Source organism: Streptomyces sp. NPDC029466 (assembly GCF_055574515.1).
The window spans coordinates 1-55884 of sequence record NZ_JBVHZH010000034.1; the positions used below are offsets into that span (position 1 = coordinate 1).

The following is a 55884-nucleotide window of genomic DNA, read 5'->3' on the forward strand; positions in this document are numbered from 1 at the left end:
GCCACCCGCTACGACAAGACCGTCGAGTCCTACCAAGCCGCCGTCACCCTCGCATCGCTCCTGATGTGGGCGTGACATTTGAAGACAACTCCTAGTAGCGGGACTCGGCAGCAGCTGGGCAAGCACGGATCGCAGGGCGAGTGGGCTTCGACCGTGAGCAGGCCCGCTCTCACTGTGTACCAGCGAGGCTCGGCCGCTGCCGCCGCAGGCGGAGCTCAGCGTCCGGGCCTTTCGCTGGTACGCCACGGGCGAACTCGACCACGACAGCGCGTCGACGCCGCCACCTCGCTCCGGCACGACATCGAGCTGCCCGCCTTCTGGAGAGAAGTGGTCGACAGGGCGCGCGACGCGCCAGTTCAACCACATCTGGTTCGACGGCCACCCGGCGACTTCTCATGGGGAACGGCCCGCGCTGGGGTCACCCCCGTAGGTTCCGTTCCCGCACATCGAGGCCACGGCCAAAGCGCTGCGCGCAGCCGAGCTGGACCACCACTCGCGCAGCACGACAGCGGGCTCGACACGCTCGCCGACCGACCGGCGTTCCGTATTGATGGCTGGGCCTGTCAAGTTCCGTGCTGTGAGGACGTTGGGGGCGACGACGGCCTGTGGCATGCGGTTGCAAGGGCTCTGGGACGGCGACAGGCAGCGCACTGCCTTCCATGGACGTGGGTGTTCGGCGCCCAGACACCCAGGCACCCAGGAATCTGGAGGGGGCGACCTGGCCGTCATGACACACCGCCACCCATCGTGTGGCGGAGGCTGGCCTGCCAGGTGGCGCGGATGCCGCAGGGAGAACCACTACGACTTCCGCTCGATGGTCCGCCGTGGTGAGCCTGAAGCGACCGGACAACGCGCGGGCGTACCCACCGAAGGCGAACGGGTATGTCATCGGCCCCCTGGCTGCCCACGACACCAACCAGCACCACCGCTGGAATCGGATCGACGGTCCGCGCTGCGGCGACCCGGACGACACCCTGCGCCTGCCCATCACCTGGTCTGAGCGGCGGACATCTACCGCCACTACGGCCTCGGCAACACACTCCTGCGGACCCTCAACCGGCCACTTCGGGTGCCAGGTCGCCGAGGTGTCCTGGCCCAGGCCGGTCTGTGACGCGGCCCGGCGCCCTGGCACGCCGCCTCTCCTTGAGGGCATGGGGGGACGGACCCGTGGCAGGCCCGCGTGCAGGCATCCCACCTCGTCTTCAAGATCGATTGTCAGTGGTGGGTGCGAAGGTAGGAGCATCGAATCGGAACGAGGGGGAGACCAGTCATGTCCGGAACCCAGAACTACATCAATCACGTTGCTCTTGTGCTCGATGCCAGTTCGTCCATGTCACACCTGAGCCGCAAGGTCGTCGAAGTCGCCGACCAGCAGATTGCCTATCTGGCCCGCCGGTCGAAGGAATTGGACCAGGAGACCCGCGTGACGGTGTACGTCTTCGCGGACAAGGTGGAGTGCGTCATCTACGACAAGGACGTGCTGCGGATGCCGTCTTTGAAGCAGCTCTACCGTGTCGGTGGCATGACGGCTTTGCTGGCGGCCACGCTGAAGTCGCAGGGAGAGCTGGCGCAGACCGCTCAACTCTACGGCGACCACAGCTTCCTGACGTTCGTTCTGACCGACGGTCAGGAGAACGCAAGTCATCGCTGCCTGGATGCCCCTGCCAAGGATCCGCGTGAACTGGTGCAGGCCGTGTCCCAGATGATCGCGACGCAGAAGGACAACTGGACGCTGGCCGTCCTGGTGCCGGACCAGATGGGCAAGCGCGAGGCCATGCAGTGCGGCTTCCCGAAGGACAACATCGCCATCTGGGATGCCACGAGCACACAGGGGCTGGAGGAGGCCGGGCAGGTCATCCAGCAGGCAACCGAAAACTTTATGATGGGCCGTGCCCAGGGCATCCGGGGATCGCGGGCGGTGTTCTCCACGGGCGCCGAAGCGGTCAACAAGGACACCATAAAGGCAGCCGGCCTCACCCCGGTGGACCCGTCGGAATACCAGCTGATTCCGGTGGCTCGCGAAGCGGTGATCCGGGAATGGGTCACCGAATGCGGACACACCTACCGAACCGGTTGTGCGTTCTATCAGCTCAGCAAGTCGGAGAAGATCCAGGCACGGAAGCAGATTGCTGTGCTGGAGAAGAAAACGGACCGGGTGTACACCGGGCCGCAGGCCCGGGCCCTCCTCGGCCTGCCCGACCAGGAAGTTCGCATCAAGCCGGACCACAACGACGACTTCACGATCTTCGTGCAGAGCACCAGCGTGAACCGAAAGCTGGTACCGCACACGCGGCTACTGCTCATGATCTGAGGTCATGAATGCCCCGCCGGTCCGACCGGTGGGGCATTCGTCGCGTTCAACACACCGCGGAGCCGCTGCACCGACTGCTCGGAGCAGGGCGACGCGAACCCCGCCGAAAAGCCGGACTAAGAGATCCCGCGGGTAGGGGCGCCGTCGCGAGCGCCGCGATACCGCCGCCCGGACCAGCGAATCTCTTAGTGATCGAGCGATGATCGGTCGTGGCGACGGACCCGCGAGGGTGGTTTGCCGTCGGGGGGCTGAGTAGTGCCCCACGCGCTCGGCCGAGAATTGACAGTTTGTTACTCGCTACCACTGGGGTCTCTGGTGCGTCTGGCCGAAACGGTCGAAACCTGACAGGGCGCACATGCCTCACGCCTCCGAATTCCGGACCGAGACGTATTGCGTTAGAGCGCACTCCAACTCCTAGCTTCGAAGCATGCGATACGTCAAACTCGGAACGACCGGACTGGAAGTCTCCGCCATCACCCTCGGCTGTATGAGCTTCGGCGAGCCGGACCGGGGCGGCGAGCCCTGGTCGCTGGGCGCGGACGCCAGCCGGGACATCATCAAGCAGGCCCTCGAGGGCGGCGTCAACTTCCTCGACACGGCCAATGGGTACAGCGCCGGAAGCAGCGAGGAGATCGTCGGCCAGGCGGTCAAGGACTTCACCCGGCGCGAGGAGGTCGTTCTCTCCACCAAGGTCTGGATGCGGATGCGCCCCGGCCCGAACGGCGCCGGGCTGTCCCGCAAGGCGATCTTCGCCGAGCTCGACGCCTCCCTGAAGCGACTGGGGACCGACTACATCGACCTGTACCAGATCCACCGCTGGGACTACGACACCCCGATCGAGGAAACCCTCGAGGCGCTGCACGACGCGGTCAAGTCCGGGAAGGTCCGCTACATCGGAGCCTCTTCCATATACGCCTGGCAGTTCGCCAAGGCCCTGTACCTGGCTGACCTGAACGGCTGGACCCGGTTCGTGTCGATGCAGGACCACTACAACCTCATCCACCGAGAAGCAGAGCGGGAGATGCTCCCGCTCTGCGCCGACCAGGGCATCGGCGTGATCCCGTGGAGCCCGCTGGCGCGGGGCAGGCTGACGCGGGCCCGGGACACCGCCACGGCGCGTGCCGAGACCGACGAGGGCGGCAAGATCCTCTACCGCGACGGGGACCAGTCAGTGGCCGCGCGCGTCCACGAGATCGCGGGCAAGCGGGGTCTGTCCCCGGCCCAGGTCGCCCTGGCCTGGGTCATGCGCAACCCGGCGGTGACCTCGCCCATCGTCGGGGTCACCAAGCCGGCCCAGCTGGCCGACGCGGTCACCGCGGTGGACGTCGAACTCGATGAAGACGAGGCCGCTTACTTGGAGGAGCCCTACCAGCCGCACGAGGCCGCCTACCTGGAGGAGTCCTTCTACAAGCCGCACCCTGTGGCGGGCTCCCGGTAGTCCGGGTTACCGCCGAGCTTCGACGAGTCCTTGGCCTCGGCCTTCACAGCCCTGTGGTCGGCCCGGCGGTGCTTGCGGGCGGTCGCGCGCAACTGCATGATCCGGGGGCTGCCCGCCAGCGCGGTGAGCAGGATGCCCGCCACCGCGGCCAGCAGCAGGGCCACGCGCAGCGGAACGTGCCCGTGGGCACCGAAGTAGCTGACGTCCACTGACTGTTCCCGAGTTTGGTCAATGGGTAAGAGATTTCGCGGCAGGGGCGTCAGGCTGATGTGACGCGGGCACCGGGATCCGTTCTGACGTGGGACTCCCACATCTCTACATCTGAAAACGGAGCACCGGTGCCCGCCGTCGAAGCATGGGCGATCGAGCCCTTGTGGGTTCAGTTCGAGGCCCTCCTGCCACCGCATCTCGAAGACACATCCGTGGGGCTGTCACAACCAACGGGTCCCGGACCGGATCGTGTTCGACAAGCTCGTCGCGAAACTCGTCTTCGGCGGCTCGTACGAGAAGCACGCCGATCAATCGTGCTCGGCAACCACGATGAGAACCGACGCAACGAGTGGATCGCGGTCGGTGTCTTCGCAGGGCTGGAGCAGATCGTGTTGGAGACCTACGACCGTGTCGTGGGCCTGGACCTGGCCGACCCCCGTTCCTGCGCCCGACGCTAGAGAAGCTCGGGCGTTTCGAGCTCGCGTTGCCTGAGCAGATCACGGTGCACCTTGACGCGGGCTACGACTCCACGGTCACCCGCAAACTGCTGACCGATCTCGGCTGCGAGTGGCGGATCCAGCCCAAGGGCGTCGTGACCCCGATCAACCACACTCGCCGCTGGGTCGTCGAACGCACCAACTCCTGGTACAGCCGCGGCTTCAACTTCACCCTGTCCTGCACGGAACGTTGAGCGGTCGTCATCAACGCACTGCTCGCGTTGATGACCGCGATCATCGTGATCCTACGCCTCATCCGCGAAGCCTGGACCAGCCAACGCTGGGACACACGGCCAGCCCGTCGACCATGACGCCTTGTCCTCTACCCGCGGAATCTCTAAACCTCAACCGACGCACCGTCCCCCGACAGTCTCCGCCCGGTCCCCCGCGTTACGAGCCGGCCTCAGCGAGATCGCCCAAGTCCTCGCCCGAGGTACGGTCTTGAGGTGATCTACCTGATTGGTGGCCCGCCGCGGGTGGGCAAGAGCACCCTCGCGTGGATGCTGCTGGACCGGGCGGGCCTTCCGGGGTGTCCGACTGATGCTCTGGTGTCGATGCTGCAGCGCGCTGCGCCCGAGCACGGTGTGCGGCACGGTACGCATCCGGACAAGGCAGTGCCCGCCCAGCCGTTTCTCCTAGAGTTCATCCGAGCATCTGCGGAGGCTCTCGATGACTCCGACCCCGAAGACGGCTATGTGATCGAGGGCGACATCGTCACACCGGCCGCCGCCACGGCCGCTGCCGGTCTCGGGTTGCCTCTGGCCTCCGTCTTCCTCGGAAATACGAAGCTGACTCCCGAACACCTGCGGGCAGCCCCGGACTGGCTTGAGGGAGCCGACGACACCACCTACCGCGAGATCGCCACGTGGGTCAGGGACCAGAGCACTGTCCTGCGTGAAGCGTGTGCGGTCAGCGGCCATGTCTACATCGAGTTGGGGACCGGCTACACGCAGGGCCTCGAGCGGGCGTACTCCGCACTGGTTGAGTGGACTTGACCGGCAGACGGCACCTCCCGCGAAGAATTGCCGGAGTCGTCTCAGGGCTTCATTCTCGGCAGGGGTCGCAGGCGCGGCATCCAGGCAGTCGGTGCAAGGGCCTGGCTCCGGCTCCGGCTGAGCGCGCACCCGAGTGTCCCCGGTCGTGGGGTGTCGCCGAATCCTGCTGCGGCGTCTCGCTCCAGTGCGCTTCGTAGGTTCATGCGCAGCCCAGCGGGGCCCCGTGGACGCCATGATGCACGCGGCGGAGACGAACGGGGCGCGCAGCAGGAAGCGGGCGAAAGCACGTTGCGGGAACCGCCCGGGAAAGCCCGGAATCGCCTAGCCCGGAACCGACCGGATTCGCGCAGCCGGAGCCGACCGCAGCACAGTCGCCCCCGAACGCGCACAGCGGGAAGTCAGCCAGGGCAAAGGACGTCCAGGCAGCCCCCGCATCTGGAAAGGTCAGGACGCAGAAGTCGCGCGGATGCGAGCAGAAACCGAGGTCGCCTGCCCGCTGGAGACGGTCTCGGCGATCGCTGCGGGAAGGGCCTCTCCCTCAGATTGAGCACGGCGTGCCGCGAGACGGCGGCCAGGGGCGCGAGAACGTCGTTGGTGGTGGTCACCGTCACCGTGCAGGCAAGCCTCAGACGCGGCTCTCTCCCCTCAGCGCGGGTGCGCAACACCGCCACCGCCTGATGATGCCGGGTCACCAGGTCACGGGGGCGACGGGCAGCAGGCGGGCTCCGGCCGGACTGATGTGCAGCCGCCCGCGATGCCGCACGAACAACTCGCACGCCAGGAAGGACTCCAGCTGACGGGCCTGCCGGGACAACGAAGACTGAGCGACGTGCAGGGCACGCACCGCCGCCGAAACCGATCCCGTGTCGACCACCTTGAGGAAGTAGCGGATCGGGAGGATCTCCATCCCACCTGTCCACCAACCCACCGCCGCCGAACCATGCACGTGAGCGGTGGAGAAGGCGGGAGATGGGGCGAGTGCCGGCGGCGCGCGCAAAAAGCAGCCCCGACAGTCGCATCAACCGGGGAGGGCAGGGCAGGTCCGCTGGGCAACCAAGGATGGCGCGGCCGCCCTGCTCGGCTACCTGCTGAAGCCCGGCGCACCCTCCCCTCCCCCTTGGGAAGGCGAGCATCAGGGGCCTGCGAAACACCCGTCAAGCAGCTACGAGACCAACACTTCCCACCCTGGTTCCTAGGACGCTGCCGCGGCCCCGGAGTACTTCTTGATGAGTTCGTAAGAATGGATGCGGTCACCGAGGTCGTAGACGGGTGTGGTCAGCATCAGTTCGTCTGCCCGGGTCTCGTCGGCCAGTTCCGTGAGCCGGTGTATGACGGTTTCCGGCGTTCCGACGGCCTGTTGTGCACGGAAGCCGGCCAGTGCACGTCGCTCCTCCTCCGTGAACGGGTGGGTGGCCGCCTCCGCGGGTGTGGGGAAGGGGATCTCACTCAGTCCCTTCAGGAGCCCGGCCTTGACGACGTTCATCGGTCCGACGCGCCACGTCGCCTCTTCTGCTGTCTCGGCGCATACCGTCTCCACGCACAACAGCACCCGGGGCCGCTCGCACCAGCGCGACGGGGTGAACTCCGCCCGGTAACGCTCCAGCACCGCTTGGGTGTTGTCCGGCCGGATGTGGTGTGCGACAGCGACCGGCAGGCCCAGTCGCGCGGCGAGAGCGGCACCGGCGGGGCTGGAGGCCAGCAGCCACGGTTCCGGCAGCGGGCCGAGGGCGACCTCGTCGACCAGAAAGGACAGCGTCGCGGCCACGTCGTCCTCGTACTCCGCGTCCGTCGCCGGTCCGGCTCCGCGGCGCAGGGCCCGTGCGATGGACTCGTCGAAGGTGCCGGGGCCGCGGCCGATGCCCAGGTCGATACGGTCCGGGTGCAGGGCCGCCAGCGTTCCGAACTGCTCGGCCAGCGTGAGGGGTGCGTGGTTGGGGGCCAGTACTCCGCCCGAACCGAGACGGATCGCCGAGGTCGAGGCGGCAGCGTGCGCGGTCAGCACCACGGGCGGGAAAGCGCCGATCGCCGGAGAGTGGTGATGCTCGGCGTACCAGATCCGGTGGTAGCCCAGCCGTTCCAGTCCCTGTGCGAACGCCGCGGTGTCGCGCAAGGTGTCCACGGCCCGGGCGCCTGTTTGGACCATCGCGACTTCAAGCGCCGAAAGAGGTATATCGAACATGTCGTCAGCATAGAGATCACGCAGGCGGCGAGGGGTGCTGATCTTGCTTTCGGGGCGCCCACCAGGCAGCGGCGACCTAACCTGGGCGGCCGCGCGAGCCAGGTGGGTTCGCACGGCCGCCCTCACGCGGCACCGGCACCGCCACCGGCACAGGTGTCTTCGGGTCGTCGTGGCCCGTGAGGTCAGTGCCTGAGGTAGTAGCGGGTCAGTCGTGAACGGGCGTCATTCGCGGTCAGGCCGAGCGCCTGGCCGATCGCTTCCCACGAGTCTTCATCCGCCTCAGCGGCGCAGGCGGCCTCGCGGCCGACACGGCCGGTGGTGCGCTCCAGTGACGCCACAGCCTTCAGCGCGGCCAGCGGCGCCCGGTCGGCCAGAACCGTCAGCTGGTCGTCCAACCGGTCCAGCAGATCCGCCACTTCAGTGGGCAGCGGCACCGAACGTGACTCCACCTCGTCGATGTGCGCCTGCCAGTCCTCGTACGGGCCCGGAGGGTCGAAGTCGTAGTAGCGGCGGTCGTTCATCTGATCCCAGTCGATCGGATAGTGGCGCGCGCCGCGCCAGCCGCACGAGCACGCTCCCCGCATGTGGTCCGCCCGCTGCCTGCCCAGCCGGCCGTTGTAGGCCCACCACTGCTTGGTCTGGTGCACATGGCTGCCGCTGCCGACGTCCAGATAGACCGGTCCGGGCTCGCTGCCATCGGCCAGAACCGCCCCCGCCATGCCTTCATGGGAAGCCCCGAACTCCTCGCTCTGCCACTCCATGATGTCTCCTTCACGCACCGTTGCGGCATATGCCACTGCGAGGATTCCCGAGCCGGACAGCCGGCAATCGGCACCTCACAATCGGACATGCTTGTGTGGACTTCCGACGTGGCCGTGGGGGCCGGGAGCCGCTCAAAGGCATGAGGACGGGGGGAACTTGGGGTGTGGAACTCGGCGTGTGCCGGGACATCGGTGTCAACGCCGGGCCGCCGGAGCGGGGCGAGCGTGGCCGGCCGAGCAGAGCGAGAGTCGGCCGGCCGGAGCAGAGCGAGCAGGGAGGCCGAGCGGAGAGTGCTGAGGTGCCGGGGACGAGGTGCCGGCCGCCGCGGAAACGGTCCAGGAGGGGGACGAGGACGAGCGGCCGGCGCCGCGGAAACCGGTCGAGGGCGGGGACGATGACGAGCGGGTTGCACCGCGGTCCCGCGAACCCTGTATGATCATGATGCAACTCCGGCGCACCACTCGGAGTCACGCGTCTGTGGTCCAAGGAAAGACGCCCACCAGCCGGTGGGAAATGCAGGTGCAAGGCCTGCCGGGCGCTCCACGCGCAAGGGCCCCTGCCTCGGGTGAGGCAGGGGCCCTTCGTCGTTCAGCCGGCCCCATCGCCACTCAGCCCCCTCGGGTGAGGCAGGGCCGGACAGCCGCGCGGTCGGAACGGCCGCGAGCACCACCCCGTCACCGAGCGCCCTCCCCCGGCGGCGATCCCTGGCGCGGCCGGGCGAGGAGGTCCTGTTGCGGTAGCGGCCGGTGCAGCGCGAGGAGGGCCTGATCGTCCTGGGGCGCACCGCCGCTGTGGCGGCTGACGTCACGGGCCAGGAGGTCGAGGACCGTCGACGGCTCCGGGAAATGGCTCGTCTGGCGCAGGTAGGACTGCACCATGCGCGGGACCCGGTCCGCCGGGTCGTAGAAGACGCCGGCCGGATCGCGCGCCTCGGTGACACCGTCGGTAAAGCACAGCAGCATCGCCCCGGGCGGGAACGGGTGCGTCTCCACCGGGGAGGCCCAGGAGTCCAGGCCGGAGATGCCCAGGGGCGGCGCCTCCTCCGCCGGCTCCAGCACGCGCGCCCGGCCGTCCGCGTGCAACAGCACCGGGGCGGGATGACCGCGGTTGACGATATGGACCTGGCTCAGATCGTCGGTGAACTGCACGATCAGGGCGGTAGTGAACCCCTCCGCCGCATCCAGGCCCTCCCGGCGCTGGCTTTCCCGCAACAGGGCCTCTTCCATACACGCCACCAGCGCAGGCAGGTCAGGCTCATGATCGGCCGCATAGCGGAAGACACCGATGTCAACGCTGACGGCCGTGACGGCGGACAGGCCCTTCCCCCGCACGTCGCCGACCATGGCGCGCACCCCGAACGGAGTCTCCTGCATCACGTAGAGATCGCCGCCGATCAGCGCCATGTCCTCGGCCGGCACATAGCGGGCGGCAATCCGCAGATCCCCCAGTCGGCTGGGAGGACTGGGCAGCACGGCCCGCTGAGCCATCTCCGCCGCGTATCGCGCCCGGCTGGCACTCGCATGCTGCATACGCAGCGAACGGTTCAAACCGACCGCCAGCGCGGTAACGGACGCCAGCGTGATCTGTACGGCGGCGTCGCCCTGCCAGTCGTACGAACCGTTCAGGAAAGCCAGACCCGCCTGTACCACCATCGCCGAAAGTCCGACACCGACCACCCCCGCCGGCCCGAACAATGAAACCGCCGTCACCGGCGCCACGGCCAGCAGTGGAGCGGACGACACCGAGGTAGGCGTCAGCAGATTCACCAACGCCGCAAGAGCGATCACCAAGGCCGGAACCCAACGGCGCACCCGTGACCACACCGGCAACACCCTCATCAGACCATGATGCCTCTCGGTGCGCCCGTGACGACGAACATGTCCGCGACGACACCGCCGCCGCAGCCAAACAGCCGACATCGCACGGGGGCGATCCGGGGCGGAGCAGCTTCGAGGAGTGATCGCGCGGCGCCGAACCGAGATCGTTTTGGCGTGTGGGCCTCCTGCTACCGCTCGGGGCGCTTCCCGGCGGCGGGGGCACGGCGGTCGGCTTCGTGGCCTTCATGGCCTTCATGGGCTTCGTGGCCTTCATGGGCTTCGTGGACCTCGTGCACATCGCGGGTGCCCTGGGCCTCGTGGTCGTGGGCGGTGGGGCCGCGGCGGTCGCCGGGGTTGTCGCGGGCCTCGTTCAAAGAAGCCGTCTCACCGAGGGTGGCCACCACCTTCGCTCTCTGTCTCTGCCTCCACTGCCTCCTCCCCCGTTTCCGCGTCCTCCTCAACGTCCTCGACGTCGGCCGCGGTGATGTCATCGACGACGAGGCCGGTGAGCACCCGGCGCATCGTCCGCTCGAACAGCCGCTGGGGGTCTTCTACGGGGGCCGGCCCCGGGTGATCGGCCATGGCAGCGGCGACATGGGGATGATCTCCCTGGGAGGCTGTCTGACTCAGGTAGGCGGCCTGCGCCGCCTGGCGGTCGGTGGTCGCGCGGCTGCCCTGGATTTCCGCCCGGGCGAACTGCGCGACCAGGGCGCTCATGAGGGCGACGATTTCCATCTTGGCCGGGCCCGGCAGCCGTACGGACGCCATCGCCCGCAGCGCGTATTCGAGGTAGTCCACGCTCCGCGGCCCCAGCCGCAGAGGTTCCGGCGGGATGTCGGGCAGCCAGGGGTGCCGCAGATGGACGGCCTTGGCCCGGGTCGCCAGGGCGACCAGGTCCGCAACGGGATCACCGTGGAGCGGGACGTCGAGGTCGATCTCCCCCGCCACCGCATCCGTCATCAGGTCGAGCAGGTCGTCACGACTGGAGACGTAGCGGTAGAGAGATGCCTGGCCGGTGCCCAGCTCCTTGGCCACCTGGCGCATGGACACCGCCGAGAGGCCGCCCCGGTCCGCCAGCTCGACGGCGACCGCGGCCAGGCCCGTGCGGCTGTGCGCGGGCAGGCGGCCGCGGGCACCGCGTTCGGCCCTCGTCCAGACCGTCACCGGTTCCTGAGCCACTCGCCCACCTGCCCTCTCCCGTTCCCCTGGCGCCTCCCCTACTCTAAACTGCGAACACCGGTCGCAATTAATATCAGTCGCAGTCATGGGAGGTACGTATGTCCCCGACCCCGGAAAACCTGTGGAGCCCCGTCCGCTGGGCCGAGAACGGCGCGGTGCGGCTGGCTTTCGATGCGCTGGCCGATGGGGCCGACGGTGAGCCGCTTCTGCTGGCCACGGGCCTGGGCGTCAACCGTTTGTGGATTCCGGACGGGTTGTGCCGGATGCTGGCCGCGCGGGGCTTCGCGGTGGCCCGGTACGACCAGCGCGACAGCGGGGACTCGACCCACCTGCCGCCCACCCCCGCCCGCACCCCGATCTCCGCACTCTTCGCCAAGCGCGAGACGGCGTACACGGCCGAGGACATGGCAGATGACGCCATCGCCGTCATAGACGCCCTCGGGTGGCGGTCGGCTCATCTGCTGGGCGTCTCCCTCGGCGGCGCCGTCGCCCAACGCGTGGCGCTGCGGCACCCGGGCCGGGTCCGCACCCTCACCTCCATGGCCGCCGTCCCCGGAGACGTCTCGGGACTGCGGACCATGCGGTACATCCGCATGCGGACCCTGGCGAAGTTCGCCCGCCTGAGGTTTCCCGACACCCCCGACGGAGCCGTCGCGGCCGGCGTCGCCGTCTCCCGCCTCCTCGCCTCGCCCCACCGCACCTTCGACGAGCAGGCCGCCCGGGAGGCCGCCGAGCGCAACGCCGACCGCGGTATGCACGACCAGCAGGCGCAGAGCCGCCAGATCGGCGCCCAGTGGCACGGACCGCCGATCAGTGCCGTCACCCGGCCCACGCTCATCCTCCACGGGGAGGACGACCCCCTCATCAAGCCCAGCGCCGGCCGGGCGATCGCCGCACGGATCCGCGACTCGCGCCTCGTCCTCCTGCCACGCGTCGGCCACGAATTCCCCGCCTGCGCGTGGGACCGCGTCACCACCGAAATCCGCGGACTGGCCACCGACTCCGCATCAACCGACTCCACCTCTCGGCAACTGCCTTCGCCGGCAGGCGACTGAGGACATACGGTCCCGCGCTGCGGCGCTGCGGAAATGCCGGCTGCGTACTGCGGCCCGGAATTGGATGGCACGGGTGATGCGGTGCCTCTAAGCTCGCGGCCGTGACCACAGATAACACCGACGCGGGGGCGTCCGACGCAGGAATGACGATCCGTCAGGAATGTAACGCCGACCATCCGGCGGTGCACGCGCTCCACTTGGCCGCGTTCGGGGGCGATGAGCGGGTGCCGGCTCTCGCGGACGCCCTGCGGAGTGCGCCGGCACCCCTGACGCCGGTGTCGTTCGTCGCCACGGTCGACGGGCAGGTGGTGGGGCATGTGCTGCTGAGCGCCGGCCGGCTGGACGCGCCCCGGCGGATCGTGGACGTCCTGGTGCTGTCACCGCTGGGAGTGCTCCCGCAGTTCCAGGATCAGGGGATCGGCACCCGGCTGATCGAGCACGCCCTCGCCGCGGCCGAAGACCGGCACGTGCCCCTGGTCTTCCTCGAAGGCTCGCCGCACTACTACGCACAGCGCGGCTTCGAACGCGCCGACACCCTCGGCTTCCGCTCACCGTCGCTGCGCATCCCGCCCCCCGCCTTCCAAGTCGTCCGGCTGACAGCACACGAACCCTGGATGACCGGCACCCTCGTCTACTCCGAGACCTTCTGGGCGCTGGATTGTGTCGGCCTACGCGACACGGAAGCGTCCACCGGCTGAACCACGCTGCGGACCCACCGCCCCTTGAACCCCAGTACTTGAACCCCAGTAAATGCGTTGTCGACCTGACGCGGCTCCACCAGGATCTCGGCCATGGAACAACCCGCTGAAATCCTTCGCTCGGACCACGTCGAGCTGCGCCGTTGGCGTGGCCAAGACCTCGACGTTCTGCACCAGTTGATTACCGAGTCACGTGATCACTTGATTCCCTGGATGCCGTTTGCAGCCAGTCATGACCGGGAGCAGGACGAAGCGTTTCTGGCCCGGTGCCAGGAGGAGTGGGGCTCGGGGCAGGCGTACCACTACGCGATCACCACGGACGGTGTGACCGTCGGCAGCATCAGTTTGATGCGTCGGATCGGGCCGGGCGGGCTGGACATCGGCTATTGGCTCCACCCCGCGTGGACGGGGAAGGGGCTGGCCACGAGGGCTGCTGCCGCGCTGGTGCGTGCGGGGCGCCGGATGCCCGGCATCGATCGCATCGAGATCCATCATGACGAGGCGAACCCCGCCAGCGGGGCCGTCGCCCGGCGCTTGGGTTTCACCGAAGTGGAGCGCGTGAAGCTGCCGGAAGGGCCTACGGCCCCGAGGGAGACGGGCATTGATGTGATCTGGCGCCTGGAGACCTCAACCTCCCCGAGTGCCTGACGTCCGCTGATCGGCAGCCCGTCACCGAGCCATCCGGTGGCCATCCGTAGCCACCCAGGCCGTGGTGTCCGAAGAGCTGGGCCCGCTCGTGGAGTCCGGCTTGTGGGAGAAGGTCAGCGAAGGGCGCGGCGTGGTGGACCTGTCGGTCGGGTAGGCGGTGGGGCGCGAGGCTCAGGCGTGGACCGCAGGGGCCCCGCGAGGTCAGCCGCCGGCCGGTACAACGTTGGTGGCGGCAACCGCCGGGCGCAGGGCGCGGGCGAGTCTGACGGCGTCGCCTACGGCCCAGAAGTGGACGAAAAACAGGCGGGGTTCGTCCGTCAAGCCGTGGTTGTGCAGTTCGACGAGACGGGCCCCGGCACACCGCAGCGCCGCCAGGACGTCCTGGACCTCGCTTGCGATCATGGCGCAGTCGCCGCTGATCGCGGCCCGCCCGCCGCCCAGCGGCTGGAAGTTGAACGCGCTGGTCGAGCCCAGGCCCGGTGGCAGTACCAGATGTCCGTCGGTGATGGTCTCGCGGCGGACGAAGATGGACTTGTAGATACCGTCGTCGACGGAGCCCTTGACGCCCAGCGCGGCGTCGATACCGGCGGTGTCCAGGTCGCCGGGCTTCCGCCGGGAGGACGGGAGCGGGGGCGGGGTGTCGGTACGGTCGAACGCCGCGCGCAGGCCGCGGGCCAGGGATCCCGCATCGTGGCTGTGGGCATGGACGTGGATCCACCAGATGTCGGGAGTCTGGGACAGCAGATGCTTGTGGATCGCGGTCTGCCCGATCTTGTGCTTGTGCAGGACATCGGTGAACGTCTGCATTTCCCGCTCGGTGACCACCACGTCGCCCATCAACAGCGTGCTCTTGTCGGCGTACCGGACGAAGGACACATGCGAGCCGAGAGCGAGCGCCGGTTTGACCTGGATGCCGTGCGAGCGCACCCGGAGGTCGTGGCGTGGCAGCGCTGTGTGATACATCAGCTTTCGCTTCATGTCGCCTTTTCGCCCGAGCGCGTGGGCCACCTCCTCCCAGTCCGACAAGGTGGTGGTAACGGGCTGGACCAGCCGGCGGCTCTTCGCCTCGCCCGTCCTGGCGGACAGGGCACGAGCGGGGGCTGCGGCACCGGCCAGCATCGGAGTCAGGGCGGCTGCGGCCAGTACGCGCCGCCGCGGCGCACCCTTCTGCGGATTGCTGTCGTGCGGTGAGTCTGCGGCCATCACGTGAGCACCTCCATGGCGAGATGGAAGCACGACGAAGCGGCTTCAACGCCGTCTCCGCCACCGCTATGGGGCCAGGTGGGCTAAGCAACAGCTCGCATCCCACCCCGATGCGGGGGGGGAGCCGCTGCGCAGGTGCGGTGAGCTCTGACCGTGTGTCAGTCCGGCTGGGAAATCCGACTCGAACGCGCGTGACGTCGGCCACGGTACGGGCGATCGCGGTACGGGCGATCGCGGTACGGGCGATCGCGGTACGGGCCGGCAGCCAAGGTCATGCGGGCGGCAAGGCGCCACGACGTGTGGCCACCGCGCCGAAGAGGGTCCAGCCGTCCATCTCCGCGGTCGCCGGATCGTCGGGACACCATCCCTTGGTCAGAGCCACGTCGAGCAGGGCTCTGGCCGTGCCCGGCTCATGCAGGTTCAAGAACCCGCCCTCGGTCGTGCCGACCGCCCCGGAGTGCATGAGATACCCGTCCGGGACAAGTCTGCCGGGGCCCTCTTCGAAGGAGATGCGCAGCCGTCCCCTCGCCCTGAACAGGCGGATCACCAGAGTTTCGCAGCAGCCCTCGTACCGGCCGTTGCCCAGCACGCGGTGGTGGTGACTCAGCGACCACAGGAAGGTCTTCCCGTCGACCACGAGGCGCCGCGCCGTCCTGTCCCTGCGAGCCATGCGCAGATGGTAGCCGCACCCGCATCGCGGCCCGGGAGTTGTGTGCTCCCCTGCGCCGGCCCTCAGGACGGCCGTTCGGCAGCCGTCCGGAACGCGACGGCGATGGGGGCGGCATCGTCGAGGCGTGCCACGTCTGCCAGGGTCAGGAAACCGAGGGTGGCGGCGTCGCTCCATGCGCAGACGGTCGCCTCGCCGTGCTCGGTGTTCGTATAGCCGCAGCTCAGTCGGCCGCCCGACGGGCCGGCTGGGAACGAGGTCACCTCCCTTGCCTGCACCCCGGCGAAGAAATTGCGCAACTCCTGGGTGAGCGAGTCCCGGCGCTTCTGCGCAGCGAGCTCGGGGTCCCACTCCACGGTGTCGATGGCCAGGACAGCATCGGGCTCGCCGTCCAGCGTGTAGTCGTAGAACCAGCGCTTGTATCGAGCCGGAGGCTTCGCGGTCGGCATCGCGTACGGCGCCGTCTTCTGATGCGACATCAGCTGATAGTCCGCCACCCTCTGGGGCGCGACGATGGTGCGCTTCGGCAGGGCGTGATCCGTACCCGCAGGAGGGTCCGATGGCTCCTTGTGGGAGCGTGCGGTGTCTGTATCGGCGGCTCGCGGCTCGGGGTGGTACGAGGAGGCTGCTGCCGCCACTCCCCCAAGGGTGATCAGGGCCAGCACGCCCACGACGATGTTGCGCCGCCTGGCACGCAGTTGGGCGAGCTGCACGGCGGGCAGCGGGCGCGGGGGAACGGAGACGCGTCTCCAAGGGCCGGACAGGCGCCAGACCAGCTTCATGACGCCACCGACGACAAGCAGAACGCCTAAAACTTGGCCCAGGGCAAAGCTCACGGACGTGGTGTCTATGGACAGAGAGTTCATCCGCGACATCGTAGGCGCGCAGGGCTGACAGCGGGTCACGTTCAGGTAGTCCGCCCGTGCCGGTGCTGCCCACTGCGAGAGGCCAATGACTCTGGTCCGGCCTTCAAGATCGACATAGTGTCGTCACGCAGCCCGCCCGCACGCCAAGACACCAAGACGCCAGGACGCCAGGACGCCGGCAGGGGCGTGCGACAGCCGACGTAACGCAGCACCCCCGTGACAAGCAGGAGCGGAAGAAAAGTGAGCACGTTGAAGATCGTGGTGGACGATCTCTCCGGCCCGGAGATCGCCGGTTTTCTCGAAGAACACGTCCAGCAGATGCGGTCCCGCACGCCGTTGGAGAGTAAGCACGCCCTGGACCTCGACAGCCTCCGGAAGCCCGACATCACCTTCTGGTCGGCCTCGGACAGTGACAGCCTGGTGGGCTGCGGCGCGATCAAGAGACTGGACGCGGGCCATGCGGAGCTGAAGTCGATGCGTACCAGGCCGGCGCGGCAGCGGAGTGGAGTCGCCTCACAGCTGCTGGAGCACATCATCGCTGCGGCTCAAGGCATGGGCTTCACAAGGCTGAGCCTGGAGACCGGTGCCGCTGCGTTCTTTCTGCCCGCCCGAAGGCTGTACGAGAAGTTCGGGTTCCAGTACTGCGGCCCCTTCGCGGACTACCGGCCCGACCCGAACAGTTCGTTCATGACGAGGGCACTGTGAGAGTGCTTGCCTGGCGGCCGGGGCGTAGTGCCTCAGCAAGGTCCCACCGACGGTTCACGTACTGAGGACCGGCCGGAGCAGTGGAGCCGGACTCACGCCTTCTCATGAGCCTCGTTGCCCGCGGGCGCGGAGCCTGCGCCGGACGCCATACGCGGCGGCGCCGCAGATCAGGACCGCGGTGCCCGAGAGCACCGACGTCAGCGGCAGGGCGAATGCCAGGGCGAGGCAGCTGGCCAGGCCGACCACCGGGATGAGGCGCGGTGGGCCCCCTTCGGTGGGAGGAAGCGTCCAGGCGGAGGCGTTGGCGACGGCGTAGTAGGCCAGTACGCCGAAGGAGGAGAAGCCGATGGCCCCGCGCACGTCCGCCGTCGCCGCGAGTGCCGCCACGACGGCGCCGACGACGAGCTCGGCGCGATGCGGCACCTTGAACTTCGGGTGGACCGCCGCCAGCGCGTGGGGCAAATGCCGGTCGCGGGCCATGGCCAGGGTGGTGCGGGAGACGCCGAGGATCAGCGCGAGGAGGGAGCCGAGGGCAGCGATGGCGGCGCCGGCCCGTACGGCGGGCGCCAGCCAGTCGGCGCCGGCGGCCCGTACGGCGTCCGACAGCGGGGCCGGGGCCTGCGCCAACTGCTGTGGGCCCAGTACCAGCAGGGCGGCGACGGCGACCGCCGCGTAGACGATCAGCGTGATCCCCAGGGCGAGCGGGACGGCGCGGGGAATGGTCCGGCTGGGGTCGCGGACCTCCTCGCCGAGGGTGGCGATGCGTGCGTATCCGGCGAAGGCGAAGAACAGCAGGCCCGCGGCCTGGAGTACGCCGGCGAGGGAGGCATCGTCGCCGAGGTCCAGCCGTACGGGGTCCGCCTGGTCGGAGGTGAGGGCGGTGCACACCACGGCGGCGAGTACGGCGAGGACCACTGCCACGATCGTCCGGGTGAGCCAGGCGGACTTCTGCACGCCGCCGTAGTTCACGGCGGTCAGCGCCACCACCGCCGCGACGGCGACCGCATGGGCCTGGCCGGGCCACACATACGAGCCGACGGTCAGGGCCATCGCCGCGCAGGAGGCGGTCTTGCCGACGATGAAGGCCCAGCCCGCGAGGTAGCCCCAGAAGTCGCCGAGCCGTTCCCGGCCGTAGACGTAGGTGCCGCCGGAGGCCGGGTAGCGGGCAGCGAGCCGGGCCGAGGAGGTGGCATTGCAGAAGGCGACCACCGCCGCGAGCGCCAGCCCCAGGAGCAGTGCGGAACCCGCCGCTGCGGCGGCGGGAGCGAGGGCCGCGAAGACCCCCGCGCCGATCATCGACCCCAAGCCGATCACCACGGCGTCAGGCACCCCCAGCCGCCGTTGCAGCTCCCCCGCGCCCGCCGATCCCGCCGATCCCGCCGATCCCACCGATTCACCCATCACGTCCTCCATCGGCCGCACTACAGACCACCGCACCCGGCGCACCGTATAGCAGTGATGCGAAAGACCCGCCCGCGATGCCCCACCCGCAAAGACGAGTCCCCCTCCGGGTCATGCCCGGAGGGGGACGGTCTTACTGGAACCGGAAGGGCATCAGTCATGGCCCTTCATTCGGCGGCCTGCACGGCACCGGCCTCAGTGGGATTCCTTCAGCACCATGGCCGATCCCCCGCCACGGCGCTTGGGTTCGGCGACCGCCGAGAGCTTGCCGTGCGGCAGGAATTCCAGGGCGGCCACTGCCCCGATCTCCGGTGACGGGGTGAAGGCCTTCGGGGCGAGGACGAAGCGGTGGCCCATGCCGTCCAGCTTCTTCCGTTCGGGCGAGGAGAGGAAGTCCGGTTCGGCTTCGGTCGCGGTCTGGTTGCGCTGTGAGAGGCGCGGGGCGGCGACCGCCGCCGGGAGCGGCATACCGAGATCCAGACGGTTGACCAGGGTCTGGAGCACCGTGGTGATGATCGTGGCACCGCCCGGTGAACCCACCGCGATCATCGGCTTGCCGTCCCGCAGGACGATCGTCGGTGACATGCTGCTGCGCGGGCGCTTGCCGGGGCCCGGGAGGTTCGGGTCCGGCGTCCCCTTGGTGAGCGGGGCGAAGTCGAAGTCGGTCAGCTCGTTGTTGAGCAGGAAGCCTCGTCCGGGCACGGTGATGGCCGAGCCGCCGGTCTGCTCGATCGTCAAGGTGTAGGAGACGACGTTGCCCCAGCGGTCCGCGGTCACCAGATGAGTGGTCGAAGGCCCTTCGTGCGGCTGCTTGCTGCCGGTCTTGTGAGCGCAGCCCGAGCCGGGGTGGCGCGGGTCGGCGGGGGCAAGCGGGCTGGTCAGTGCCTTGTCGGAACGGATCAGGCAGGACCGGTCCTTGGCGAAGTCCTTGCCGAGCAGCTCCTTGGTGGGCACGTCCGAGAACGCCGGGTCGCCCACCCAACGGTTGCGGTCGGCGAAGGAGATCCGGCTGGCCTCCAGGTAGTGGTGCAGCGCCTGGGTCTTGTCGGCCTTCGAAAGGTGGAAGTTCTCCAGGATGTTCAGCGCCTCGCCCACCGTGGTGCCGCCGGACGAGGACGGTGCCATGGAGTAGACGTCCAGCCCGTGATACGTGGTCCGGGTCGGCTCCCTGCGCAGGGGCTTGTAGTCGGCGAGGTCCTGCGCCTTCATGAGGCCGGGGCGGGCCTTGTGCGAGGCGCCGGCAGCCATCGGCGGCTTCTGGACGGTCCGCACCACATCGCGCCCGACGTCCCCGTGGTAGAGCGCGCCGACACCTTCACGGGCGAGCTCGCGATACGTCCGGGCGAGATCGGGATTGCGGAAGCGCGAGCCGACCTCCGGAAGCTTGCCCTTGGGCAGGAACAGGTCGGTGGTGGACTTGAAGTCGCGGAAGCGCTTCTCGTTCATCTCCGTCTGCGCGCGGAACTCGTCGTTGACCACGAAGCCGTCGCGGGCGATCCGGGTGGCCGGGCGCAGGGCCTTCGCCAGGGGGACCGTGCCCCAGTCCTTGAGCGCCTTGTCCCACGTCGCCGGCGTGCCCGGGATGCCGACCGACAGACCAGAGTTGATCACTTCACCGGTGGGGAGGGGCTTGCCGGTCGAACGGTCGAGGAAGGAGTCCGCGCGCATGCGGCGCGGCGCGGTCTCCCGGCCGTCGATGGTGCGCACCTTCTTGGCCTTGGCGTCGTAGTAGACCAGGTAGCCGCCGCCTCCCACTCCCGCGGAGTACGGCTCAACTACCCCGAGTGCGGCGGCAGTTGCCACCGCCGCGTCCACGGCGTTGCCTCCCTTGCGCAGCACCTCGATCCCGGCCCGGGAGGCGTACGGATTGACGCTGGACACCGCGCCGCCGCTACCGGTGGCCACGGCCTTCTTCGCCGGCGGCCGGGCCGTGGCTTCGGCGGCGGACGCGGTGCCGTTGACACCGCAGGAGGTGGCCAGCAGGGAAAGACTGAGCGCAGCCGCAGACGCAGCGGCGACAGCGGCACGACGGACAGCCATACGGCCTCCAGGTATTCACTGTGTGGTGACGTGCGATTTCCGAAACCCTGGCACCGCTCGACCGCCGGATCAACGCCGCACCGCAAGGTTTGCGCGAGATCTGAGGTTCCCGTCCGGTAACCCATCCGGGGCCGGGGCCACCGAATGTTCCTGTAAAGGGGCATGCCGGGGCGCCCTGGACAAGCCGGAGACACCCCGCCCCCTCATGTCGCCGCCTGGCCCGTTACGCGCTGGTCGCTACACCCGCGTTGGTGAGGATCTCGCGCGCGGGCAGCTCGATGCTCTCGGCGGCGGTCAGGCCGGTCGCTGCCAAGTGGGCGTCCACGATGCGCAGCCCGACCGCGTAACCGGCGAAGTCCGGGAGGCCCACGGGCTGTTGGCCCATGAGCTGTGCGGTGGCGTCGCCCAGTACGTACGCGGTCAGGTGCTGCATCCCGGCGACATCGATGTCGGCGGTGATTCTTTCGTAGGCGCTGTCCAGTCCGGCGCCGGTCAGCGCCCTCGACCACGGGCCCATGGCCTGTTCGCCGGCCAGCTCCCGTACGAATGCCTCGGCCAGCCCCTCGGCGACGACGTGCTCCCCCACCGTGACGGTCGCCGGGTTCCAGACCACATTCGCGTAGCGCACATTGTGGTGGAGCTCGTGCGCGGCGGCGTGGCCGATCTTCTGCAGGGCGGTCTCGGTGGGCCACATCGTCAGGTGGATCGCACCCGGGAAACCGCCCGCACCGAAGTAGCCGGCGCTGCGGACCGTCAGGTGGTGGTCGTCGGGGTTGCCGAGCACCAGGACGACATGCACGGTCTCGGCGTGCTGGATGCCGGGCACCGCGCCGCCGATCCGCTCCCACGCGGCGGTGAGGGACTCCTCGATGCGGTGCCACACCCCCGCGTCCTGCATCTGACGCAGGGCGGGCACATAGCGCGGGTCCTCACGGTCGAGGCGGAAGCCACTGACCTGGTGCATCTGGACCAGATCCACGTCTCCCAGCACGGACAACGCGCTCTGGAGCGGACTGAGCATTTCCCGTAAGGCGTCGGGCCGCTCCTCCGGCGGATGCTGGAGGAGGTCGAGCATGGTGGACGCCGTGTCATGCACAACAATCTTCATGAGTGCGACCGTAGGACCTCCCGTTACGTGAGGTGCAAGCCGCATTGAGGGGCGCCGGGCACGGTGAAAGCGCACCGGCCAGCACGGTCCGTCTCAGGCGACCCAGTGCGGTTGTTGTCGGGTGGCCGGCGGGTAGCGGGAGGCCGTCGGCGAGGGCGGTGGCCATGCGTCGTACGGCTTCGTGCAGAGTGTCCGACGGCACGGTGTACGGGATGCGGAGGCGCTGTTCGAAGAGGCCGGGGTCGGTGGCGAAGTGGGTGCCGCCCTCGATGCGCACGCCGTAGTCCAGCGCCCGCTCGGCCAGCGCGGAGGCGACGGGTTCGCCGAGGTCGGCCCAGAGGGACAGGCCGCCGGGCGGCAGGTGCCAGGTCCACTGCGGGAGGTGTGCGGTGAGCGCCGCGGCCAGGGCGGTGCGCCGGCGACGCAGCTGTTCCAGGCGGGGCGGCAACAGATCGTCTGCCTGTGCCAGCAGGGTGAGGGCCAGCAGTTGGTCCAGGACCGAGCCGCCCATGTCGGTGGCGACCCGCTGGCCGGCGAGTTCGGTGACGAGCCGCGCGGGGGCGCGCAGCCAGCCGATGCGCAGGCCGCCCCAATGGGTCTTGCTCATCGAGCCGATGGTGATGACCTGGCCGGTTCGGTCGGGTGTGGCGTGGGTGGCGAAGGGCGGTGGGGCGGGGACGTCGAGGGCGAGGTCGGCCAGGGTCTCGTCGATGACCAGCCAGGTGCCGGAGCGTTGCGCGGCACGCAGGGTGCGGGCCCGCTCGTCCTCGGGCATGAGGCAGCCGGTCGGGTTGTGGAAGTCCGGTATCAGGTAGGCGAGTTGTGGCACCACCTGACGCAGCGTCGATTCGATGATCTCGATGTCCCAGCCGGTGTCGGTCACCGGGACCGACACGGTGCGCAGCCGGCCGCGGCGCATTGCCTCCAGGGCGTTCGGGTAGGACGGGTTCTCGGTCATGACCCGGTCGCCGGGCCGGCACAGCAGCCCCAGGACGAGGGTGAGTGCGTGCTGAGCGCCGGAGGTCACCAGGATCTGTTCGGGCACGGTGGCCAGTCCCCGCCGGGTGAAGCGTTCGGCGATGGTGGCGCGCAGTTCCGGCAGGCCGTAGGGGTGGTAGCCGGGTGTGTGGACATGCTCGGCCAGTTGCGGGGCGATCCAGGAGAGCGCCTCGGTGAGCGTCTGTTGCGAGAGTCCGGGGGCGGCTCTGGCCAGGTCGATCGCGGTGTCCCGGGGTCCGAGGAGACGGGTGACGCCGTGGGGAGCCCGGCCGTCGGGCAGGGCCGTCCAGGTGCCGGAGCCCTGGCGGCTGTGGGCGTAGCCGCTCTCGCGGAGCAGGTCGTACACGGCGGTGATGGTGGCCCTGCTGGTGTGGAGGGCCGTGGCCAGTTCCCGTTCGGCGGGGAGTTTGACGTGCAGCGCGATACGGCCGTCCAGGATGAGCGCGCTGATCGCCCGAGCCAGGTGGCGGTAGGCGGGCCGCGTCCCCAACGGGTCGGGCAGCATCGCGGCGAGCTGCCGGCTCCCCAGGGTCCGTCGGGTGCGATCCGCCCTGTCCACCGGCCGGAACGGATGCGCTTCCGCCATACCACCCTCCCCGGATTGGCCGTGTTTACCGGACCAATCACTCTACAGACTCGCCGCATTGGCCTTGAGGTACATGCAGCAAGGCACATGCAGCGCAGTGAGCGTGCGTGCAGCGCAGTGAGCGTGCGTGGAGCGCAGTGAGCGTGCGTGGAGCGCACCCGTGGAGGGGACCGGTATGGAGCAGGACCGTACGGAACGTCAGGAGCGTCAACGTCGGCGCCGTGGTGGGGAGCGCCTCGCGAGGGCCGTGCCGGGCACCGGGGCGGCCCGGCTCATGTCCCGTACGCGCCCCGCACCGCCCCCGCTCACCTATGTCCCGTTCGGTGAACGTCCGCTGCGCCGTCTTCCCCAACTGCTCGTCGGCCTCGCTCTGTACGGGTTCAGCCTCTCGGTCCTGGTCAGGGCCTCGTTGGGCGTCAACCCCTGGAGCGTTCTGTACCAGGGGCTGGAGCGCCACACCCCGCTGAGCTTCGGCATGATCAGCGCCGTCCTGGGTGTGCTGGTGCTGTTGTGGTGGATCCCCCTCAAGCAGCGGCCGACGTTCGGCACCGTCGCCAACATCGTCGTTCTGGCGTACGCATCCGACCTCGGTCTCCGGCTCCTGCCCCAGCACCTCGGGCTCCCTGCCCGGGCCGGTCTGCTCGTCGGTGGTGTCGTCCTCAATGGGCTGTCCGTCGCCGTCTACGTCGGCGCGCGCTTCGGCCCCGGGCCCCGGGACGGGCTGATGACCGGTGCGTCCGCCGTGACCGGGCGCTCGATCCGGCTGGTCCGCACGCTCATCGAGATCGTCGTGCTGGTGGTGGGCCGGCTGCTCGGTGGGAGCGTGGGGGTGGGCACCGTGCTGTACGCGCTCGCGGTCGGTCCGGTCACCCAGTTCTTCCTGCCCTGGTTCGCCTACCGGAGCGCTGCCGAGCGCGGCGGCGAGGCGGTGCTGCCCGAGGAGCGGAGTCCGGCTGAGATGATCAAGGTGTGAGGGGGTGGAGCAGGGGGGCGCTTCCCTCCGTGCCCGCAAACCGGGGCTGGGTGACGACCCGAGATCGGCGGATGTGAGGATTACGGCATGAGTAACAACGACGTGTTCTTCGACATCACCATCAACGGCGACCCGGCCGGCCGGATCGTCTTCACGCTCTTCGACGACGTGGTCCCCAAGACCGCGAGGAACTTCCGCGAGCTCGCCACCGGCCAGCACGGCTACGGCTACGAGGGATCCGGCTTCCACCGCGTGATCCCCGACTTCATGCTCCAGGGAGGCGACTTCACCGCCGGCAACGGGACCGGTGGCAAGAGCATCTACGGTGAGAAGTTCGCGGATGAGAACTTCCAGCTCAAGCACACCAAGCCCGGTCAGCTCTCGATGGCCAACGCCGGCCCGAACACCAACGGCTCGCAGTTCTTCATCACCACCATCGTCACCGACTGGCTCGACAACAAGCACGTCGTGTTCGGTGAGGTCACCGAAGGCATGGATGTCGTCCGGAAGATCGAATCGCTCGGTTCGCACAGCGGCGCCACCAAGGCCGATGTCGTCATCGCGAAGTCCGGCGTGATCGGCGCCTGACACCCGCGGGTGTCCGGTGGGTGGGAGCGGGCCTTCGCTCCCGGCCCACCGGACCGGCCCCGAGCGGTCAGGTTGCGTGCCAGCCGGACCAGCGGGCCACCTGGATCTCCACCACGGGGCCGTACGGGGAGCGGTCGGCGTACTGCCGGTACTTGCGCGTCAGCAGATCCACGTAGTGCGCGGACACCGCCGCCCGCTCGGCCGGTGGCAGGACGGCGGCCGTGCCGTCGGCGCGCGCCCACCACAGGCGGTCCCAGTCCTCGTCATAGCCGTCGACGAGGAGACAGACCTCGGGGTGGGCGCGGATGTTGGCCAGCCGCTTGAGGTGAGCCGAGCGCTTCGGTTTGTGGTCCACGGCGAAGACCAGGGTGTCGCCGGTCAGCGCGAAGACCGCGGGAACGAGATGCGGGCGGCCGGTGTCGTCGAGCGTGGCGAGGCGGGCGATCCGGGCCCGGGTGAAGCACTCCCGGGCCCGCTCGCCGGTCATCCTCGGCACTGCGGCCCCCGGCCGTGCGGACGCCGCGGCACCCGGCCGCTCACCGGAAGCGGGCCGCGGTGTCGGAGAACCGGTCCAGATACGAGAGGGTCTCGGGCTCCGGCAACGTCGGAAGGTAGAACAGCAGGCGCTCCACATCGAGCTGGGTGTACTGCTCGATGATCTCCGGCTCGTTCGCCACCGCGTAAACGGTCACCGGTACGTTGCGGCCCGCGATGCTGCGCAGCCGGTCGATCTTCGGCCCCAGTTCCTGGGGCGGCAGGCTGTTGGCGAGCCAGGCGTCCCCCAGGGCGGCCACCCGGTCGAAGGCCGCCTCGCCGCCGCCCACGTAGACCGGCGGGTGCGGCCGCTGAACCGGCTTCGGCCAGGAGTAGACCGGGTCGAAGTCGACGAACTCCCCGTGGAATTCGGCCTTTTCCCGCGTCCACAGCTCGCGCATGGCCCGCAGCCGCTCATCCACGAGACGGCCGCGGGTGCGCGGGTCGGTGCCGTGGTTCGCCATCTCCTCCCGGTTCCAGCCGACACCGACCCCGAAGACGGCCCGCCCGTTGGAGACGAGGTCCAGCGAGGCCACCTCCTTGGCCGTGATGAGCGGGTCCCGCTGGACCACCAGGGCGATGCCGGTACCCAGCAGAATTTGTTCGGTCACCGCGGCGGCCGCGCTGAGCGCGACGAACGGGTCGAGGGTGCGGTAGTAGATCTTCGGCAGCTCGCCGCCGCCCGGGTAGGGCGAGCGGCGGTCCACCGGGATGTGGGTGTGCTCGGCGATGAGCAGGGAGTCGAGTCCTCGCTCCTCGACGGCGCGCCCCAGCGCGGCGGGCGCGATGCCCTGGTCGGTGAGGAAGGTCGACACACCGAACTTCACAGCGGCTCCCTGGGGTTCGGGGTTTGGGAGTATGCGGGGTGGGGGTTTGTTTGCGGGTGGGGAGTATGCGGCGTGGGGATCGTCCGTTCTCTCGTCCGTGCGCCCCGTGAACGCGGGCTCGGGCTGCCCCGGAAGGCCGGCCCCAGGGCCAGGTACCCGGATCGGCCCCAGCCCAACAATCCGTGCGGCCGACCGGGCGACGATCTGTCCGTACTCGGATCGCAGGCCCCCTTCCGACCAGCGCCCAGCAGAAAGGCAGCGCCCGCACCATGACCGCACACACTCCCGGACGAGTGACCCCGCAGGGGCCGTGGAACGACGGCGGCGTCGTAGTGATCACCGGTATTCAGGCAGCCGGCAAGTCCACGGTGGCCCAGGCGCTCGCCGAGCGCTTGCCCCGCTCCGTCCACCTGCGCGGTGACACCTTCCGCCGCAACATCGTCCGGGGCCAGATCCCCATGACGCCCGACGCGGAGGAGCCCGCCGTCGCCCAGCTCGAACTGCGCTACCGGCTGACGGCGCACTGCGCCGACGAGTATGCGCAGGCCGGCTTCACCGTCATCGCGCAGGACATCCTCCTCGGCGAATACCTCGCCGGGATGACCGGATTCATCAAGACCAGGCCGCTCGCGGTCGTCGTGCTGCTCCCCGGTCCGGCGGCGGTCGAAGCGCGCGAGGCGTCCCGCCCCAAGACGGCGTACGGACCGGACTGGAGCGTGCGGGACCTGGACCAGCTGCTGCGGGCCGGCACGCCCCGGGACATCGGACTGTGGCTGGACACCTCGCGGCAGACGGTGGACGAGACCGTCGACGAGATCCTCAGCCGGGCCTGGACCGACGGCGCCGTCGCCTGACGGGCGGTCCGGGAAGACGCATTCGGCGCGCACCTGGAGCAAGGGAAGGCCACCCGGAAGCCATGGCGGGGCGCCCGCGCGGACACGCCTTCAGCCGCCCGGCGCAGCCGGCTCAGCCGGCGCCCGCAGTACGCCGTACACGGACCAGGCCACCGAGACCATCGGTACGGCGACGACCGCGCCGAGTACGCCCGCTGTGACGCTGCCGCAGATGACGGTCAGGGCCACCACCACCGGGTGCAGCCGGACCGCCTTGCTCATCACGAGGGGGTGCAGGACATGGCCTTCGATCTGTCCGATGACCACGATCAGCAGCACGACGACGACGGCCACCAGTGGCCCCTTCGCGGCCAGTGCCACCACGGCGGCGATGGCCAGTGCCACGGGCGAGCCCACCAGCGGGATGAATGCGGCGAAGAATTCCAGCACCGCCAGGGGAAGGGCGAGGGGAATCCCCAGCGCGAAGAGCCCCGCTCCCACGAGAACGGCGTTGATGGCGGCCACCACCACGATGCCGCGGGTGTAGCCGGTGAAGGTGATCCATGCGGCGCACCCGGCGGCATGCACGGGATGACGCCCGCGCTCCGGCAGCTGGCCGCCGAACCATTCCCACATCCGGTCGCCCGAATGCAGAAAGAAAACTGAGCAGAAGAGTGCCAGTACGCCCACGGTCAGGACGGCCACGACCTGGCCGACGCCGCTGAGTGCGGTGCTGATCAGGGTGGCGCGATGGCTGGTCACGAAGCGCGAGAGCCGGGCCTGGAGATCGGAGAGCGTCCCCGGACGCAGATGGACCGGCGGCCCTTCGAGCCAGCGCTCGATGCGCTGCACACCGCCGATGAACTCCCGGCGCAGTCCGTCCCACTCACCGGCGACGGTCGCCCCGATCAGGCTGAGGACGGTGAACAGGAGCAGGATGCCGACCACGAGGCTGAGCGCGACCGCCGCCGAGCGTGGCATCCAGCGGCTCAGCAGGCTGACCGCCGGCTCCAGGAGGGCGGTCAGCACCAGAGCCAGGAAGACGGCCAGCGTCACCAGATGGAAGCGGCCCAGCGCCGCGAAGACCGCGTAGGCGGCTGCCCCCACGATGATCAGTCGCCAGGCGTATCCGGCCACCACCCTCAGCATGGGAGCAACCTCGGCGCCCTCCCCCGGGCCGCGGTCCGGCGTACGTCCCCTCGCCCGGCGCACACTCAGGGCCCGCACCCCGCGGGCGGTACGCCGCGCGGTGCCCCGGGGCCGCCGGGGCCCGTTCCCGTGCGCGTCGGGAGGACGCCGGCGCTCCCCGCCGGATCGGTTCCGCACTGGGCCGTCACCACCTCCCGCCCCTCCCGTGACCAGCGCCGGAAGGGGGACGACTGCCGCGCACGAGCTGGTGCGCACGCTCGGCGCATACCCAGAGGTGGTATCACCGCGGAGCGGTCTTCGAACGTGTGCGGGCGTGCATTCCCCCAATGGAGCAGGGTGCCGGCGCAGGTGCCGGTGGCTCCCCCGCCGCCCTGCCCCGCCGCGCACCCCGCCGTGCCCTGGCCAGGAAATCCGCGACCGGTCGTGGCACGGTGTCGATTCGGGAGGGGGCCGTTCGTATAGAGGGTGAGAGGCCGGCACTCCAGCGCAGCCTTGAGGCGCTTTCCCGGGAGTGACGAGGCCGGGAGTGACGAGGCCGGGGGTGTGCGCACGGCCCCCCGGTGGACCAGGACCGGCGCCCCCACGGTGCGGGGGTGACCCGGCAGCGCTGCTGCTCAGTGGTGGTGGGAGGGCGGAGCGGGCGCGCCGTGGGAGGGGCAGGGGCACCGAGCGAGGCCGGGTGGTGCGGGCCCGTTATGCCCGGGCCGCGGTGAGCGACGGGAGGGGCGTGGGTGGCGTGGGGGTGGCGCTGTCCCGGAGGTTCTGGCATTCGTCCGTCAGATGCGCGAGGGCGGCGGTGAGGGCTTCCTCCGCCTGGTCGTACGGAGGGGTGTCCGGCAGCACGGCCACGGACAGTTGCCGCAGCAGTTCGGTGTGGGCGGCCAGGGCCTGGCGGGTGCGGGTGTCGGTGTGGTCGGTGAGCAGCAGCAGGGCGGCGGTGTTGGCGGCGCGCAGTCGGGGCTGGTGGATACGGCGGTGGGGGCGGGGAAGGGCGCGCCAGGCCGTGTTGGCGACGGTGACCAGGCGCCAGATCTCGTTGTCGGCGGGGTCGGTGTCGTAGAACCGCAGGCCGTAGCGGCTCACCAGCCAATAGGAGGTGGCCAGGACGAACGCGGTGGCGGCGTCGAAGGCCAGCCAGGTTCCGAGCAGATGGGGCTCCCCGCAGACGGCTCGTACCGCCAGGGCCGCCCCCGCTCCCCCGGCGCCGAACAGCAGGGCCGCGGTGAGCAGCAGCAGGAGCGCGGCCGGGAGGGCGCCGATGCCGTTGGCGCTGTCCAGGCGCGCCATGCCCTTCCAATGAGGCGCGAGATAGCGGGCGTAGCGGGCCCACCTGGGGGCGGGCTCGATCAGGGCGATACGTCCGGCCCAGCTGACGCTCTGCGGTCTCTTGGTGCTGTTGATGCCCGAGGTCGGGCTGTTGCAGGGAATCACGTGAGCGACAACGAGCCGTGACGGAAAACGCGACAGGCGAACCGGAGGTTTAAGGCGCAGATTCCTCCCTCCGGCCGGGCGCGCGCCGCTGCGGCCTGAATGCGCCGGTGGCATACCCGGTCGATCATCCGATACATATACGCGGCGGGCGCGCCCCCGGCCGGCGCCCCGGGCGGGGCGGTTCCGAGCCTTGGCCTGTTCATCGATGCCCGAGGCCCGCACGACGGCGAACGCTCGGCGCATGCCCTATTCGGCCTGCGCATGTCCGGTGAACGCGGCGATCAGGCCATGGGCTGTGTTGTGGTCGGAGTCGAGCTCGTGGGCCTCGGCGCCTTCGAAGGTGGCGGCCTCGGCGCTGCGAGTGAACATGGCCTCCTCGTACTCGGTGAGCGCGGCATCGAGGTCGTCGGGGTGCGCGGCGAGGGTCTTGCCGAGTTCGGCGCCGTCGAGCATGGCCAGGTTGGCGCCTTCGCCGTTCGGGGCCGCGAGGTGCGCGGCATCGCCGACCAGCGTCACCCCCGGCACCCGGTCCCACCGGTGCCCGGTCGGCAGCGCGTAGAGGGGGCGCAGGACCGGCGCGATGTCGCCGTCGGTGATCAGCGCGGTGAGCTCCGGCGCCCAGCCGGCGAACTCCTCCGCGATCCGCGCGGTGGCCGCGGCGGCATCGGTGAAATCGATGGCGTCGAACCAGTCCCGGGGCTCGGACAGCCACACGTAGCCGTGCAGGGTGTCGCCCTTTTCCCGGTGCGCGAAGATCTCCCTGCCCGGCGTGGGCGCGATCATCGATCCGCCGCCGACCGCTTTCGCGGCGGCGGGGTGCCGGGTGTCGGCGTCGAACAGGTAGGTCTCGACGATCGACTTGCCGACGTACTCGGGGGTGGCGGTGGAGAGCAGCGGCCGGACCCGTGACCACGCGCCGTCGGCGCCGACCAGCAGGCTCGTGACGACGGTGCCACCGCCGGCGAACGTCACCTCGTGGCGGCCCTCGCCGAGGGCGCGGGCGCCGCTGACCTTGTGGCCCCACCGGACGGTGTCGGCAGGCAGCGCGTCGAGCAGCACCTGTCGCAGCTCGCCGCGCTGCACCTCGGGGCGTCCACCCGTGCCGTCATCGGCCTGGTCGAACAGGACCGTCCCGTCCGGGTCGAGGACCCGCATCGCCTGGCGGCCCTCCAGGATGATGTCACGGAACTCTTCCATCAAGTCGGCTTCCTCAAGGGCGAGTTGACCGTTGTAGTCGTGGATGTCGAGCATCCCGCCCTGGGAACGCGCGACCGGGGAGGGCTCCGCCTCGTAGACCGTGGCCGGTATTCCGTGGACATGCAGGACGCGGGCGAGGGTCAGTCCTCCGAGCCCGGCGCCGATGATCGTGACGTCAGTGGTCATGGGGCTTCCTTCCTGAGTGTGGACCGCTGGGCGGAGACCCGGCAGGTCACGCCGGGAGTGCCGTTCCCGTCCGTCGGGACGATGCGGTGCTGGTGGCCGGCGCCGTAGCCGGCCGGCGCCCACGAGCTCCAATGTCCCGGCCGCCACCGACAGCCCACCGACAGGTCACCGTCCACTGCCGACAACCGGCCGACACCGGCCCCGTTGGCAGCTGCGGTACGGGACGTGCCAAGGGATCGGCTTCGGTACGGTTCCGGGCATGCCTGCTCCCCGTGATAGCTACGACTCGACCCGCCACCCCGATCTCCTGGCGTGGCTGACCGAACGGCGGACCGGCTTCGAAGGCTGGGCCCACGAAGCCGGAGGCATCACCCCGTTCGACTTCTCCAATGCCTCCCTGGAGGCACTGGAAGACCTGGTGAAGGAGGCGTACACCGAGACGGAGGAGATCACTCAGCAGCGGCGCACCCTCTTCGTCCAAGGCGCCGTGTGGTACCTCGGCGAAGTCTTGTGCCGCCGCAAGGGGTGGATATGGAAGTTCGAGCCGGACTTCGACACGGGCGAAGTACCGCCGTTCTACGGCGAGACAGAAGCGCCGGGACTTCTGGACACCCCCTGCGTGGGCGCACCCGAGGCCGGTCCCGGTGAGCACTGGTACCCGCTGAACTCGCTGCGCCGTCTGCTCGCCGAGGACGACGAGATGGGCAATCCGATCGATGAACGGCTCGTCGGGATGGTCGAAGGCTGGTACGACGACGAAGACGACGAGGATGAGGAGGACTACGGGGGCTGATGCACCCAACGAACCTGCTCCCCGGCCCACCGGCCCCGTGGCGCTCTTGCAGGGCAGGGTGGTTCCGGCCACTGTGGTCGCACAAGGTCAGTGGGCCTGCGCCGTCGGCAGGTTCGTCACACGGTTGGAGTGAGCGTGGCTTCCTTCGTACTGCCCCATGCCTTGCACGGCACCGGATCGCACAAGGTCATCGCCGTGCACGGGTGGTTCGCGGACCGGTCCGCCTTCGATCCGGTCCGGCCGGATCTGGACCAGGACGCCTTCCAGTACGCGCTGGTCGATCTCCGTGGCTACGGCGAGGCGAAGGACGCGGCCGGCGCGTACACCACCGGGGAGGGGGCGGCCGATGTGCTGGCGCTCGCCAACCGGCTGGGCTGGGACCGTTTTTCGGTGATCGGCCATTCGATGGGCGCGAGCGTCGTGCAGCGGGTGCTGGCCGCGGCGCCGCGCCGGGTGCGCCGGATGGTCGGCATCTCGCCGGTCCCCGCCTCCGGTCTGCCGCTGCCGCCGGAGCAGTGGGAGCTGTTCTCCTCCGCTGCCCACACCCCGGGGAACCGGCGGGCCATCCTCGACCTCACCACGGGCGGACGGCGGCCCGCCGCCTGGCTGGACCGGATGGTGCGGCGGTCACTGGAGTGCAGCGACCCGAAGGCGTTCCGTTCCTGGCTGGATTCCTGGTCCGGGGAGAGTTTCGCCGCGGAGGTCGAGGGGTCGGCGGTGCCCGCGCTGGCGGTGACCGGCACGCTGGATCCGGCGCTCAACGCGGAGCTGGCCCGGCAGACCTGGCTGCGGTGGTACACCCGCAGTGAGCTGGTCGAGCTGCCCTCGGCCGGGCACTACGCCATGGACGAGACCCCGCTCGAACTGATCCGGGCCGTGGAGGACTTCCTGCGCGCCGACGATGACGGAGCGGCGGCGGGATGACCGTGTCCGCAGCCGATGCCGCGGACCGCGAGGTGCCGGACGTCTTCGATCCGCGCGGCTACGCCGACGGCCTGCCGCACGCGGCGTACCGGTTCTTGCGCGACCGGTGTCCGGTGGCCTGGCAGGAGGAGCCCGAGGTGCTCGGCTGGCCGGCCGGGCCGGGATTCTGGGCGGTCACCCGCCACCAGGACGTCGTACGGGTCCTGAAGGACGCCCGCACCTTCTCCTCACACCTGGGCGCCACCCAGATCCGCGATCCCGACCCTGCCGACCTGCCGTTCATCCGCCGCATGATGCTCAATCAGGACCCCCCGGACCACGGGCGGCTGCGCCGTTCGGTCAGCCGGGCCTTCACCCCCCGCCAGGTCGACCGCTTCGGCACCGTCCTGCGCGAGCGGGCCCGTGCGCTGCTTTCGGAAGCGGTCGCCACGGCGCGCGCCGGGGACGGGGTGGTCGACCTCGTCACCGCGGTCACCGACGACTTCGCGCTGCTCAACCTGGCGGATCTGCTCGGGGTGCCGGCCGCCGAGCGCGGGCTGCTCCTGGACTGGACCCGCCGCGTCATCGGCTACCAGGACCCGGACGAGGCCGGCCCGACCACCGCAGGCCCGGACGGGCGGCCCGCCAACCCGCGCTCCCCGGCACTGCTCCAGGACATGTTCGGCTTCGCGCGGGACCTGGCCGCCCACAAGCGCCGGTGTCCGGGCGACGATGTGATGACGGTGCTCGCCTGTGACCCGGAACTGGCCACGCCCGAACTGGAGATGTTCTTCTTCCTGCTGACCATCGCGGGCAATGACACCGTGCGCGGCGCGGCCCCCGGCGGACTGCTGGCACTGGCCCGGCATCCGGACGCCTACCGCCGGCTGCGCGCGGGCGCCGTGGGGACGGCTACGGCCGTGGAGGAGCTGCTGCGCTGGCATCCCCCGGTGCTCAGCTTCCGCCGTACCGCGGCCCACGACACCGAACTGGCCGGCCGCCCGCTGCGCGCCGGCGACAAGGTGGTGGTCTTCCACGGTTCGGCGAATTACGACGAGCGGGTCTTCCCCGAACCGCACCGCCTGGACCTGGCCCGGTCCGTCAATCCCCATGTCTCCTTCGGCGACGGTCCGCATGTCTGCCTGGGCGCCCACCTCGCCCGGCTGCAACTGCGGGTGCTGTACGAGGAGACCTGCCGTCTGCTGCCCGCCCTGGCGGTCGGCGGTGCGCCGCGGCGGCTGGTATCGAACTTCATCCACGGTCTGAAGTCGCTGCCGATGCGGCTGGTGGGCGTTCCCGGCGGGGAGTAGGCCGCCGCGGGCCGGGAGGGGAGCCGGTGGTGCGGCTCCCCTCGGCTCGGCGGCTCCCCGGGCGTTTCATGGCTCGCTCCGTCAGCTCTCATACGGACACGGCCGTGACGTCCGGTGCCGGTTGCAGCAGGGCGGCCGTGAGGGGGTGTTGGGGGGCGGTGAGCAGCTGGCCGGCCGGGCCCTGTTCGACGAGGTGGCCGTCGTCGAACACGGCGATACGGGTGGCCAGGGTCGCGGTGTCGCGGTCATGGGTGATCAGGACCAGGGACAGGTCCGGGTGGGTCCGTACAAGCCCGGCGAGGAGCGTAAGGAGGCTGCGGCGGGTGACGGCGTCCTGCCCGGAGGTGATCTCATCGCAGATCAGGACCCGGGGACGGGCCAGCAGGGCGCGGGCCAGGGCGGCGCGCTGGAGTTCACCGCCGGAGAGCTCCGTGGGCCGGCGGCGGATGAGGTCACCGGCCAGCCCGAGGGTCCTCAAGGTGCGCTCGGCCTCGGCCAGGGCTTCGGTCCGCGGGACCGCGCGCAGCCGGACGGCGCTGCGCGCCACCTGGTCGAGGACCGGGCGGTGTGCGTCGAAGGCGGCGCGGGCGTCCTGGAAGACGTACTGGACCGCGGCCAGTTGCTCGCGGGTACGGTCCCGGAGGCTGCGGGGCAGCGCGACACCGTCCAACAGGACCTCGCCGTCGTAGCTCCGGTGCAGACCGGCGAGACAGCGGCCGAGGGTGGTCTTGCCGCTGCCGGAGCGGCCCATGACGGCCGAACAGCCGGGCGGGAGCAGCAGTTCGGGGGTGCGCAGGACGGTCGTCCTGCCGTGGCGGGCGATGAGGCCGCGCATTCGGAGCACTGTTTCCGCAGCGGCCGGGCGGGAGGCGGTGTCGTCGGCCGGTGTCCCCGCGTTCGTGCTCTCGGCGAGCGGGCTCTCCGACGGCTCGGTAGCGGCAGCGGGGGTCAGGAGAGCCCGGGTCCAGGAGTGCTGAGGGCGGCTCCAGAGCTGTTCCGGGGTGCCGGCTTCGACGATGCGGCCGGCGCGCAGGACATGGACGTGGTCGGCCAGGGCCCGGACGACCTCCAGGTCATGGCTCAGGAGCAGTACCGCGATGCCCTCCCGGGCCACCGCGGCCAGCTGCTCGGCGATCTGCTGCTTCGTCACCGCGTCCTGGCCGGTGGTCGGTTCGTCCGCGACGAGGATGCCGGCGCCGGTCAGCAGGGCCTGCGCCAGGACGACGCGCTGTTGTTGGCCGCCGGAGAGCTGGTGGGGGTAGCGGTGCAGCAGGGTTTCGCCGTCGTGGAGCCGGGCCTGGGCGAGCGCGCGCAGGATGCGGTGCCGGATCGCGGTCCGGCGGTCGCGGCGGGACAGCGTGCGTACCTGGGTGCGTGCGATGTCCTGGAGGAGGGCGGCGACCGGCCGGGCGGGGTTGAGGACGGTGGCGGGGTGCTGCGGTACGTAGCCGACGAGGCCGTCGGGGACGCGGACCTCGCCGGTCACCCTGGCGCCGGGCGGATACTCGTGGAGCAGGGCGAGTCCGGTGGTGGTCTTGCCGCTGCCGGAGGCGCCGATCAGCGCGGTGATGCGGCCGGGTGGCACCCGCAGACTCACTCCGTCGACGAGCGCCCGGCCGTCGATTTCGACGCGCAGGTCCCGGACCTCGGCGCCCTCGGCCTCGTTCAGATGCACGGGTTGCTCTTCTCGTCTCGTCCGGGCGCGCGGGGCGGGCCGTCGGTGGGCGGCGGTGCGGGGGTACGGACCGGCCTCGGTGCTCGGTCCTGTGCGGGCCCTTGGCCGCGACGGTCCGGTGCGAGCCTCCGGCCGCGACGTTCCCGCCCCGGCCCGCGGTCGCCCCGGGTGAGGGCGGCGTCGAAGAGCAGGTTGGTGCCCATCGTCAGCGCCATGATCAGCACGGCGGGGAGCACGACGGCCCAGGGCTGGATGAACATGCCCGTCCGGTTGCGGTCGACCATCACCGCCCAGTCGGCGGCGTCCGGTTCGGCGCCGACGCCGAGGAAGGCGGCCGTGGCGACCAGGTACAGCACGCCGGTCAGCCGGACCCCGGCGTCGGCGGCGAGGGTGCGCAGGGCCGACCGGCCGACGTAACCGATGGCCGTCCGCCACCAGGTCTCGCCCTGCATCCGCAGTGCCTCGACCGCGGGCCGGGCGGCCGCTTCGGCGGTGGCGGCCCGGATCGCTCGGACGGCGTCGGGGATGTTGACCAGTGCCACCAGCAGCGCCAGGCCGCCGGCACCGGGCGTCAGGACCGCCGCCACCAGCAGCAGGAACAGCAGCGACGGCACCGCGAGCAGCACGTCCAGCGGCCGCATCAGCAGCTCTTCCAGCCAACCGCGGTGGGTCAGCGCCGCGAGGAGGCCCAGCGGGATCGCCACCACGTAGGCCAGCACCGTGGCGGCGAGGGCCGTCAGGACCACGGGGCGGCCGCCGAGCAGTACCTGCCGCCAGACGTCCCGGCCGACGAAGTCGGTGCCGGCCCAGTGCCCGCCGCCGAGGGTGAAGGAGGCGGCCCGTGGTCCGGGCTCCCCGGCGAACAGCGGCCCGAGCAGGGCGAGGAGCAGCGGGACGGTGATGATCAGCAGGGCGAGGGTGAAGCGACGCGGGCCGGGGGCCGTACGGGGGCTCATGCCGCCACCTCCGATCGGGGCACCAGACGGTAAGTAGCCAGGTCGGCACCGAGGTTGAGGACGACGGCAGCGCAGCCGAAGACGACCGCCAGACCCTGGATGACGGGGACATCGCGTTCCGCGACGGCGTTCATCAGGACCGTTCCGAGTCCGGGGATCACGAACAGGGCCTCCACGACGATGACACCGCACAGCAGCCAGTCGATCGTGCGGGCGAGCTGCTGGGCGGCGGGCGCAAGGGCGTTGGGGAGGGCGTGCGCATAGCGGAGGCGCGCGCCGGGGATGCCGTAGCGGCGGGCCTGTGCGACGTACGGCGAGGCCAGCGCCTCGATCATGCCGGCGCGGACCAGTCGCGCCAGCGAGCACACCGGCCGGGACAGCAGCACCGCTACGGGCAGCACCAGCGCCGCGGGGTGGGCGAGCAGATCGTCGCCGTAGCCGACGGCGGTCGGCGGCAGCCAGCCCAGGCGCAGTGCGAAGAGCGTCACCAGCAGCACCCCGAAGGCAAACTCCGGTACCGCGTACACCCCCAGGGTCACCGAACTGATGAGGCGGTCCAGGAGCCGTCCTTCGTGGCGGGCGGCCAGCACGCCGAGGCCGCCCGCCAGCGGCACCAGCAGGAGCAGGGTGAGCGTGGCGAGCAGCAGGGTCGGTCCGAAGCCGTCGGCGAGGTAGGAGCTGACCGGCCGGCCGGAGGCCAGCGAGGTGCCGAGGTCGCCGTGCAGCAGCCCGGCCGCCCAGGCCGCGAGGCGTTCATGGGCGGGCCGGTCGAGGTGCATGGTCTCCCGGATGGCCGCGATCCGCCCGGGGTCGGGCTGGTCCCCGGCGAGCGCCACCGCGGCGTCGCCGGGCAGCGCCTCGGTGAGGGCGAAGACGAGCAGCACGACGGCGACGGTCTGTCCGGCGCCGAGCAGCAGCCGCCGGACCAGCCATGACCGCAGACCGGTCACGCGAGCCACACCTTGTCGAAGCGGGCCCAGTCGAGCGTGTTGGCGGGGGCCTTGTGTGCCACGCCGCGGACCGTGCGGGCGGTGCCCAGGATCCAGTCGGCGAAGCCCCAGACCAGGAAGCCGCCCTCGGCGTGCAGCCGGCGCTGCATGCGTGCGTACACGGCGGCCCGGTCCTCCTTGTTCTTGGTGGACTGGGCCTGCTGGTAGAGCGCGTCGAAGTCCTTGTGGTGCCACTTGGTGGCGTTGGTGGTGGAGCCGGACAGCAGGCGCTGGGAGAAGTGCGATTCGATGGGCATCGCGCCGGAGCGGTAGCAGCACAGCGTGCCGGAGTCGAGGGTGTCCTGCCAGTAGCTGTCCTTGCTGCCCATCGCCACCTTCACCCGCACTCCGGCCTTGGCGGCCTGGTCGCGGAAGATGGCGGCGGACTCGGTGAACCCGGCGGCGACGGCCGAGGTGTCGAGGGTGACCCGCAGCCCGTCGGCGCCGGCCTTCTTCAGCAGATGGCGGGCCCGGTCCAGGTCCTGCTCGCGCTGCGGCAGACCGTCGGCGTAATACTCGTACCCCTTGCCGAACAGGTCATTGCCGATCTCGCCGGCGCCGGAGAGCGCGCCGTCGACCAGTTCCTTGCGGTCGGCGAGGAGGAAGAACGCCTCGCGCACCCGCTTGTCGTCGAACGGCGCCCGGTCGGTCTTCATCGCGAACGCCTGCATGGCGCTGTTGCGCAGCCGGATGATCTCGATCTGCCCCTTGCCCTCGTGGGCGCGGGCGGTCGTCGGCGACAGCTCGTGGGCGTACTCGACCTGGCCGCCCAGCAGGGAGTTGACGCGTGCGGACTCCTCGTTGGCGACCAGGAATTCCAGCTGCTCCAGGTAGGGCGCGCCGTCCCAGTAGTCGTCGTTGCGCCGGAAGACGGCGGAGCGTCCGGGTGTGAAGGAGACGAAACGGAAGGGGCCGCTGCCGACCGGCTTCGTGTCGAAGTCCGTGGCGCCGTCGGGGACGATATAGGCGCCGAACGCGGCCAGGATGTTGGGGAATTCGGCGGTCGGGCGCTTCAGTGCGAACTCGACGGTGCGCTCGTCGGCGGCCCGGCTCGCCTTGAGGTCGAGGGGCTCCAGGGATGCCTTGGCCCGGAATGCCTTCTTGGGGTCGGCGATGCGGCGGAAGCTGTAGAGGACATCGCGGGCGGTGACCGGCTTGCCGTTGTGGAAGGTCGCCTTGCGCAGCTTCACCGTCCAGCGGTCCAGGGCGGCGTTGGGCTCCCAGGAGGCGGCCAGCCTCGGCTCGGCGGCGAGGTCGGCGCCGAAGTCGGCGAGCTTGTCGAAGAGTGCCTTGGCGCGGGCGGCGTCGGCGAAGAGGTTGGCCAGATGCGGGTCGAGGGTCTCGCTCGCCCCGCCGCCCGCGAAGGCGGCACGCAGCTTCCCGCCGCGCCGGGGCTTTCCGCCGCCCTCAGCGGCGCCCCCGGTGGGCCCCGTGCATCCGGTGAGGGCGAGCGCGCCGAGTCCGGCCACCCCGCCGGCCGCGGCGAGGAAGCCGCGGCGGCGCAGGCCGGGGAAGCGGGGGTCGGGGACGGGACCTTCGTACATGGCGGTTTCCTTGCTGTGCGCGGGTGGGTGGTGGCAGGTCGGGCGGGTGTCAGTCGTGCCGGGCCAGCCGGGCGACGAGGTGCAGCCGGTCGCCGTCGGCGGAGGCGCCCGGCGCGGCGTCCTCGCGCCAGGCCGGGTCCGTGCGCGGCCCCGGCCCGTCGTGCAGTTCGAGCACCTCGAAGCCGTGCGCGGCGAGGGTGTGGCGCAGCTCCTGGGGGAAGAGCAGCCGCCATGCGGATCGCTGCTCGTGGGGCGGGGAGCCGTCGTCGGCGGTCCAGATGCGGGTGCGGCGCAGGAGTTGGGCGGCGCGGTCGACGGAGAGCGTGGTGGTGGAGGTGTAGGTGGTGCCGCGCCAGGTGACGTCGTGGACGGCCGGGGCGTCGAGCAGTTCCGTGCGGCCGAGGAAGAAGGCACCGTTGCGCATCTCGCCCACGAGCAGCCCGCCGGGGGTCAGGCCACGCCGGCAGGAGGCGAGGAAGCCGTCGAGTTCGGCGTTGGTGTGGCAGTAGAGCAGGGCGCTGTCCAGGCAGACGATGGCGTCGAAGGGGCCTTGGCGGAGGGTGAAGTCGCGCAGGTCGGCGTGGACGTAGTCCGGTCCGGGGTGCTGCGTGCGGGCATGGGCCAGCATCGCGGCGGAGAGGTCCGCCCCGACGACGGTGCGGCCCGCCCGGTGCAGATGGGCGGCGTCGCGTCCGGTGCCGCAGCCGAGGTCCAGCACGCGGCTGCCCGAGCGGTGCCGGCGCAGGCAGTCCTCGGCCCAGCGGCCGGCGAGCCGTTCGGTGTCGGGGAAGCGGGCCTCGTAGAGCTCCGGGTTGTCGGTCAGCAGGTTTGCGCGGTGCATGTCCGTTTCCATGGGTGTCAGGTCTTTGCCGCCGTCGTGGGCGCCGCGGCGGCGGGTGCCGGGTCGGTGGTGTCCCCCGGCAGACCGCGCAGCCGGTGCAGCCAGGCGACACCGGCCGCGGAGACGAGGCCGAAGCCCAGGCAGCACGCCCACGGCAGCCACTGGGTACGGGTGTGTTCGCCGGTGTCCATGGCCCAGCCGACGACGGTGTTGCCCACCGCGGCGGCGATCCCGGAGACCACGTAGAACAGTCCGAAGTAGGTGCCGGTGAGTTCGGCGCGGCCGAAGGCGGGGATCAGCTCCAGCACGAACGGCTGGGCGACCATGACGCCGAGGTAGAGCAGCAGTGCCCCGGCCAGTACGGGCAGGGCGCGCAGCGCGGCGTCGCCGAGGCCGCCGGACGGCGCCCCCATGCCTGCGACGGCCATCGGCGGGACGAAGCCGAGCCCCATCAGGCCGAGTCCGGCACTGATCCACCGTGCCCGGTTCCCGCGCTCCTTGAGGGCGCGGGTGATCCGCATCTGCAGACAGAGGTTGGCGACGGTGCCGATGAAGAAGACCAGTCCGGCCGCGCCGTCCCAGCCGGTGGCCCGGCGGGCGCCGTCCGGCAGCAGCAGATACAGCTGGTTCTGCATGGTGAACATGCCGACCATGGCCAGTGCGAAGGCCAGGAAGACGCGGTTGCCGAGGACTTCGCGCCAGTCGCCGAGCACGCTGTTGGTCGCGGGGGCGACCTCGGAGGCGGGCAGCACGACGGCCTGGGCGACGGTGAGCAGAGCGAAGATCGCGGCGGCGGTGAGCGCGGAGACCCGGAAGTCGACCAGCAGCAGGACGCTGCCGAGCAGCGGCCCGATCAGGGCGCCAGTGGTCGCGAAGACATTGAAGAGGGCGAATGCCTCGGCCTTGCGCGTGCCCGCCTCCTGTGCGAGGTAGGCCCGTACGGCGGGGTTGAACAGCGCACCCGCCAGTCCGCTGAGCACGGATGCCGCAATCAGGACGGCCAGGCCATCGCCGAGCGCGAACAGGCCGAAGCCGACGGTCCGCAGCGCGCAGCCGGCGATGATGACGCGGCGCGCGCCCAGTCGGTCGGAGGCCGAGCCGCCGATGAGGAACAGGCCCTGCTGGCTCAGGTTGCGGACGCCGAGGACGATTCCGACGACCGCCGCGGACATTCCCAGGTCTTCGCCGAGGTGCACGGCGAGGTACGGAATGAGCAGGTAGAAGCCGGTATTGACGCCGAGCTGGTTGATCAGCAGCAGGCGGATGGCGAGCGGGAAACGGCGCATCTCGTGCCAGGTCTTCACTGTGCCGCCTCCCCGTCACCGGCCGGCTCCGGCGTCGCCCGGCCCGCCGTCTCCCGGCCGGCCGGCTCCTCGCCCGGTGGTGGTGGTGCGCCGTGGACCGGTCGCACGCCGAGCCCCGGTTCCCGGCCGCCCCGTACGGTGCCGTCCGTACCGCCGATGCCGGTCCAGGGGTCGTGGGCGAGCAGCAAGTGGCCGTCCAGATCCGTCCACCGGGCGCGGTCGGCGAGGTGGACGGCCGGGGCGAGACCGAGGGTGCTGGCGGTGAGGCAGCCCAGCATCAGCGCGGTGCCGCTGCCGGCGAGCAGGTCGGCGATGCGCAGCGCCGCGGTGACACCACCGCACTTGGCGAGCTTGACGTTGATGCCGTGCACCCGCCCGGCCAGCCGCTGTGCGTCCTCGAAGCCGACCGCGTCCTCGTCGGCGATGACGGGCAGCGGCGAGCGTGCGGCGAGTGCGGCCAGCGCCTCGGGGTCGCCGGGGGCGAGCGGCTGCTCCACCGCCTCGACGCCGAGGCCGGCGTAGCGCGGCAGCAGGGCGTCGGCCAGGGCGGGGCTCCAGGCGCCGTTGGGGTCGAGCAGCAGCCGGGCGTGCGGTGCGGCGTTGCGTACCGCCAGGACGCGGTCGAGGTCCTCCTCGGGGTCCGGGGCACCGGCCTTGATCTTGAGGACGGAGAAGCCGCGCCGGGTCAGCCGGCGTGCCTGCTCCGCGGCCGCCCGGTACGAGGTGATGCCGATGGTGCGGGCGGTGGCGGCGCTCGGCGCTTCCGATGCGCCGAGCAACTGGTGCACGGGCAGGCCGGCGCGCTTCCCGACGAGATCGAGCAGTGCGGACTCCACGGCCGCGGTCACCGCCGGCGGTGTGCCGGGCGCGGGCAGTTCGCCCGCGCGCAGGGCGTCGAGGGCGCTTTCGGGGGTGGCGCAGCGGGCGAGTTCCCGTGCGGCGTCGTGCAGTAGCCGGCCGAGGCGGGCGGCGTCCAGACCGTAGTACGTGCTGGTGACCGCTTCGCCGTAGCCGCGCGTGCCCTGGTGCTCGATGGCGAGCCATACGGCGTCGCGGGCCGCCATCGTGGAGCGGGAGATCCGCAGCGGCTCGGTGAGTTCGAGTCGTACGGTGCGCTGACTGACCTTCACGGGGCTTCTTCCCGGGTCGTGGGGCGGGTGGGGTGGTGGGGGGCGGTGCCGGGGAGCGGGGTGGACGGGCGGTCGCCGGTCGCGCCCGGGGGCGCGAGCGGGTCGGTGACCGTCCCGCACCGGGTCCATCCGGTCGCCTCCGCGGCCGTCGGATGCGGGATCTCGACCGGGCGGCCGGCGGCGGTGGCCAGGTCCAGGCCGTGGGCGGTGGCGAAGTCGTCGTCGTAGACGCTGTTGAGATAGCGCTGGGGCCCGTCGGGGAAGACGGTGGCGACGACGGCCCCGGGGTGTACCCGCGCGGCCCACGCGGAGACCAGGGCGACCGCGCCGGTGCTCCAGCCGCCGCTGACGAAGTTGCCGGTGGCGAGCCTGCGGCAGGCGTCGGCGGATTCGGCCGGGCCGACCCAGTGCACCTCGTCGAAGGCGTCGTAGGCGACATTGCGGGGGTGGATGCTGCTGCCGAGGCCCCGCATCAGCCGGGCCCGGGCGGGCTGGCCGAAGATCGTCGAGCCGGTGGCGTCCACCCCGATCAGGCGCAGCCGCGGCCAGTGCCGGCGCAGCGGGCCGACGATGCCCGCGCTGTGTCCTCCGGTGCCGACGCTGCACACCAGGACATCGAGGTGGTCGAGTTCGGCTGCCATCTCGGCGGCGAGGGAGGCGTAACCGGCGACATTGTCGGGGTTGTTGTACTGGTCGGGCCAGTACGCGCCGGGCAGCTCGGCGAGCAGCTGCCGCAGCCGGGCGAGCCGGGCCGCCTGCCAGCCGCCCTCGGCCGCCGGCCGGTCGACGAGTTCGAGCCGGACCCCGTGGGTCCGCAGCAGCCGGCGCATGGCCGGCTCCAGCTCGGAGTCGCCGACCAGCACGACCGGATGGCCGAGCGCCTGGCCCGCGAAGGCCAGTCCGATGCCGAGGGTGCCGGAGGTGGACTCCACGACCGGGGCGCCGGGCCGTAGTTGGCCGCGCTCGCGGGCGCCGAGCAGCATGGACACCGCGGCGCGTGCCTTCATACCGCCCGCGCCGAGCCCTTCGAGCTTGGCCCAGAATCCGGGGTGCGGGCAGGGGAGGTCGGCGGTGACCCGGGCGAGCGGGGTGCGGCCGAGCAGGCCGAGGAGCTCGCGGTTACCTGTGGGATGCCGGACGGCCGTGGTCACCGGGCGGCTCCGGGTGCGTCGGCGCGGTAGCGGTGGAGGGTGCCCCGCCCGCCGTCGAGCCAGAAGAACGGGTACGGCTCCGCACACACCGCGCTCACCCCGGAGCCGAGGAACCGCGGCAGCACCGCACTGCCCGTCTGGGCGAACATCACCAGCGGCTTGCCGTGGTGCAGGGCGTGCTCCCGCAGCGCTTCGAAGCTGCCGTTGCCGAGCGTCATCCCGGAGGCGAGCACCGCGTCGCAGTGCGCCAACTCGGCGAGCGCATCGGTGCGGACCGGCTCGCCCCACTCCGTCGTGCCCCCCTTGAGGTCGCAGGGCACATACGACAGCCCGCGCGCACGGAGCGCCTCCAGCAGCGAGTTGACCACACCGACCACGAGCACCCGGGCGCCCGGGGCGGCGTCGACCAGCCCGGTGACGGCCCGTGCCCTGGCCCGGGACTTCCGCAGGGACGACCCGGCGGGCAGCGACCAGGACCGGGCACCGTTCGCCGGGGTGTGCGGGAGTACGTGCATCAGATAGGCGTCGAGGGCGGCCACCCGCACCGGGCGCAGTTCGTGCGCCATCAGGCGGGCCAGGTCCGCGCCGACGCAGTCCTCGATGGCGGTGTCCGGCAGCTCGCCGGGCTCCACCGCGCAGGAGCCGACCGCGGCGGCCAGCCGCAGGCTCAGCACCTCGTTGCGGTAGCCGCCGCTGCGGCTCTCATGGCGTACGGCCTGCCGGGTGCTGAAGGCGACGGCGACCTTCTGGGTACGCGGGTCGGGCCCGAACTCACCGTCGAGGACACGGGCCACGAGGTCGTCGTACGAAGCGGCGGGGGCCGGGAGGTGGGTGGTGGGGGTGGTCATCGGTTCACCACCCGCGGGCGCAGCTCGGACAGCAACGCTTCGACACACCGGCGCGCGTCCGGGCCCTCGGCGTCGCCGGCCATGACATGCCCCAGGTACTCGTTGTTGCTGCCGGCCGCCTTGACCTGCTTGCCGGGGTCGGCGAGCTGGACCTCCAGCACCCCCGGCGCCTTCCGCACGAGGTCCGCGCCGTCGATCTCCTCCAGCACGCCCGTGGACTGCGGGACGAGGAAGCCGATCGCGGCGCTGCGCAGTCCGGTGTCCCGTATGTGCAGATCGGGACGCTGCCCTATCGCCACGTCCACCGCGGCAGCGGCGATATCGACACCGGTGACATGGCGGATCAGTTCGGTGATGCGGTTGCCCGCGGGGCGGGGGTTGACCTCGATCAGGCGCGGTCCGTCGGGCGTCAGCTTGATCTCCGTGTGCGCCACGACGCCGTCGAGTCCGAGTGCCTCGATGGCCTGCCGGGCTATCTCCCCGGCCGCGGCCGTATCGGCCGCCGGGAGCGCGGCGGGGAACATATGGCCGGTCTCGATGAAGGCCGGTGCCCCGCCGACGCTCTTGTCGGTCACCCCGACCACCTGGGTGCTCCCCTCGAACGTCACGGTCTCGACGCTGACTTCGGGACCGTGGAGCAGCTCTTCGAGGAGGACCACGGGCGCCCTGCGCTGGCCTCGGGCATTGACGGGAAAGCCCTCGACGGCGCGGTAGGCGGCGGCCAGTTCCGTCTCGTCGTCGACGCGCCGTACGAACATCCCCGCGCACAGGTCGACGGGCTTGAGCACCAGCGGATAGCCGATCTCCGCCGCGGCGGCGGCAGCCTCGGACCGGTCCGCGCAGACCGCGAAGCGCGGGCCGGGGACCCCGGCGGCGGCAAGGGTCTGCCGGGTCGCGTCCTTGCGGCAGGCGTTCTCGACCGCTTCGGGCGCCGGGCCGGGCAGCCCGAGCCGGCCGGCGATCCGCGCGGCGGCCGGAAGGTAGTAGTCGCAGGAGGTGATCACACCGTCGAAGCCGAGCGCGGCATGCAGCCGCTCGGCGTACGGCAGCAGCGTGTCGAGGTCGTTGGTGTCGGCGGTCAGCACATTGCGGGCGCCGAGCAGCGGGTGAGCGGCGCCCTCGGGCGCGGAGCGCAGGTAGTGGTGCAGATCGCGGGTGAGAAAGCTGAACTCGTGTCCGCCCTCCCGGATCGCGCGGGGGAGCAGCCTGCTCATCGCTCCGACCCAGCTCTCGACCATCAGCAGATGAGCCACGGTGTCCCTTCTTCGCAGCGTCGTTCGGGCGTTGGTGCGGCGGTACTTGACGAAGCGACGGCCCCTCGGCGAGGGCCGTTCACTTGACCGGGCCACACTGTAAACGATAATCATTTTCATCACCAAGTCCTGCGGCACTTCCTCCGCCGCACTCCCGAATGCGAGACCAGTGATTCCTGCCGTACGCCGCACCGGCCTGCTCTGCGCCCTCACGGCCACCGCCGCCCTGCTCCCGGCCGCCCCCGCCCCCGCCGCTCCCCCACCACCGGCGCTCCGCTTCGGCGACTGCCCGGACTCCGTACCGAAGCCGCCCGCACCCGAACGCGTCGAGTGCGGCCGACTGCGCGTCCCCCTGGACCGCAGCCACCCGCACGGCAAACAGCTCGACATCGCCGTATCCCGCGTCCGCGCCTCCGGCCCGGCCTCCGAGCGGCGGGGCGTTCTGCTGGTCAACCCGGGCGGCCCCGGCGGGTCGGGCCTCCCCTACGCCGTGACCAAGCGCGCCAAACTGCCGGAGCAGGTGCGGCGTTCGTACGACGTGATCGGCTTTGACCCGCGCGGCACCGGTGCGAGCGCCCCCGCGGACTGCGGTCCGATGGGCGGCCTCTTCGACAGCCCGGGGCAGGATCCGGTGCCGGTGGGGCGGGCCGCCGAACAGACCTACCTCGACGGACTGCGGCGGACCGCCGACGACTGCGCCCGGCACCTCAAGGACGCGCTGCCGCATCTGTCGACCACCGAGACCGCCCGGGACATGGACGCCCTGCGCGAGGCGCTCGGTGAGCCCCGGATCGGCTACCTCGGCGTCTCCTACGGCAGCTACCTCGGGGCCGCCTATGCCGCGCAATTCCCGCAGCGGGTGGGCCGGATGGTGCTGGACAGCGTCGTCGGCCCCGAGGCGTGGTACGACTTCGATCTTCTCCAGAGCCGGGCACTGATACGCCAGCGGGCGGACCTCTTCGCCTGGGCGGCCCGGCACCAGGAACGCTTCGGGCTCGGTGCCGACGCAGCGGACGTACGGGCCGCGTACCAGAAGGTGCGGGACGGTCTCGCCGAGCGCCCCGTGGACGGCTTCGGTCCGGCGGAGTTCGACCGCGCCGTCTACCGGGCGCTGGGCCGCACCGAACGCTGGGCGGGCCTCGCCGACGGCCTGCGGACCTACCTGCGCGACGGCACCACCGGCCCGCTGCGCCCGGCAGAGCCCTTCGACGGCCCCGCGTCACGCACGTACGAAGCCGCCAACCGCACGGTCAAGTGCGCGGACGGACCGGCGCCCTCGTCCGCCCGCGTCCTCGCCGACATCCGGCGGATGCGACGGCTCGACCCGCAGCCGGTACTGACCGGCATGGAGGCGTCGGTGTGCGCGTACTGGCACCACCGGCCCGCGCACGGTACGCCGCTCGGCAGCCCCGAGGCGCCACCGGTCCTGCTGATCGCTTCCGAGCACGACCCCGTCACCCCCATCGAAGGCGCCCGGGCCCTGCAAAAGCGACTGCCCGGCTCCCGTCTGGTCACCCTCCACGACGACTACTCCCACGGGGTGTTCGCCAGCCGGCGCAACGGCTGCGTGGACGACACGGCCGCCGCCTACCTGACCGACGGCACCGTGCCCCGCACCGACGTGCACTGCACGGGTCCCGGACTGCCCACACCCTGAGCCGAGTCGTACACCCGGCTCCCCACGCCCTGAGCCCAGCCGCAAGAGGGCAACCGGCCCGGCCCGCACGTCAGGGGCCGGGCCGGCGCCGTCCCCGCCTCCTCAGCCTTCACCGGCCCCCGCACCCGCCTCGTCACATATCGCCCCGTCGGCGGCACAAGTTCCGTATATCCGCAGGGAGTTGGCCCACCCAGGGGCACCCGCACCCGACCAAGCCCCGCACTCGCCGCGCTACGCCGGAGCTACGGCCGGCGGCGGGGTTTGCCGCGCCTGCCGCCCTTGGGGCCGCCGCCGGAACCGCCCGAGCCGCTCCGGGGACTCTTGCCGCCCGACTTGCCCACCGGCTTGCCGGCCGTCTTGCCCCCTGGTTTGCCTCCCGCGGGCTTCCGCCGGGTGCCGCCCGCCTCGGGGCGCTTGCCCTTCGGCTGTGCCGGGGCCTGGGCCTGCGCGCGGCCCCGGGTGCTGTTCACGGTCCGGCCGCGGACGATGCCGATGAAGTCCTCCACCAGGTCGGTGGTCTCCTCCTGCGGCCACGACAGCGCGACCCGCGACGCGGGGGCGTCCGAGACCGGCCGGTAGGTGAGGTCCTTGCGGTGGTGCAGCCGGGCCAGTGATTGCGGGACCACGAGGAGTCCCACGCCGGCCGCCACCAGCTCGATGGCGTCCGCCGTCGTGGCGGGACGCTCCTTCGCGGGCAGTCCCGGCCGGCGCTCCCACTCAAGGGTCTCGTCGAGCGGGTGCAGCACGATCTCGTCGGCCAGGTCCTCCGCGGCCACCTCGTCGACCGCCGTCACGAGGTGATCCTTCGGGACCACGACGACGGTCGTCTCGGTGTAGAGGGGAATCGCGGCGAGATCCGTCCGGTCGACCGGCAGCCGCAGGAAACCCGCGTCGGCGCCACCGTCCCGCAACACCGCACAGGCTTCGGCGGCGGGCACCGGGATCAGGGTCAGGGGGACGTCGGGCAGCCGCTCGTTCCAGATCCGCACCCATTTCGTGGGCGTCACTCCCGGGACATACGCGAGCCGGAACGACGGGGATGCTTCCGAGCTTGTCACGCCGCCAGGTTACCGGTCGTGGTCGGAGGTAGCGCACATGCTCGATACCCTTGACAGCATGAAGTCGCACCAGACCCCCCAGACGATGAAGCCCGCGACCGCGGCGAAGAAGCTGGGGGTGTACCTCGAGGCCACCCCCGCCGAATTCCAGGAGGGTGTCGTCTCGCGCACCGAGCTGAACGCACTCCAGACCGATCCGCCCGAGTGGCTGGTCGAACTGCGCCGCAACGGTCCGCACCCCCGGCCGGTGGTCGCGGCCAAGCTCGGCGTCTCCATCTCCGGTCTCGCCCGTGGCGGGGTCACCGAAGCTCTCACCACGGAGCAGATCGAGGCGCTGAAGAAGGAAGGCCCCGAGTGGCTGGAGCGGGAGCGCGCCACCCAGGCCGAGGTCCGTAAGGAAGCGGCCCGGATCAAGGAGAAGAACGCGGAGCGGGCCGAGCAGCCCCGCCCCCCGCGCTCCTGAGCTCTGCCCGCAACGATCCCGGCGCGGGCGCGCGGGTACGTACCCGTCCGCCCGGCCCGGTGGGCGGCGAACTCCACCGGTAGCCGGCCGTCACGAACCCGGCACTCTCGGAGAGACCGGCTACTCGAACCGCGAGACGTCGCCCGCGCCCCGGCGGACGATCTCGGCCCCGCCGCCGGAGAAGTCGATGACCGTGGTCGGCTCGGTGCCGCAGTCGCCCGAGTCGATCACGGCGTCCACGACGTGGTCGAGCCGTTCCTTGATCTCCCATCCCTGCGTCATCGGCTCCTCCTCGTCGGGCAGGAGCAGGGTGCTGGAGAGCAGCGGCTCACCGAGGTCGGCGAGCAGCGCCTGAGTGACGACATGGTCCGGGATGCGGACACCGACCGTTTTCTTCTTCGGATGCAGCAGCTGGCGCGGCACCTCCTTCGTCGCGGGAAGGATGAAGGTGTAACTGCCGGGGGTGGCTGCCTTGATCGCGCGGAACACGTCATTGTCGATGTGCACGAACTGCCCCAGCTGCGAAAAGTTCTCGCACACGAGGGTGAAGTGGTGCCGGTCATCAAGGTTCCGGATCGACTTGATCCGTTCGATACCGCTGCGGCTGCCCAGCTGGCAGCCCAGCGCGAAGCAGGAGTCCGTCGGGTATGCGATGAGCGCGCCGGAGCGGATGCTGTCGGCCACATTGCTGATGGTGCGCCGTTGAGGATTCTCGGGGTGTACGTCGAAATACTTCGCCATCCGTCGAGCCTACGTGATCAGGGCTCCTGTACCCGGGCGGCCGGGACGACGCCGGACGGAGGGCGCCGGCGGGCGTCCCCGCCGGCCCGGCGTCCGCCCACTCACCGTCCGAGCAGCAGCCGCGCGATCGCGAGCTGCTCCTGATCCAGCTCGTCCTCCCCGTCCTCGATGTTCCACAGCAGGTTCTGCAGGGCCCGCCCCAGCGTCCATGCGACCGCCCGCTGCCGGTCGAGTCCCAGCACCTCGGTCATCAGGTCGAAGCGGTAGTGCACTTCGGACGGATCGAAGTCATCGGCGAGTGCGGGCATCAGCTCGAAGCCCGGGTCGCCGGCCAGCGGCTTGGGGTCGATGGCGAGCCAGGGCTCCCGGTCCGCGGCGAGGATGTTGTCGTAGTGCAGATCCCAGTGGAGCAGCCGGTCCCCGGCTTCGCCGACGACCTCGCGTACGGCCGCCGCACAGCTCTTGAGGAGCGCCCGTTCGGCCGGGTCAGCGACCGCACGCACGGCGTCCGGCACCGTGTCGAGCATCTTCCGCGCGATGTCGTCCAGCTGACGCAGACCGGCGGGCGCGGGCACGGCACAGAGCCTGGCCAGCAGTTCGGCGAGGATCCGGATGGCCTCGCGGGAGTCATCGAGCGTCGACAAGTGGCGCTGCTCATCGAGGCGTTCGAGCAGCAGCGTGTTGGTGTCCGCATCGTGCTCAAGCAGCCGAACGACGCCGTCACCGCCCCAGACCCGCAGGGCGACCGACTCCCCCGCGCTCTCCTCATCGAGCAACTGCAGCTTCAGCGCCGCAGGCGTCCCATCACTCCGCTCCACCGGCAGAACGAGCGCCGCCATACCGCACAGCGAGGGTCCGGTCAGCTTCAGCCCCCACCGATCCAGGAACTCCGCGGCCCGCCCCGGCAACGCGGCAATGAAGTCACGCCCCGCCGCACCGTTGAACCTGGTCTGGGTGGCCACGAGCTCGTTCGGGATGTCGATCACGCCGTCGATCCTAGAGATGCACCCGTGCCGGCGTATAAGGAATATTTGCCGTGCGGTGAGCGGTGAGTACCCTTCCCCGGGCATTGACGAGCGGTCAGGTAGTGGCCAGCAGCAGGTCCTCCCCGCTCGACGGGCGGAGGCCGTCGGTGCGGTCGGCGAAGTAGCGCTCGGCGAGCGTCTGTCCCGACACGTGACGGGCGTCTTCGAAACCGGCTTTGCGGGCCAGTGCCAGCATCTCGGGTGGGGTGTAGAAGCTGAGGAACGGCGTTCCGGAGGCTTGCGCGCCCGCCTGGCTCGCCCGGAGGCCGGGGCGGTCGGCTTCGGCGACGAGTTCGGTCGGCAGCAGGAAGCTCATGGCGAGCGTCGAGCCGGGTGCGAGCCCGGCGATCTGGCGCAGGGTGGCCCCGGTGGCCTCTTTGGTGAGGTACATGCTGACACCGGTGGAGACGATGACCGCCGGCCGGCCGGCTTCAAAACCGGCAGCGGTCAGCTGCTCCAGCCAGTCCTCGCTCGCCTCGAAGTCGACCGGCACCAGGTGCAGCCAGTCGGGGATGCCATATCCGAGTTCGACCAGGCGGCGGCGTTTCCAGGTCTGAGTGGCGGGCTGGTCGACCTCGAAGACCCGTAGGCGGGCGGCGATCTCCGGTCTGCGCTGGGCAAAGGTGTCCAGGCCGGCGCCCAGGATGACGTACTGGGTGATGCCGCGGTCGGCCTGCTCCGCCATCAGGTCCTCGATGAAACGAGCACGGGCCACCATGGCCGCCCGGAATCCTCTGGTGGTCTGCGGGTGCATGTCGGGGCGGCTGCGCCAGTCGGCGTCGGGGGCTGCCAGCCGCAGGCCGATCTCGTCCTGGAGCACATGCGGTGGCGGGTCGGCCTGAACGTGCAGTGCCCGCCAGAGGGCGGTGCGCAGCGCGGTGTTGTCCGGCGCCTCGGTCTTCTCGGCTGCCATGGTGTCCCCTTCCGTTGCCGATGCGGTCAGTTGCCGGCGGGAGCCTGGAGGCTCCACAGTCGCCCGTCGGGGTCACGGACGGTCATCTCCTTGGTGCCGTAATGGGTTTCCTCGAACGGCGTGACCACCTCGACGGCAGGGTCGGGGCGGAACGCGTCCGCGTCCGGCACCTTCAGCACGATCTGCGTCTCGGGCTCGCGGTCCTCAGGGACCTCGGCGATGAACACGTAGGGCCCGTCGCCATTGCGGAGCCGGCCGGAGTTGTGGTCGGTGGAGAACTCCAACTCGTAGCCCAGCGACTGGAAGAACTTCGCCGCCTTGCCCCAGTTGTGGGTCGTCAGGAACACGGCCTCGATTCCTTCGGTCGCCATATCAGGTCTCCTTCTCCGTCGATTGCCGTTGGTGCCCGTCGGTGTCGTCGAGGTAGGCGCGCAGCGCGTCAGCGACCAGCGCCGACAACGACATGCCCGACTCGATGGCGCGGTACTTGACCTGCTTGATCAGCCCGATCGGCAGGTACACGTTGAACTGCTTGACTTCCTCAGCACTCACGAGCGCGATGCTAGCATCCTAGCAAGCTAGTTGGCGGACCAAGGCTTGGCGGCCGGCCTAAGGGGGAAAGACACCCTGACACCGGGGGGTGGTCGATGAACGGCGATATAGCGGGGAGCCGTGGTCTGCTGCGCAGGCTCCGTGGTGCTCTCGCGCTGTGTGTCTTCCTCGGCGGACTGAGCCTGGCGCTGGTGTCCAACGGCCGTCCTGGTTTCGTGTGGTCCGCGCTCAACGAGCTCGCGCTCTTCGCCGCGGCGGCCGTCGCGATCCCGTTCTACTACGACCTGTTCCTCAGGGACGTCGAACGGGGGCGGTTTCTCGGCGAGATGAGCCGCTTACTGGACGAACGGCTGCTGGGCGGCGAGGCCGGCCGTGGCCTCACCGTCCGTGCCGAGGGGAGGCCGTCGCCGACGGAGAAGGCCGTGTTTCTGGAGGGGGCACAGTCGGAGATCATCGAAATCGGGGTGGCACTCCGCAGTCTGGCCGCCCTCTTCGTCTCACGCCCCGAACGTGACTTCACCGGTCCGGTCCGTCGGCTCCTGAGCGAGGGCGTGAACATCACCTACGTGGTGGCCGATCCCGAGTCGGTCCTGATGGCCGAGTACGCCCGGAGCCTCGGCGAACCCGAACTCCCGCACCGCGCGGCCTCCTCGGCCCGGGAACTGCTGGCGGTGGCCCGGGGCTTCGATGCCGAGGGGCTGCCCGGCCGCATGGTCATCCGGGTCACCGGTCAGCTGCCGACCTGCTACCTGAGCCTGGTCGATCCCGATGCGGAGACCGGACGCTGTCGTACGGCCCCGTATCTGCCGGGTGTTCGGCGGGCCGACTCGCCCGTCCTCGACATCGCCCAGGCCTCCCAGCGCGAACTGTTCGCGCGCTACGTGACCTACGCGCGCGCCGTCCTGGCCGACAGCCGGCCCTTGGACACTCCCTAAGGACTGTCCCGTACCTCTTCCAGCGCCTACGGACCCCCTCAGCCTCGCTCGACGAGCAGGTGCCGGGGCCCGCGCAATACCGGGCTGCGCCGGTACGGCGGCGGGTCCTCGGCCAGGCGGGGTGCGTCAAGGTGCTGGAGGAGTTCGTTCAGGGCGATCTGGGCTTCCAGACGGGCGAGCGGGGCGCCGAAGCAGCTGTGGATGCCGCTGCCGAAGCCGAGGTGCTGGATGTCCTCGCGGAGCGGGTCGAAGCGGTCGGGGTCAGGGAACCGCTCGGGGTCACGATTGCCGGAGGCGAGCATCAGGATGAGCGGGGCGCCCTTGGGGATGGTGAGTCCGGCGACCTCGATGTCGGCCAGAGGGGTGCGCTGCGGAAGCATCTGGACGGGGGGCTCGTAGCGCAGCAGTTCCTCCACGGCCCGGGGCATCAGTGTGGGATCGCTGCGCAGACGTGCCAGCTGGTCGGGGTGGCGCAGCAGGGTGAGGACGCCGTTGGTGATGAGGTTGACCGTGGTCTCATGACCGGCGATCAGCAGCAGCACGGAGGTCGTCATGATTTCGAGCGGGGTGAGCCGGCCGTCGGTGTCGTCGCCTGTGGCGAACGCGGAGAGCATGTCGTCGGACGGATGGTCGCGGCGCTTCTCGGCGAGGTCTCCCAGATAGAGCGCCATCGCTTTACGGGCCTCCGCGGCGGCACGTTGGCGCTCCGCGGGGTCCTCCTTGGGGTTGGGGTCGATGCCGGCGACGATCGTGTCCGACCACTGACGGAACCGCGGCTCGTCCTCGATGGGTACGCCCAGCAGGCGGCAGATCACGGTGACGGGGAGCGGGTAGGCGAAGTCGTCGACGATGTCGATCCGTTCCCTGCCCTCCAGGCCGGCGAGGAAGTCCTTGACGATGCGGGTGATCTCGCCGTGCATGGCATTGATCCGGCCGGGCGTGTGGGGCGGGCCGAAGGACCGCATCGCCAGGCTCCGCAGCCGGTGATGTTCCGGGTCGTCGAGCCCGATGAAGGCCGGCGGGAGTCCTGCGTCGCCGGCCTCGGTCTCGTCCGGTGCGGTGCGGTTGCGGCGGTCCGAACTGACCCGTGGATCGTGGAGCAGCGCTTCGATCTCGTGGTAGGTCCCGACCAGGTAGCTGCCGTCCTCCTGACGTGCCACCCGGTGCGCACGGAGTTCGGCGTAGAGCGGATAGGGGTCGGCGCGGTGGGCGTAGTCAGTGATCCGTTGGAACAAGGTGTCCGCAGCCATGCGCGGGGCTCCTCATCGCTGTCGCTGTGGAGTGGCGGTGGTCTCAGCGGGCCGGTTGCACCACCGTCAGGCGTCGGTCCGGCAGATGACCGGTGAGGGCGACGGTCGGACCGTGCGAGAGCAGCTTCGGGTCCGGTACGTCGGAGGGGACGGGGTCCGGGGACTCCATCTGGTCGGCGGCGCCCGGCGCGGGCGGGAAGGGCGCGGCCGTCTCGATGAGCCGCTGGTAGTACTCCAGTGATCTGGCCTGGTTCACGCTCACGGCCGCGGTGACCCGCCCGCGGTAGCCGTAGACGGCGACCAGCCGGGCGTCCTTCAGCGAGCCCTGGGCGATGACCACCTGGTCGGAGAAGGTGGGCACCCCCACCGACTTGATGTTGAGCCCGAACTGGCTGGACCAGAAGGCCGGTACGGTCAGATGCGGGAGTCGGCGCGGCCCCGGATGGACCATGTTGTGGGCCGCCACCTCCGCCTGGGCGACCGCGTTGCCCCAGTGCTCCAGGGAGAGCAGCTGGTACTCGAAGAGCGGGTGCGGGAACCGGGCGACATCACCGGCGGCGAAGATGTCGTCGGTGACGATTCCGTACATGTCGAAGGCGCGGCACCCCGCGTCGCAGGTCACCCCTCGCGGGCCCGCGGCGAGTCCCGATTCGGCCAGCCATTCGGTGTTGCGGACCGCGCCCAGGGCGACCACGGCGATGTCGGCGTCGATCCGGGTGCCGTCGGAGAACTGGGCGCCGGTGAGCCGGCCGCTGCCCTCCAGGGCGGTGACCGTCACTCCGCAGCGCAGGTCGACGCCGTGCGCGCGCTGCAGTTTGGCGGCGAGCGCGCCCAGTGTGCCGCCGAGCGCGCCGACGAGTGGCGCCGGTCCGCGCTCCGCGACCGTCACTGCCAGGCCGCGCTCCCGGCAGGCGGAGGCGATTTCCGAACCGGTGAAGCCGGCGCCGATGACCAGGACCCGCCGTGGTCCGGCGTCCAGGCGTTCCGCGAGGCGGCGGGCATCGTCGCTGGTGCGCAGGGTGAAGACACCGTCCAAGGCGGCCTCGGCCGGGTGGGGCCAGGGCCGGGCGCGGGTTCCGGTGGCGATCAGCAGCCGGTCGAAGGGCACTTCCGCGCCGTCGGCGAGCAGGACCCGCTTCTCGATCGGATCGAGGCCGGTGGCACGCACCCCGAGCTGCCACCGCGCGTCCAGTTCGCGGCGCTGCGGCAGCCCGGTGTGGCCCGCGGGAACCTTCCCGAGCAGCACCTGTTTGGACAGCGGAGGCCGGTCGTAGGGGGGCTGCGGCTCCTCCCCGACCAGGGTCAGCGAGCCGGTGAACCCCTCCTCGCGGAGCCTCTCGGCGGCCCGTAGCCCCGTGAGTGACGCACCGACGATGACGATCCGGCCGTCGCGTGGTTCACCGCGCACCGGCGCCCGCCTCCTCGCCCATGACGATGGCCTGCACCGGGCAGGCCACCACGGCCCGGCGCACCTGTTCCAGTTGCCCGTCGGGCACGACCGGGTGGTACAG

The 55884-nt window shown here is 70.8% G+C and carries 54 protein-coding genes and 1 pseudogene (1 of these 55 only partly in view); 17 read left to right on the plus strand and 38 right to left on the minus strand.

What is annotated here, in order from left to right:
• Positions 1–1270 precede the first annotated feature (1270 nt).
• The gene (locus tag ACZ4XD_RS24365) at positions 1271–2311 is read left to right on the plus strand and encodes a vWA domain-containing protein (protein WP_468045288.1); all 1041 of its coding nucleotides are present in this window, start codon (positions 1271–1273) and stop codon (positions 2309–2311) included.
• 427 nt (positions 2312–2738) lie between these two features.
• Positions 2739–3749 carry an aldo/keto reductase gene (locus tag ACZ4XD_RS24370; RefSeq protein ID WP_468045290.1) on the plus strand — a complete coding sequence of 337 codons (1011 nt, stop codon included), beginning with the start codon at positions 2739–2741 and terminating at the stop codon, positions 3747–3749.
• On the opposite strand, the gene ACZ4XD_RS24375 is transcribed toward ACZ4XD_RS24370, so the two are convergent.
• On the minus strand, positions 3716–3958 hold the full coding sequence (locus ACZ4XD_RS24375; protein WP_468045292.1) for a LapA family protein: 243 nt from the start codon (positions 3956–3958) through the stop codon (positions 3716–3718). The genes ACZ4XD_RS24370 and ACZ4XD_RS24375 overlap by 34 nt on opposite strands.
• Positions 3959–4087: 129 nt before the next feature.
• Between ACZ4XD_RS24375 and ACZ4XD_RS24380 the strand changes: the two are divergent.
• Both ACZ4XD_RS24380 and ACZ4XD_RS24385 read left to right on the plus strand, forming a co-directional pair.
• Positions 4088–4767: pseudogene (locus tag ACZ4XD_RS24380) on the plus strand (transposase family protein).
• 135 nt (positions 4768–4902) lie between these two features.
• Complete coding sequence (locus tag ACZ4XD_RS24385) at positions 4903–5451, plus strand: hypothetical protein (protein ID WP_468045294.1); 549 nt, start codon at positions 4903–4905, stop codon at positions 5449–5451.
• Between the two features lie 688 nt (positions 5452–6139).
• On the opposite strand, the gene ACZ4XD_RS24390 is transcribed toward ACZ4XD_RS24385, so the two are convergent.
• The 6 genes from ACZ4XD_RS24390 to ACZ4XD_RS24415 all read right to left on the minus strand — a co-directional run bounded on the left by ACZ4XD_RS24390 (position 6140) and on the right by ACZ4XD_RS24415 (position 11388).
• Positions 6140–6358: a helix-turn-helix domain-containing protein gene (locus ACZ4XD_RS24390; protein ID WP_468045296.1), complete on the minus strand. Its 219-nt coding sequence runs from the start codon at positions 6356–6358 to the stop codon at positions 6140–6142.
• Between the two features lie 285 nt (positions 6359–6643).
• The gene (locus ACZ4XD_RS24395) at positions 6644–7630 is read right to left on the minus strand and encodes an MsnO8 family LLM class oxidoreductase (protein WP_468045298.1); all 987 of its coding nucleotides are present in this window, start codon (positions 7628–7630) and stop codon (positions 6644–6646) included.
• Between the two features lie 182 nt (positions 7631–7812).
• Complete coding sequence (locus ACZ4XD_RS24400; protein WP_468045300.1) at positions 7813–8391, minus strand: hypothetical protein; 579 nt, start codon at positions 8389–8391, stop codon at positions 7813–7815.
• 675 nt (positions 8392–9066) lie between these two features.
• Positions 9067–10110 carry a PP2C family protein-serine/threonine phosphatase gene (locus ACZ4XD_RS24405; RefSeq protein ID WP_468045302.1) on the minus strand — a complete coding sequence of 348 codons (1044 nt, stop codon included), beginning with the start codon at positions 10108–10110 and terminating at the stop codon, positions 9067–9069.
• Between the two features lie 287 nt (positions 10111–10397).
• On the minus strand, positions 10398–10613 hold the full coding sequence (locus tag ACZ4XD_RS24410; protein ID WP_468045304.1) for a hypothetical protein: 216 nt from the start codon (positions 10611–10613) through the stop codon (positions 10398–10400).
• Positions 10594–11388 (minus strand): TetR/AcrR family transcriptional regulator, encoded by a 795-nt coding sequence (locus ACZ4XD_RS24415; protein ID WP_468045306.1) that lies wholly within the window; start codon positions 11386–11388, stop codon positions 10594–10596. The genes ACZ4XD_RS24410 and ACZ4XD_RS24415 overlap by 20 nt, the downstream gene beginning before the upstream one ends.
• A gap of 98 nt (positions 11389–11486) precedes the next feature.
• Between ACZ4XD_RS24415 and ACZ4XD_RS24420 the strand changes: the two genes are divergently transcribed.
• The 3 genes from ACZ4XD_RS24420 to ACZ4XD_RS24430 all read left to right on the plus strand — a co-directional run bounded on the left by ACZ4XD_RS24420 (position 11487) and on the right by ACZ4XD_RS24430 (position 13789).
• Positions 11487–12443 carry an alpha/beta fold hydrolase gene (locus ACZ4XD_RS24420; protein ID WP_468045308.1) on the plus strand — a complete coding sequence of 319 codons (957 nt, stop codon included), beginning with the start codon at positions 11487–11489 and terminating at the stop codon, positions 12441–12443.
• 101 nt (positions 12444–12544) lie between these two features.
• Positions 12545–13141 carry a GNAT family N-acetyltransferase gene (locus ACZ4XD_RS24425; RefSeq protein ID WP_468045310.1) on the plus strand — a complete coding sequence of 199 codons (597 nt, stop codon included), beginning with the start codon at positions 12545–12547 and terminating at the stop codon, positions 13139–13141.
• Positions 13142–13234: 93 nt separating this feature from the next.
• Complete coding sequence (locus ACZ4XD_RS24430) at positions 13235–13789, plus strand: GNAT family N-acetyltransferase (protein ID WP_468045312.1); 555 nt, start codon at positions 13235–13237, stop codon at positions 13787–13789.
• A 201-nt stretch (positions 13790–13990) separates the two neighbouring features.
• Here ACZ4XD_RS24430 and ACZ4XD_RS24435 read toward each other — a convergent pair whose 3' ends face one another.
• The 3 genes from ACZ4XD_RS24435 to ACZ4XD_RS24445 all read right to left on the minus strand — a co-directional run bounded on the left by ACZ4XD_RS24435 (position 13991) and on the right by ACZ4XD_RS24445 (position 16525).
• A complete protein-coding gene (locus tag ACZ4XD_RS24435; RefSeq protein WP_468045314.1) occupies positions 13991–14992 on the minus strand; it encodes a DUF1259 domain-containing protein in 1002 nt (333 codons plus the stop codon).
• A gap of 271 nt (positions 14993–15263) precedes the next feature.
• Positions 15264–15662 carry a hypothetical protein gene (locus ACZ4XD_RS24440; RefSeq protein ID WP_468045316.1) on the minus strand — a complete coding sequence of 133 codons (399 nt, stop codon included), beginning with the start codon at positions 15660–15662 and terminating at the stop codon, positions 15264–15266.
• 62 nt (positions 15663–15724) lie between these two features.
• Complete coding sequence (locus ACZ4XD_RS24445; RefSeq protein ID WP_468045318.1) at positions 15725–16525, minus strand: hypothetical protein; 801 nt, start codon at positions 16523–16525, stop codon at positions 15725–15727.
• A 249-nt stretch (positions 16526–16774) separates the two neighbouring features.
• On the opposite strand from ACZ4XD_RS24445, the gene ACZ4XD_RS24450 reads away from it, so the two are divergent.
• Positions 16775–17230 (plus strand): GNAT family N-acetyltransferase, encoded by a 456-nt coding sequence (locus ACZ4XD_RS24450; protein ID WP_468045456.1) that lies wholly within the window; start codon positions 16775–16777, stop codon positions 17228–17230.
• A 102-nt stretch (positions 17231–17332) separates the two neighbouring features.
• On the opposite strand, the gene ACZ4XD_RS24455 is transcribed toward ACZ4XD_RS24450, so the two are convergent.
• From ACZ4XD_RS24455 to yczR, 4 genes are all read right to left on the minus strand, one after another.
• Entirely contained in the window at positions 17333–18631 is a 1299-nt protein-coding gene (locus ACZ4XD_RS24455) for an APC family permease (protein WP_468045320.1), read from the minus strand.
• A 195-nt stretch (positions 18632–18826) separates the two neighbouring features.
• Entirely contained in the window at positions 18827–20671 is a 1845-nt protein-coding gene (ggt, locus tag ACZ4XD_RS24460) for a gamma-glutamyltransferase (RefSeq protein ID WP_468045322.1), read from the minus strand.
• 223 nt (positions 20672–20894) lie between these two features.
• The gene (locus ACZ4XD_RS24465) at positions 20895–21779 is read right to left on the minus strand and encodes a DUF2268 domain-containing putative Zn-dependent protease (protein ID WP_468045324.1); all 885 of its coding nucleotides are present in this window, start codon (positions 21777–21779) and stop codon (positions 20895–20897) included.
• Positions 21760–23364: a MocR-like transcription factor YczR gene (gene yczR / locus ACZ4XD_RS24470; RefSeq protein ID WP_468045326.1), complete on the minus strand. Its 1605-nt coding sequence runs from the start codon at positions 23362–23364 to the stop codon at positions 21760–21762. Before yczR ends, ACZ4XD_RS24465 begins: the two co-directional genes overlap by 20 nt.
• 274 nt (positions 23365–23638) lie before the next feature.
• Between yczR and yczE the strand changes: the two genes are divergently transcribed.
• Both yczE and ACZ4XD_RS24480 read left to right on the plus strand, forming a co-directional pair.
• A complete protein-coding gene (yczE, locus tag ACZ4XD_RS24475) occupies positions 23639–24337 on the plus strand; it encodes a membrane protein YczE (protein WP_468045458.1) in 699 nt (232 codons plus the stop codon).
• Positions 24338–24424: 87 nt separating this feature from the next.
• Positions 24425–24925, plus strand: coding sequence for a peptidylprolyl isomerase (locus ACZ4XD_RS24480; protein ID WP_468045328.1), 501 nt, complete (start codon positions 24425–24427; stop codon positions 24923–24925).
• Positions 24926–24992: 67 nt separating this feature from the next.
• Here ACZ4XD_RS24480 and ACZ4XD_RS24485 read toward each other — a convergent pair whose 3' ends face one another.
• Together ACZ4XD_RS24485 and ACZ4XD_RS24490 are read right to left on the minus strand one after the other, a co-directional pair.
• Complete coding sequence (locus ACZ4XD_RS24485) at positions 24993–25412, minus strand: TIGR03668 family PPOX class F420-dependent oxidoreductase (protein WP_468045330.1); 420 nt, start codon at positions 25410–25412, stop codon at positions 24993–24995.
• 49 nt (positions 25413–25461) lie between these two features.
• Positions 25462–26286, minus strand: a complete 825-nt coding sequence (locus tag ACZ4XD_RS24490; protein WP_468045332.1) for an LLM class F420-dependent oxidoreductase — start codon at positions 26284–26286, stop codon at positions 25462–25464.
• A 269-nt stretch (positions 26287–26555) separates the two neighbouring features.
• On the opposite strand from ACZ4XD_RS24490, the gene ACZ4XD_RS24495 reads away from it, so the two are divergent.
• Entirely contained in the window at positions 26556–27140 is a 585-nt protein-coding gene (locus ACZ4XD_RS24495; RefSeq protein ID WP_468045334.1) for an AAA family ATPase, read from the plus strand.
• Positions 27141–27230: 90 nt separating this feature from the next.
• Here the strand turns inward: ACZ4XD_RS24495 and ACZ4XD_RS24500 are convergent, their stop codons facing one another.
• The 3 genes from ACZ4XD_RS24500 to ACZ4XD_RS24510 all read right to left on the minus strand — a co-directional run bounded on the left by ACZ4XD_RS24500 (position 27231) and on the right by ACZ4XD_RS24510 (position 31082).
• Positions 27231–28268 (minus strand): AI-2E family transporter, encoded by a 1038-nt coding sequence (locus tag ACZ4XD_RS24500; protein WP_468045336.1) that lies wholly within the window; start codon positions 28266–28268, stop codon positions 27231–27233.
• Positions 28269–28961: 693 nt separating this feature from the next.
• Complete coding sequence (locus ACZ4XD_RS24505; RefSeq protein WP_468045338.1) at positions 28962–29699, minus strand: hypothetical protein; 738 nt, start codon at positions 29697–29699, stop codon at positions 28962–28964.
• Between the two features lie 246 nt (positions 29700–29945).
• Positions 29946–31082, minus strand: a complete 1137-nt coding sequence (locus ACZ4XD_RS24510) for an FAD-dependent oxidoreductase (RefSeq protein ID WP_468045340.1) — start codon at positions 31080–31082, stop codon at positions 29946–29948.
• 259 nt (positions 31083–31341) lie between these two features.
• On the opposite strand from ACZ4XD_RS24510, the gene ACZ4XD_RS24515 reads away from it, so the two are divergent.
• The 3 genes from ACZ4XD_RS24515 (at position 31342) to ACZ4XD_RS24525 (ending at position 34088) form a co-directional block, all read left to right on the plus strand.
• Complete coding sequence (locus ACZ4XD_RS24515; RefSeq protein WP_468045342.1) at positions 31342–31875, plus strand: hypothetical protein; 534 nt, start codon at positions 31342–31344, stop codon at positions 31873–31875.
• Positions 31876–32010: 135 nt separating this feature from the next.
• Complete coding sequence (locus tag ACZ4XD_RS24520) at positions 32011–32799, plus strand: alpha/beta fold hydrolase (protein ID WP_468045344.1); 789 nt, start codon at positions 32011–32013, stop codon at positions 32797–32799.
• Positions 32796–34088: a cytochrome P450 gene (locus tag ACZ4XD_RS24525; RefSeq protein WP_468045346.1), complete on the plus strand. Its 1293-nt coding sequence runs from the start codon at positions 32796–32798 to the stop codon at positions 34086–34088. The genes ACZ4XD_RS24520 and ACZ4XD_RS24525 overlap by 4 nt, the downstream gene beginning before the upstream one ends.
• Positions 34089–34176: 88 nt before the next feature.
• Here ACZ4XD_RS24525 and ACZ4XD_RS24530 read toward each other — a convergent pair whose 3' ends face one another.
• The 10 genes from ACZ4XD_RS24530 to ACZ4XD_RS24575 are packed head-to-tail and all read right to left on the minus strand — an operon-like array spanning position 34177 to position 45779.
• The gene (locus ACZ4XD_RS24530) at positions 34177–35757 is read right to left on the minus strand and encodes an ABC transporter ATP-binding protein (RefSeq protein WP_468045460.1); all 1581 of its coding nucleotides are present in this window, start codon (positions 35755–35757) and stop codon (positions 34177–34179) included.
• Positions 35754–36719 (minus strand): ABC transporter permease, encoded by a 966-nt coding sequence (locus ACZ4XD_RS24535; protein WP_468045348.1) that lies wholly within the window; start codon positions 36717–36719, stop codon positions 35754–35756. Before ACZ4XD_RS24535 ends, ACZ4XD_RS24530 begins: the two co-directional genes overlap by 4 nt.
• A complete protein-coding gene (locus ACZ4XD_RS24540) occupies positions 36716–37669 on the minus strand; it encodes an ABC transporter permease (RefSeq protein WP_468045350.1) in 954 nt (317 codons plus the stop codon). The genes ACZ4XD_RS24535 and ACZ4XD_RS24540 overlap by 4 nt, the downstream gene beginning before the upstream one ends.
• Positions 37666–39252 carry an ABC transporter substrate-binding protein gene (locus ACZ4XD_RS24545; RefSeq protein ID WP_468045352.1) on the minus strand — a complete coding sequence of 529 codons (1587 nt, stop codon included), beginning with the start codon at positions 39250–39252 and terminating at the stop codon, positions 37666–37668. The genes ACZ4XD_RS24540 and ACZ4XD_RS24545 overlap by 4 nt, the downstream gene beginning before the upstream one ends.
• A gap of 49 nt (positions 39253–39301) precedes the next feature.
• The gene (locus ACZ4XD_RS24550; protein ID WP_468045354.1) at positions 39302–40093 is read right to left on the minus strand and encodes a class I SAM-dependent DNA methyltransferase; all 792 of its coding nucleotides are present in this window, start codon (positions 40091–40093) and stop codon (positions 39302–39304) included.
• A 17-nt stretch (positions 40094–40110) separates the two neighbouring features.
• Entirely contained in the window at positions 40111–41397 is a 1287-nt protein-coding gene (locus ACZ4XD_RS24555) for an MFS transporter (protein ID WP_468045356.1), read from the minus strand.
• Entirely contained in the window at positions 41394–42527 is a 1134-nt protein-coding gene (locus ACZ4XD_RS24560) for a mandelate racemase/muconate lactonizing enzyme family protein (RefSeq protein WP_468045358.1), read from the minus strand. The genes ACZ4XD_RS24555 and ACZ4XD_RS24560 overlap by 4 nt, the downstream gene beginning before the upstream one ends.
• On the minus strand, positions 42524–43678 hold the full coding sequence (locus ACZ4XD_RS24565; RefSeq protein ID WP_468045360.1) for a PLP-dependent cysteine synthase family protein: 1155 nt from the start codon (positions 43676–43678) through the stop codon (positions 42524–42526). Before ACZ4XD_RS24565 ends, ACZ4XD_RS24560 begins: the two co-directional genes overlap by 4 nt.
• On the minus strand, positions 43675–44526 hold the full coding sequence (locus tag ACZ4XD_RS24570; protein ID WP_468045362.1) for a Rossmann-like domain-containing protein: 852 nt from the start codon (positions 44524–44526) through the stop codon (positions 43675–43677). The genes ACZ4XD_RS24565 and ACZ4XD_RS24570 overlap by 4 nt, the downstream gene beginning before the upstream one ends.
• Positions 44523–45779: an ATP-grasp domain-containing protein gene (locus ACZ4XD_RS24575; RefSeq protein WP_468045364.1), complete on the minus strand. Its 1257-nt coding sequence runs from the start codon at positions 45777–45779 to the stop codon at positions 44523–44525. Before ACZ4XD_RS24575 ends, ACZ4XD_RS24570 begins: the two co-directional genes overlap by 4 nt.
• Positions 45780–45948: 169 nt before the next feature.
• On the opposite strand from ACZ4XD_RS24575, the gene ACZ4XD_RS24580 reads away from it, so the two are divergent.
• Positions 45949–47436: an alpha/beta hydrolase gene (locus tag ACZ4XD_RS24580; protein WP_468045366.1), complete on the plus strand. Its 1488-nt coding sequence runs from the start codon at positions 45949–45951 to the stop codon at positions 47434–47436.
• Between the two features lie 242 nt (positions 47437–47678).
• On the opposite strand, the gene ACZ4XD_RS24585 is transcribed toward ACZ4XD_RS24580, so the two are convergent.
• Positions 47679–48494 (minus strand): LysR family substrate-binding domain-containing protein, encoded by an 816-nt coding sequence (locus ACZ4XD_RS24585; RefSeq protein ID WP_468045368.1) that lies wholly within the window; start codon positions 48492–48494, stop codon positions 47679–47681.
• A gap of 58 nt (positions 48495–48552) precedes the next feature.
• On the opposite strand from ACZ4XD_RS24585, the gene ACZ4XD_RS24590 reads away from it, so the two are divergent.
• Positions 48553–48957 (plus strand): DUF5997 family protein, encoded by a 405-nt coding sequence (locus ACZ4XD_RS24590; RefSeq protein ID WP_042153891.1) that lies wholly within the window; start codon positions 48553–48555, stop codon positions 48955–48957.
• Positions 48958–49077: 120 nt separating this feature from the next.
• On the opposite strand, the gene ACZ4XD_RS24595 is transcribed toward ACZ4XD_RS24590, so the two are convergent.
• From ACZ4XD_RS24595 to ACZ4XD_RS24615, 5 genes are all read right to left on the minus strand, one after another.
• Positions 49078–49698: an L-threonylcarbamoyladenylate synthase gene (locus ACZ4XD_RS24595; RefSeq protein WP_168476456.1), complete on the minus strand. Its 621-nt coding sequence runs from the start codon at positions 49696–49698 to the stop codon at positions 49078–49080.
• A gap of 101 nt (positions 49699–49799) precedes the next feature.
• The gene (locus ACZ4XD_RS24600) at positions 49800–50693 is read right to left on the minus strand and encodes an aminoglycoside phosphotransferase family protein (RefSeq protein ID WP_468045462.1); all 894 of its coding nucleotides are present in this window, start codon (positions 50691–50693) and stop codon (positions 49800–49802) included.
• A gap of 85 nt (positions 50694–50778) precedes the next feature.
• On the minus strand, positions 50779–51636 hold the full coding sequence (locus ACZ4XD_RS24605; RefSeq protein WP_468045371.1) for a class I SAM-dependent methyltransferase: 858 nt from the start codon (positions 51634–51636) through the stop codon (positions 50779–50781).
• A gap of 26 nt (positions 51637–51662) precedes the next feature.
• Positions 51663–52007 (minus strand): VOC family protein, encoded by a 345-nt coding sequence (locus ACZ4XD_RS24610; protein ID WP_468045373.1) that lies wholly within the window; start codon positions 52005–52007, stop codon positions 51663–51665.
• Position 52008: 1 nt separating this feature from the next.
• Positions 52009–52188: a ribbon-helix-helix domain-containing protein gene (locus ACZ4XD_RS24615; RefSeq protein ID WP_042153371.1), complete on the minus strand. Its 180-nt coding sequence runs from the start codon at positions 52186–52188 to the stop codon at positions 52009–52011.
• A gap of 95 nt (positions 52189–52283) precedes the next feature.
• Between ACZ4XD_RS24615 and ACZ4XD_RS24620 the strand changes: the two genes are divergently transcribed.
• The gene (locus tag ACZ4XD_RS24620) at positions 52284–53123 is read left to right on the plus strand and encodes a hypothetical protein (protein WP_468045375.1); all 840 of its coding nucleotides are present in this window, start codon (positions 52284–52286) and stop codon (positions 53121–53123) included.
• Between the two features lie 38 nt (positions 53124–53161).
• Here the strand turns inward: ACZ4XD_RS24620 and ACZ4XD_RS24625 are convergent, their stop codons facing one another.
• The 3 genes in view from ACZ4XD_RS24625 to ACZ4XD_RS24635 are tightly spaced (at most 43 nt apart) and all read right to left on the minus strand, a layout consistent with a single transcriptional unit that may run on beyond the window.
• The gene (locus ACZ4XD_RS24625) at positions 53162–54373 is read right to left on the minus strand and encodes a cytochrome P450 (RefSeq protein WP_468045377.1); all 1212 of its coding nucleotides are present in this window, start codon (positions 54371–54373) and stop codon (positions 53162–53164) included.
• 43 nt (positions 54374–54416) lie between these two features.
• A complete protein-coding gene (locus tag ACZ4XD_RS24630; RefSeq protein WP_468045379.1) occupies positions 54417–55781 on the minus strand; it encodes an NAD(P)/FAD-dependent oxidoreductase in 1365 nt (454 codons plus the stop codon).
• Positions 55771–55884, minus strand: partial view of a ferredoxin gene (locus ACZ4XD_RS24635; protein WP_468045381.1) — the 3' portion only. 96 nt of this gene lie beyond the right edge of the window; 114 of the gene's 210 nt are visible here — the last part of the coding sequence; its start codon lies off the right edge, out of view; the stop codon is at positions 55771–55773. Before ACZ4XD_RS24635 ends, ACZ4XD_RS24630 begins: the two co-directional genes overlap by 11 nt.

Excerpts from the sequence above, each read along its gene's own strand:
- ACZ4XD_RS24420 (WP_468045308.1), top strand. The coding sequence starts at position 11,487 with ATGTCCCCGACCCCGGAAAACCTGTGGAGCCCCGTCCGCTGGGCCGAG.
- ACZ4XD_RS24515 (WP_468045342.1), top strand. The coding sequence starts at position 31,342 with ATGCCTGCTCCCCGTGATAGCTACGACTCGACCCGCCACCCCGATCTC.
- ACZ4XD_RS24455 (WP_468045320.1), bottom strand. The coding sequence starts at position 18,631 with ATGGGTGAATCGGTGGGATCGGCGGGATCGGCGGGATCGGCGGGCGCG.
- ACZ4XD_RS24620 (WP_468045375.1), top strand. The coding sequence starts at position 52,284 with ATGAACGGCGATATAGCGGGGAGCCGTGGTCTGCTGCGCAGGCTCCGT.
- ACZ4XD_RS24605 (WP_468045371.1), bottom strand. The coding sequence starts at position 51,636 with ATGGCAGCCGAGAAGACCGAGGCGCCGGACAACACCGCGCTGCGCACC.
- ACZ4XD_RS24395 (WP_468045298.1), bottom strand. The coding sequence starts at position 7,630 with ATGTTCGATATACCTCTTTCGGCGCTTGAAGTCGCGATGGTCCAAACA.
- ACZ4XD_RS24435 (WP_468045314.1), bottom strand. The coding sequence starts at position 14,992 with ATGGCCGCAGACTCACCGCACGACAGCAATCCGCAGAAGGGTGCGCCG.
- yczE (WP_468045458.1), top strand. The coding sequence starts at position 23,639 with ATGTCCCGTACGCGCCCCGCACCGCCCCCGCTCACCTATGTCCCGTTC.
- ACZ4XD_RS24390 (WP_468045296.1), bottom strand. The coding sequence starts at position 6,358 with ATGGAGATCCTCCCGATCCGCTACTTCCTCAAGGTGGTCGACACGGGA.
- ACZ4XD_RS24610 (WP_468045373.1), bottom strand. The coding sequence starts at position 52,007 with ATGGCGACCGAAGGAATCGAGGCCGTGTTCCTGACGACCCACAACTGG.
- ACZ4XD_RS24485 (WP_468045330.1), bottom strand. The coding sequence starts at position 25,412 with ATGACCGGCGAGCGGGCCCGGGAGTGCTTCACCCGGGCCCGGATCGCC.
- ACZ4XD_RS24430 (WP_468045312.1), top strand. The coding sequence starts at position 13,235 with ATGGAACAACCCGCTGAAATCCTTCGCTCGGACCACGTCGAGCTGCGC.
- ACZ4XD_RS24625 (WP_468045377.1), bottom strand. The coding sequence starts at position 54,373 with ATGGCTGCGGACACCTTGTTCCAACGGATCACTGACTACGCCCACCGC.
- yczR (WP_468045326.1), bottom strand. The coding sequence starts at position 23,364 with ATGGCGGAAGCGCATCCGTTCCGGCCGGTGGACAGGGCGGATCGCACC.
- ACZ4XD_RS24500 (WP_468045336.1), bottom strand. The coding sequence starts at position 28,268 with ATGCTGAGGGTGGTGGCCGGATACGCCTGGCGACTGATCATCGTGGGG.
- ACZ4XD_RS24495 (WP_468045334.1), top strand. The coding sequence starts at position 26,556 with ATGACCGCACACACTCCCGGACGAGTGACCCCGCAGGGGCCGTGGAAC.
- ACZ4XD_RS24595 (WP_168476456.1), bottom strand. The coding sequence starts at position 49,698 with ATGGCGAAGTATTTCGACGTACACCCCGAGAATCCTCAACGGCGCACC.
- ACZ4XD_RS24590 (WP_042153891.1), top strand. The coding sequence starts at position 48,553 with ATGAAGTCGCACCAGACCCCCCAGACGATGAAGCCCGCGACCGCGGCG.
- ACZ4XD_RS24525 (WP_468045346.1), top strand. The coding sequence starts at position 32,796 with ATGACCGTGTCCGCAGCCGATGCCGCGGACCGCGAGGTGCCGGACGTC.
- ggt (WP_468045322.1), bottom strand. The coding sequence starts at position 20,671 with ATGGCTGTCCGTCGTGCCGCTGTCGCCGCTGCGTCTGCGGCTGCGCTC.
- ACZ4XD_RS24465 (WP_468045324.1), bottom strand. The coding sequence starts at position 21,779 with ATGAAGATTGTTGTGCATGACACGGCGTCCACCATGCTCGACCTCCTC.
- ACZ4XD_RS24440 (WP_468045316.1), bottom strand. The coding sequence starts at position 15,662 with ATGGCTCGCAGGGACAGGACGGCGCGGCGCCTCGTGGTCGACGGGAAG.
- ACZ4XD_RS24545 (WP_468045352.1), bottom strand. The coding sequence starts at position 39,252 with ATGTACGAAGGTCCCGTCCCCGACCCCCGCTTCCCCGGCCTGCGCCGC.
- ACZ4XD_RS24400 (WP_468045300.1), bottom strand. The coding sequence starts at position 8,391 with ATGGAGTGGCAGAGCGAGGAGTTCGGGGCTTCCCATGAAGGCATGGCG.
- ACZ4XD_RS24370 (WP_468045290.1), top strand. The coding sequence starts at position 2,739 with ATGCGATACGTCAAACTCGGAACGACCGGACTGGAAGTCTCCGCCATC.
- ACZ4XD_RS24445 (WP_468045318.1), bottom strand. The coding sequence starts at position 16,525 with ATGAACTCTCTGTCCATAGACACCACGTCCGTGAGCTTTGCCCTGGGC.
- ACZ4XD_RS24550 (WP_468045354.1), bottom strand. The coding sequence starts at position 40,093 with ATGCACCGCGCAAACCTGCTGACCGACAACCCGGAGCTCTACGAGGCC.
- ACZ4XD_RS24365 (WP_468045288.1), top strand. The coding sequence starts at position 1,271 with ATGTCCGGAACCCAGAACTACATCAATCACGTTGCTCTTGTGCTCGAT.
- ACZ4XD_RS24480 (WP_468045328.1), top strand. The coding sequence starts at position 24,425 with ATGAGTAACAACGACGTGTTCTTCGACATCACCATCAACGGCGACCCG.
- ACZ4XD_RS24570 (WP_468045362.1), bottom strand. The coding sequence starts at position 44,526 with ATGACCACCCCCACCACCCACCTCCCGGCCCCCGCCGCTTCGTACGAC.
- ACZ4XD_RS24510 (WP_468045340.1), bottom strand. The coding sequence starts at position 31,082 with ATGACCACTGACGTCACGATCATCGGCGCCGGGCTCGGAGGACTGACC.
- ACZ4XD_RS24535 (WP_468045348.1), bottom strand. The coding sequence starts at position 36,719 with ATGAGCCCCCGTACGGCCCCCGGCCCGCGTCGCTTCACCCTCGCCCTG.